This window comes from Modicisalibacter coralii, from assembly GCF_004117855.1.
GTDB classification, from domain to species: Bacteria; Pseudomonadota; Gammaproteobacteria; order Pseudomonadales; family Halomonadaceae; genus Modicisalibacter; species Modicisalibacter coralii.
The window spans coordinates 1-54,209 of sequence record NZ_QWBW01000031.1 but is presented as its reverse complement, the minus strand read 5'-3'; the positions used below and the strand labels follow the sequence as shown (position 1 = coordinate 54,209).

The window sequence follows — 54,209 nt, the reverse complement described above, 5'->3', positions numbered from 1 at the left end:
TCATACACTGAGAAAAAACGCATCCGCAAGGATTTCGGCAAACTGCCCCAAGTGATGGATGTGCCCTACCTGCTGGCCATCCAGCTTGATTCCTACTACGACTTCCTCCAGCAGGACCGGGCGCCCCAGGAGCGCCTCGAGGTCGGTCTCCACGCCGCCTTCAAGTCCGTGTTCCCGATCGAGAGCTTCTCCGGCAACGCCGCGCTCGAGTACGTCAGCTATCGTTTCGGCACCCCGGCGTTCGACGTCAAGGAGTGTCAGCTGCGCGGCGTCACCTACTCGGCACCGCTGCGGGTCAAGGTTCGCCTTATCATCTACGACAAGGACTCCTCGAACAAGGCGATCAAGGACATCAAGGAGCAGGAAGTCTACATGGGGGAAATCCCCCTGATGACCGAGAACGGCACCTTCGTGGTCAACGGCACCGAGCGGGTCATCGTTTCCCAGCTCCACCGCTCGCCGGGCGTGTTCTTCGACCACGACAAGGGCAAGAGCCACTCGTCCGGCAAGCTCCTGTACTCCGCGCGGGTGATTCCCTACCGCGGTTCCTGGCTGGATTTCGAGTTCGATCCCAAGGACAACGTCTTCGTGCGCATCGACCGTCGCCGCAAGCTGCCGGCGACCGTTCTGCTGCGCGCGCTGGGCATGAGCGCCGAGCAGATCCTCGATATCTTCTTCGACACCAGCACCTTCCACATCGAGAAGAACGGCTTCTCGGTGGATCTGGTGCCGTCGCGCCTGCGCGGCGAGACCGCGACCTTCGACATCAAGGATGCCGATGGCAGCGTGATCGTCGAGGAAGGCCGTCGCATCACCCAGAAACACATCCGGCAGATGGAAAAGTCGGGCCTCGAGCGTCTCGAGGTGCCGATGGAGTACCTGCTGGGCAAGACGCTGGCCAAGGATCAGGTCGATCCCAACACCGGCGAGTTGGTCTGCGAGTGCAATAGCGAGATCACCCCGGATCTGCTCGAGAAGCTGGGTCAGGCGGGGGTCACTACGCTCGAGACGCTCTACACCAACGACCTCGACTGCGGGCCGTTCATCTCCGACACCCTCAAGCTGGACACCACCCGTTCGGCGCTCGAGGCGCTGGTCGAGATCTACCGCATGATGCGTCCCGGCGAGCCGCCCACCAAGGAAGCGGCCGAGACGCTGTTCCACAACCTGTTCTTCACCGAGGACCGCTACGACCTGTCGGGCGTCGGCCGGATGAAGTTCAACCGCCGCCTGCGTCGCGAGTCCGACACCGGCCCCGGCGTGCTCGACAACGATGACATCGTTGCCGTGCTCAAGGAACTGATCGCCATTCGTAACGGTTTCGGCGACGTCGACGACATCGACCACCTGGGCAACCGCCGCATTCGCTGCGTCGGCGAGATGGCCGAGAACCAGTTCCGCGTGGGTCTGGTGCGTGTCGAGCGCGCGGTCAAGGAACGCCTCTCCATGGCCGAGAGCGAAGGCCTGATGCCGCAGGACCTGATCAACGCCAAGCCGGTGGCGGCGGCGGTCAAGGAGTTCTTCGGTTCCAGCCAGCTCTCGCAGTTCATGGACCAGAACAACCCGCTCTCCGAGGTCACCCACAAGCGTCGCGTCTCGGCGCTCGGCCCGGGCGGCCTGACCCGTGAGCGGGCCGGCTTCGAGGTGCGCGACGTTCACGCCACGCACTACGGCCGTCTGTGCCCGATCGAGACCCCGGAAGGTCCGAACATCGGCCTGATCAACTCGCTGGCCACCTACAGTCACGCCAACAGCTACGGCTTCCTCGAGACGCCGTACCGCAAGGTCGTCGACGGTCAGGTGACCGACGACGTGGTGCGGTTGTCGGCGATCGAGGAGGGCGACTTCGTCATCGCCCAGGCCTCGGCGACCGTCGACGAGGGCGGCAAGCTGGTCGACGACCTGGTGCAGGTCCGTCACCGCGGCGAGACCACCTTCATGGCGCCGGACAAGGTGACCCTGATGGACGTGTCGCCGCGCCAGGTGGTGTCCGTGGCCGCGGCACTGATCCCGTTCCTCGAGCACGACGATGCCAACCGCGCCCTGATGGGGGCGAACATGCAGCGCCAGGCGGTGCCGACCCTGCGCGCCGACAAGCCGCTGGTGGGCACCGGCATGGAGCGCTTCGTCGCCCGTGACTCCGGCGTCTGCGCCGTGGCGCGTCGCGGCGGGGTGATCGACTCGGTGGACGCCAAGCGCATCGTGGTGCGGATCAACGAGGACGAGATCATCGGCGGCGAGGCCGGCGTCGACATCTACAACCTCACCAAGTACGTGCGTTCCAACCAGAACACCTGCATGAACCAGCGGCCGATCGTGCGTCCGGGCGACGTCGTGGCACGCGGCGACATCCTCGCCGATGGCCCGTCCGTCGACATGGGCGACCTGGCGCTGGGCCAGAACATGCGCATCGCCTTCATGCCCTGGAACGGCTACAACTTCGAGGACTCGATCCTGGTCTCGGAGCGCGTGGTGCAGGAGGATCGCTTCACCACCATCCACATCCAGGAACTGACCTGCGTGTCCCGCGACACCAAGCTGGGTGCCGAGGAGATCTCCTCGGACATTCCCAACGTCGGTGAGTCGGCGCTGTCCAAGCTCGACGAGGCGGGCATCGTCTATATCGGCGCCGAGGTCGGTGCCGGCGACATCCTGGTCGGCAAGGTGACGCCCAAGGGCGAAACCCAGCTGACCCCGGAAGAGAAACTGCTGCGCGCGATCTTCGGCGAGAAGGCCAGTGACGTGAAGGACACCTCGCTGCGTGCGCCCACCGGCATGAAGGGCACGGTCATCGACGTCCAGGTGTTCACCCGCGACGGCGTCGAGAAGGACTCGCGTGCGCTGTCCATCGAGCAGATGCAGCTCGACGAGGTGCGCAAGGACCTGCAGGAGACCTACCGCATCGCCGAGGACGCCACCTTCGAGCGCCTCAAGCGTCAGCTGTCCGGCCAGCCTGTCAACGGCGGGCCCAAGCTCAAGAAGGACGACGTGCTCAGCGAGGAGTATCTCGAGGAACTGCCGCGTCAGCAGTGGTTCAAGCTGCGCCTGCAGGACGAGTCGCTCAACGAACTGCTCGCCCAGGCCGACGAGCAGCTCGAGAACCGTCGCAAGGAGATGGACGAGCGTTTCGAGGACAAGAAGCGCAAGCTCACCCAGGGCGACGACCTGGCACCGGGCGTGCTCAAGATCGTCAAGGTCTACCTGGCGGTGAAGCGCCGCATCCAGCCGGGCGACAAGATGGCCGGCCGTCACGGCAACAAGGGTGTCATCTCGGCGATCATGCCGATCGAGGACATGCCGTTCGACGATCAGGGCGAACCGGTCGACGTGGTCCTCAACCCGCTGGGCGTACCGTCGCGCATGAACGTGGGGCAGATTCTCGAGACTCACCTGGGGATGGCCGCCCGCGGACTGGGCGTCAAGATCGAAGCCATGCTGCGCGATGCCCGCGAGCAGCAGGTCGCCGAGATCCGCGAGTTCCTGGGCAAGGTCTACAACACCCTGGACACCCGTCAGGAAGACATCGACTCGCTGTCCGACGACGAGGTGATCGCGCTGGCCAAGAACCTGCGTGGCGGCGTGCCGATGTCGTCACCGGTGTTCGACGGTGCCCAGGAGCACGAGATCAAGGGCCTGCTGCGGCTGGCCGATCTGCCGGATTCCGGCCAGATGGACCTCTACGATGGCCGTACCGGCGAGCAGTTCGACCGTCCGGTGACGGTGGGCTACATGTACATGCTCAAGCTCAACCACCTGGTGGATGACAAGATGCATGCGCGCTCCACCGGCTCCTACTCCCTGGTCACCCAGCAGCCGCTGGGCGGCAAGGCGCAGTTCGGTGGTCAGCGCTTCGGCGAGATGGAGGTGTGGGCGCTCGAGGCCTACGGTGCCGCCTACACCCTCCAGGAGATGCTCACGGTCAAGTCCGACGACGTGGAAGGGCGTACCAAGATGTACAAGAACATCGTCGACGGCGATCACAGCATGCAGGCCGGCATGCCGGAATCCTTCAACGTGCTGGTGAAGGAGATCCGCTCGCTGGGCATCGATATCGAGCTGGAAGGCTGAAACGCCCGACGCTTGCCAATGACGGTCCGCGGGGCCCCCTAGATCCGGGCCCCGCTCATGACAACTCCGCAACGGAGCGACCCCATGAAAGATTTGGTGAAAGTCCTCAAATCGCAGTCACAGTCCGACGAGTTCGATGCGATCAAGATCTCGCTGGCCTCGCCGGACATGATTCGCTCCTGGTCTTACGGCGAAGTCAAGAAGCCGGAGACCATCAACTACCGGACGTTCAAGCCCGAGCGTGACGGCCTGTTCTGCGCCAAGATCTTCGGTCCGGTGAAGGACTACGAGTGCCTGTGCGGCAAGTACAAGCGCATGAAGCATCGCGGCATCATCTGCGAGAAGTGCGGCGTCGAGGTGACCAAGGCGGTGGTGCGCCGCGAGCGCATGGGCCACATCGAGCTGGCCTCGCCGGTCGCGCACATCTGGTTCCTCAAGTCGCTGCCGTCGCGCATCGGCATGTTCCTGGACATGACCCTGCGCGACATCGAGCGCGTGCTCTACTTCGAGAGCTTCGTGGTCATCGATCCGGGCATGACCACCCTCGAGCGTGGCCAGCTGCTCAACGACGAGCAGTACTTCGAGGCGCTGGAAGAGTTCGGCGACGACTTCGACGCGCGCATGGGCGCCGAGGCGGTCCAGGCGCTGCTCAAGGACATCGATCTCGAGGAGGAGGTCGAGCGTCTGCGCGAGGAGATCCCGCAGACCAACTCCGAGACCAAGATCAAGAAGCTTTCCAAGCGCCTCAAGCTGCTCGAGGCCTTCCACAAGTCCGGCAACGCCCCGGCGTGGATGGTCATGGAAGTGCTGCCGGTGCTGCCGCCGGACCTGCGTCCGCTGGTGCCGCTGGACGGCGGCCGCTTCGCGACCTCGGATCTCAACGACCTCTATCGTCGCGTGATCAACCGCAACAACCGCCTCAAGCGGCTGCTCGACCTCAACGCGCCCGACATCATCGTGCGCAACGAGAAGCGCATGCTGCAGGAGTCGGTCGATGCGCTGCTCGACAACGGTCGCCGCGGCCGAGCCATCACCGGTTCCAACAAGCGCCCGCTGAAATCCCTGGCCGACATGATCAAGGGCAAGCAGGGGCGTTTCCGTCAGAACCTGCTGGGCAAGCGTGTCGACTACTCCGGCCGTTCGGTGATCACCGTGGGCCCGACCCTGCGCCTGCACCAGTGCGGTCTGCCCAAGAAGATGGCGCTGGAGCTGTTCAAGCCGTTCATCTACTCCAAGCTGCAGTCCAGCGGCCAGGCGTCCACGATCAAGGCCGCCAAGAAGATGGTCGAGCGCGAGCTGCCGGAAGTGTGGGACATCCTCGCCGACGTCATCCGCGAGCACCCGGTACTGCTCAACCGCGCGCCGACCCTGCACCGTCTGGGCATCCAGGCCTTCGAGCCGCTGCTGATCGAGGGCAAGGCGATCCAGCTGCACCCGCTGGTGTGCGCCGCCTACAACGCCGACTTCGACGGTGACCAGATGGCGGTCCACGTGCCGCTGACGCTGGAAGCCCAGCTCGAGGCGCGGGCGCTGATGATGGCCACCAACAACGTGCTGTCGCCGGCCAACGGCGAGCCGATCATCGTGCCGTCCCAGGACGTGGTGCTGGGTCTCTACTACATGACCCGTGAACGTATCGGCGCCAAGGGCGAGGGCATGGTGTTCGCCAACCTCAACGAGGTCGACCGTGCCTTCGGCACCCAGAGCGTGTCGCTGCATGCCCGCGTCAAGGTGCGCATGACCGAGTACCAGCGCGACGAGGAAAGCGGCGAGCTGACCCCGAAGACCGCGCTGTACGACACCACCGTGGGCCGGGCGATGCTGTTCCGCATCCTGCCGAAGGGGGCGCCGTTCGAGCTGGTCGACCAGCCGATGAAGAAGAAGGCGATTTCCCGGCTGATCAACGAGGTCTATCGCAGCGCGGGCCTCAAGGAAGCGGTGATCTTCGCCGACCAGCTGATGTACACCGGCTTCCGTCTGGCGACCTGGTCCGGCGCCTCGATCGGCGTCAACGACTTCGTCATCCCCGACGAGAAGAAGGAAATCGTCGACGGTGCCGAGGACGAGGTGAAGGAGATCGAGGATCAGTTCTCCTCGGGTCTCGTCACCGCCGGCGAGAAGTACAACAAGGTCATCGACATCTGGTCCAAGGCCAACGACAAGGTGGCCAAGGCGATGATGGCGGGTATCTCGAAGGAGACCGTCACCGATCGCGACGGCAACCAGGTCGAGCAGGACTCGTTCAACAGCGTGTTCATCATGGCCGACTCGGGCGCCCGTGGTAGCGCCGCGCAGATCCGTCAGCTCGCCGGCATGCGCGGCCTGATGGCCAAGCCGGACGGCTCGATCATCGAGACCCCGATCGTCGCCAACTTCCGTGAAGGCCTGAACGTCCTCCAGTACTTCATCTCGACCCACGGCGCGCGCAAGGGTCTGGCGGATACGGCACTCAAGACCGCCAACTCCGGTTACCTGACCCGTCGCCTGGTCGACGTGGCCCAGGACCTGGTGGTCACCGAGACCGATTGCGGCACCGAGGAAGGCCTGACGCTGCATCCGGTGATCGAGGGTGGCGACATCATCGTCTCGCTGGCCCAGCGCGTGCTCGGCCGCGTGGTCGCCCAGGACGTCATCGATCCGTCCACCGAGGAGGTGCTGATTCCGCGCGGCACGCTGCTCGACGAAGCCTGGTGCGAGGATCTCGACACCATGGGCGTCGACGAGATCGTGGTGCGCTCGACCATCTCCTGCGAGACCCCGCACGGTGTGTGCTCGGCCTGTTACGGCCGCGACCTGGCCCGCGGGCATCAGGTCAACATCGGCGAAGCGGTGGGCGTCATCGCCGCCCAGTCGATCGGCGAGCCGGGTACCCAGCTGACCATGCGCACCTTCCACATCGGCGGTGCCGCCTCGCGGGCCTCGGCGGTGGACAGCGTGCAGGTCAAGCACGGCGGCAAGGTGCGCCTGCACAACATCAAGCACGTCGAGCGTGCCGACGGCAAGCTGGTGGTGGTCTCCCGCTCCAGTGCCCTGGCGGTGGCCGACGAGCACGGCCGCGAGCGTGAGTACTACAAGCTGCCCTACGGCGCCGAGCTGTCGGTCAAGGACGGCGACGCGGTCGAAGGCGGTCAGGTGGTCGCCAAGTGGGACCCGCACACCCACCCGGTCGTCGCCGAGGTGCAGGGCAAGGCCCAGTACATCGACATGGACGAGGGCATCACCATCCACCGCAGCGTGGACGAGATGACCGGTCTGTCGTCGATCGAGGTGATCGAGTCGGCCTCGCGCCCGGCGGCGGGTCGCGACAAGCGCCCGATGATCATGCTCACCGACGAGGCGGGCGAGTACGTCACCCTGCCGGGCTCCAACACGCCCGTGCAGTACCTGCTGCCCGGCAAGGCGGTGGTCTCCGCCGAGAACGGCGCGCAGATCGGGGTGGGTGAAGTGATCGCGCGTATCCCGGTGGAAGCGTCCGGCAACAAGGACATCACCGGGGGTCTGCCGCGCGTCGCCGACCTGTTCGAGGCCCGCAAGCCCAAGGAACCGTCGATCCTCGCCGAGATCAGCGGCGTGGTCAGCTTCGGCAAGGAGACCAAGGGCAAGCGTCGCCTGACGATCACCCCGGAATCCGGCGATCCGTTCGAGATGCTGATCCCGAAGTGGCGTCAGATCAGCGTCTTCGAGGGCGAGACCGTCGAGAAGGGCGAAGTGATCTCCGACGGCCCGAGCAACCCGCACGACATCCTGCGGCTGCTCGGCGTGGCGGAGCTGGCCAAGTACATCACCGCCGAGATCCAGGAGGTCTATCGCCTCCAGGGCGTGGGCATCAACGACAAGCACATCGAGGTGATCGTGCGTCAGATGCTGCGCAAGGTGGAGATCACCGACGCCGGCGATGCCGACTTCATCCCCGGCGATCAGGTCGAGCTGGTGCGGGTGCTGGAGGAGAACGCGCGGTTGGCCGGCGAGGACAAGTTCCCCGCCAAGTTCGGCCGCGTGCTGCTGGGTATCACCAAGGCCTCGCTGGCCACCGAATCGTTCATCTCCGCGGCCTCCTTCCAGGAGACCACCCGCGTGCTGACCGAAGCGGCGGTGACCGGCAAGCGCGACTACCTGCGCGGCCTGAAGGAGAACGTCGTGGTGGGTCGTCTGATCCCGGCCGGTACCGGCCTGACGCATCACGCCGAGCGTCGCCGCAAGCGCGAGGAAGCCGAGCGTACCCTGCACCCGTCGGCCTTCGAGGTCGAGCAGGAACTGGGCGCCCAGCTCACCGCGCTGGATGCCGATGACGACGACCTGTAAGCATGGCCGGCGCCCCGCGGGGCGCCGGTCTTGACGTCACTCGGTATGAGACTTTAGAATGCCCAGCCTTTAACAGTGGGGTGGGTGCGCCCGTGCCCGCTGTTGAGACGAGGCAATCACTGGAGACAGCTACAGACTATGGCAACGATCAACCAGCTCGTGCGCAAGCCGCGCAAGCGCCCGGTCGCCAAGAGCGACGTGCCGGCGCTGCAGGCCTGCCCGCAGCGCCGCGGGGTCTGCACCCGCGTCTACACCACCACCCCGAAGAAGCCGAACTCGGCCCTGCGTAAGGTCTGCCGCGTGCGCCTGACCAACGGCTACGAGGTCACTTCCTATATCGGCGGTGAAGGCCACAACCTTCAGGAACACTCCGTGGTCCTGATTCGCGGCGGCCGTGTCAAGGACTTGCCGGGTGTGCGTTATCACACCGTGCGCGGGGCCCTGGACACTTCCGGCGTGCAGAACCGCAAGCAGGGCCGTTCCAAGTACGGCACCAAGCGTCCCAAGGCCTGAGGCCACGGGGCGCGCGAGACACTCGCATAACCTTTATCGATACGTAACAACGGTCAGATAAGAGTAAGGTCGAGCGCCGCGTGCGGACTTTCGTGCCGTGCCGGGAGTCTCGGGTTTACCTGAAGGACCCTTCAATTGAGGGCTTATCATGCCTAGAAGAAGAGTTGCGGCCAAGCGCGAGATCCTGCCGGATCCGAAGTTCGGAAGTGAACGCCTGGCCAAGTTCATGAACCATCTGATGATCAGCGGCAAGAAGTCCGTAGCTGAGCGCATCGTCTACGGTGCGCTGGACAGGGTTGCCGAGCGTGCCCAGGAAGCACCGCTGGAAGTCTTCGACAAGGCGCTGGAAGCGATCCAGCCGATGGTCGAGGTCAAGTCCCGCCGTGTCGGCGGCGCGACCTATCAGGTGCCCGTCGAGGTTCGCCCCTCGCGTCGTCAGGCGCTGGCCATGCGCTGGCTGGTCGATGCTGCCCGTAACCGTGGCGAAAAGACCATGGTGCAGCGTCTTGCCGGCGAAATGCTGGACGCCGCCGAAGGCAAGGGCGCTGCCGTGAAGAAGCGTGAAGACGTGCATCGCATGGCAGAAGCCAACAAGGCCTTCTCTCATTACCGCTTCTAATTAACGGGGGTTTCCACCGTGGCACGCAAGACTCCGCTCAAGCGTTACCGCAATATCGGTATCGTGGCCCACGTCGACGCCGGGAAGACCACCACCACCGAGCGTGTCCTGTTCTACACCGGCCTTTCGCACAAGGTCGGCGAGGTCCATGAGGGCGCTGCCACCATGGACTGGATGGAGCAGGAGCAGGAGCGTGGTATCACCATCACCTCCGCCGCGACCACCTGCTTCTGGCAGGGCATGAACAAGCAGTTCGACGAGCACCGTATCAACATCATCGATACCCCGGGGCACGTCGACTTCACCATCGAGGTCGAGCGTTCGCTGCGCGTCCTCGACGGCGCCGTGGTCGTGCTGTGCGGTAGCTCCGGTGTGCAGCCGCAGACCGAGACCGTCTGGCGTCAGGCCAACAAGTACGAAGTGCCGCGCATGGTGTTCGTCAACAAGATGGACCGCGCCGGCGCCGACTTCTTCATGGTCGTCGATCAGCTCAAGAGCCGGCTGGGCGCCAACACCGTGCCGATCCAGATCAACTGGGGCGCGGAAGACGGCTTCAAGGGCGTCGTCGACCTGATCCAGATGAAGGCCATCCTCTGGGACGAGGACAACTTCGGCATGAACTACGAGCTCGTCGATATTCCGGCCGAGCTCCAGGAAACCGCCGAGAAGTACCGCGAGGAGATGGTCGAGGCGGCCGCCGAGGCTTCCGAAGAGCTGATGGACAAGTACCTCGAGGAGGGCGAGCTGTCCGAGGCCGACATCAAGGCCGGCCTGCGTCGTCGTACCCTCGACAACGAGATCGTCCTGGTAACCTGCGGCTCCGCGTTCAAGAACAAGGGCGTGCAGGCGGTGCTCGACGGCGTCATCGAGTACATGCCGTCACCCACCGAGGTCAAGGCCATCGAGGGTGAGCTGGACGACAAGGACGGCACCATCGCCACGCGCGAGGCGGACGACAATGCGCCGTTCGCGGCGCTGGCGTTCAAGATCGCCACCGACCCGTTCGTCGGCACCCTGACCTTCATCCGCGTCTATTCCGGCGTGCTGAAGTCAGGCGACAGCGTCTTCAACTCCGTCAAGCAGAAGAAGGAGCGCGTCGGTCGTATCGTCCAGATGCACTCCAACTCCCGCGAGGAGATCAAGGAAGTCTATGCCGGCGACATCGCCGCGTGCATCGGTCTCAAGGATGTCACCACCGGTGATACCCTGTGTGACTTGAACGACAAGATCGTCCTCGAGCGCATGGAGTTCCCGGATCCGGTGATCTCGGTGGCCGTCGAGCCGAAGTCCAAGGCCGACCAGGAGAAGATGGGCGTCGCCCTGGGCAAGCTGGCCCAGGAAGACCCGTCGTTCCGCGTCAAGACCGACGAGGAAACCGGGCAGACGATCATCTCCGGCATGGGCGAGCTGCACCTCGACATCATCGTCGACCGCATGCGTCGCGAGTTCAAGGTCGAGGCCAACATCGGCAAGCCGCAGGTTGCCTATCGCGAGACCATTCGCAGTTCGGTCGAGCAGGAAGGCAAGTTCGTTCGTCAGTCGGGCGGTCGCGGTCAGTACGGTCACGTACACCTGCGCATCGAGCCGCTGACGGCCGAAGACAAGGGCGAGGACGAAGACCTGCACTTCAAGTTCGCGTCCGAGATCGTTGGCGGTGTCGTACCCAAGGAGTACGTGCCGGCCGTCGAGAAAGGGGCCTACGAGCAGCTCCAGAACGGCGTCATCGCGGGCTATCCGATGATTGACGTCAAGGTCACGCTGTTCGACGGTTCCTACCACGACGTGGACTCTAACGAGACCGCGTTCAAGATCGCCTCCTCGATGGCGATCAAGGAAGGTGCTCGCAAGGCTAAGGCCGTGCTGCTCGAGCCGGTGATGAAGGTCGAGGTCGTGACCCCCGAGGAGTTCATGGGTGATGTCATGGGTGACCTTAACCGCCGCCGTGGCCTTGTACAGGGCATGGATGACTCTTCTTCCGGTAAGATCATTCGCGCCACGGTTCCGTTGGCTGAGATGTTCGGTTACGCGACCGATCTGCGTTCTCAGACCCAGGGCCGCGCAAGCTACACCATGGAGTTTGCGGATTACGAAGAGGCGCCCTCCAGCGTCGTTGAAGCCGTCATCAACCAGAACGGTTAACCGTTAGCTAACGTAAAGAGGTTATAGCAGTGGCTAAGGAAAAATTTGAACGCTCCAAACCGCACATCAACGTCGGCACCATCGGTCACGTCGACCACGGCAAGACCACGCTGACGGCGGCTCTGACACGTGTTTCCGCCGAGGTCTTCGGTGGTGACTGGCGTGCCTTCGATACCATCGACAACGCTCCGGAAGAGCGTGAGCGCGGTATCACCATCGCCACCGCTCACGTCGAGTACCAGTCCGAAACGCGCCACTACGCGCACGTCGACTGCCCGGGGCACGCCGACTACGTCAAGAACATGATCACCGGTGCTGCCCAGATGGACGGCGCCATCCTGGTCTGCAGCGCGGCCGACGGCCCCATGCCGCAGACTCGCGAGCACATCCTGCTGTCGCGTCAGGTCGGCGTGCCGTACATCGTCGTGTTCCTGAACAAGGCCGACATGGTCGACGACGAAGAGCTGCTCGAGCTGGTCGAAATGGAAGTTCGCGAACTCCTCAACGAGTACGACTTCCCGGGTGACGACACCCCGATCATCATCGGCTCTGCGCTGATGGCGCTGGAAGGCAAGGATGACAACGGCATGGGTACCACCGCCGTTGCCAACCTGATCAAGGCCCTGGACGAGTACATCCCGGAGCCGGAGCGCGCCATCGACCAGCCGTTCCTGATGCCGATCGAGGACGTGTTCTCGATCTCCGGTCGCGGCACCGTGGTTACCGGTCGCGTCGAGCGCGGCATCGTCAAGACCGGCGACGAAGTCGAGATCGTCGGTCTCAAGGACACCACCAAGACCACCGTTACCGGTGTCGAGATGTTCCGCAAGCTGCTCGACGAAGGTCGTGCCGGCGAGAACATCGGTGCCCTGCTGCGCGGTACCAAGCGTGACGACGTCGAGCGTGGCCAGGTCCTGGCCAAGCCGGGCACCATCACGCCGCACACCGTGTTCGAAGCGGAAGTCTACGTGCTGTCCAAGGAAGAAGGCGGTCGTCACACCCCGTTCTTCAAGGGCTATCGTCCGCAGTTCTACTTCCGTACCACCGACGTGACCGGCACCTGTGAGCTGCCGGAAGGCGTCGAGATGGTCATGCCGGGCGACAACGTCCAGATGACCGTCACCCTGATCGCGCCGATCGCCATGGAAGACGGCCTGCGCTTCGCGGTTCGCGAAGGCGGTCGTACCGTCGGCGCCGGCGTCGTCGCCAAGATCATCCAGTAAGCGCGACTTTCTGATGATCGAAGGGGGCCCTGCAAGGGGCCCCCTTTCTGCGCATGTCGGCGCCCGTTTGACTCTGGGCGTCTGCATGCCTATAATGCGCATCCTTTAAATGCGTGGGTAGGCGGCGAGCGCCGTCGACATCCATTGGAGTTTAGGGCTAATGCAGAACCAGAAGATTCGCATTCGGCTGAAGGCGTTCGATCACCGCCTGATCGACCAGTCCGCTCAGGAAATCGTGGACACCGCGAAGCGGACCGGTGCACAGGTGCGTGGGCCGATCCCTCTGCCGACCAATCGTGAGCGCTATACAGTGCTGATCTCGCCGCACGTCAACAAGGACGCGCGCGACCAGTACGAGATTCGCACTCACAAGCGCGTGCTCGACATCGTCGAGCCGACGGAAAAGACCGTCGATGCGCTGATGAAGCTCGACCTCGCCGCCGGCGTGGACGTTCAGATCAAGCTCGACTGATACCACACTAGACACTCGCGGCACCGCGCTGGCCGACGCCAGCAGCAGCCGCCACGCCGGGATGGCGTCATACAACGTGCTAGTGGAATGCTCTGGAAAGGGCAGCCATAGCGGGTGATAGCCCCGTACACTAAAGGAGACTAAGCATGACTATCGGTTTGGTCGGCAAGAAAAGCGGCATGACCCGCATCTTTGTCGAAGACGGCACTTCCGTGCCCGTAACCGTGATCGAGGTTGAGCCCAACCGCGTGACTCGCGTCAAGAGCGTCGAAAGCGACGGCTACAGCGCGGTTCAGGTGACAACCGGCTCCCGCAAGGCCAAGCATCTCACCAAGGCGACTGCCGGTCAGTACGCCAAGGCGGGGATCGAGGCCGGTCGCAAACTGATGGAGTTCCGCCTCAACGAAGGCGACGAGGCTCCGGAAGTGGGCGGCGAACTTTCCGTATCCCTCTTCGAAGCTGGTCAGAAGGTCGACGTGACCGGCACCTCCAAGGGTAAGGGTTACCAGGGCGCCGTTAAGCGCTGGAACTTCCGCACCCAGGACAACAGCCACGGCAACTCCCTGTCCCACCGGGCACCCGGCTCCATCGGTCAGTGTCAGACCCCGGGGCGTGTCTTCAAGGGCAAGAAAATGGCCGGTCAGCTGGGCAACGAGCGCGTCACCGTGCAGAGCCTGGAAATCGTCCGCGTCGATGCCGAACGCAATCTGCTGCTGATCAAGGGTGCCGTTCCCGGCGCGCCGGGCAGCGATGTGATCGTTCGCCGTGCCGTGAAAGCTCGCTGAGGGGTAAAGACCGATGAATCTGAATCTTGCAGGTGCTGGCGGCACCGTCGAAGTCGCCGACGCTACCTTTGGCAAAGAGTTCAACGAAGCGCTGGTCCACCAGGTCGTCACCGCCTATCTCGCGGCCGGTCGCCAGGGTACCCGCGCCCAGAAGAACCGTTCCGACGTGCGTGGCGGCGGCAAGAAGCCGTGGCGCCAGAAGGGCACCGGTCGCGCCCGCGCCGGCACCATCCGTTCGCCGCTGTGGCGTAGCGGTGGCGTGACCTTCGCCGCGCGTCCCCAGGACTACACGCAGAAAGTCAACCGCAAGATGTACCGTGCGGCGATGCGTTCGATCCTCTCCGAGCTGATCCGCCAGGAGCGTCTGGTGGTGGTCGAGGAGTTCGCCGTCGAGACGCCCAAGACCAAGCAGCTGGTCGCCAAGCTCGGTGAGCTGGGCCTCGAGAAGGCGCTGATCGTCACCGACGAGGTCGACGAGAAGCTCTACCTGGCCGCGCGCAACATCCCCAACGTGGATGTCGTCGACGTCCCCGCTGCCGATCCGGTGAGCCTGGTTGCCTTCGACAAGGTGCTGGTCACCGTCTCCGCTCTGCGCAAATTCGAGGAGAAGCTGGCATGAACCAGGAACGCCTATTCAAGGTTCTGCTCGGACCGCACGTGACCGAGAAGGCCGCTTTCGCCGCCGAGAACAACCAGTACGTGTTCAAGGTGGCCAGTGACGCGACCAAGCCGGAGATCAAGGCGGCCGTGCAGACGCTGTTCGGCAAGAAGGTCGATAGCGTCCAGGTCCTCAACGTGAAGGGCAAGACCAAGCGCACCCTGCATGGCACGGGCCTGCGCAAGGGCTACCGCAAGGCCTACGTCACGCTGGCCGCGGGCGAGACCCTCGAAGACTTCTCTGGCGCCGAGTAAGGCAGGAGTACGGATCATGGCAGTAGTCAAGACGAAACCCACATCCGCCGGTCGTCGCCACGTCGTCAAGATCGTCGGCGAAGCGCTCTACAAGGGCCGGCCCTACGCGCCGCTGCTCGAGAAGAACTCGAAGTCCGGCGGGCGTAACAATCATGGCCGCATCACCACGCGTCACGTGGGCGGCGGCCATCGGCATCACTATCGCCTGATCGACTTCAAGCGCACCAAGGATGGCGTTCCCGCCACCGTCGAGCGCCTGGAGTACGATCCCAATCGCAGCGCCCACATCGCGCTGCTGAAGTACCTGGACGGCGAGCGTCGCTACATCATCGCGCCCAAGGGCGTGAGTGCCGGCGACCAGCTGGAATCCGGCGTCAACGCACCGATCAAGCGCGGCAACGCGCTGCCGCTGCGCAACATTCCGCTGGGTTCCACCGTCCATTGCATCGAGCTCAAGCCCGGCAAGGGCGCCCAGATCGCGCGTAGCGCCGGTGCCAGCGCTCAGCTGGTGGCCCGCGAAGGCAACTACGCCACCCTGCGTCTGCGCTCCGGCGAGATGCGCAAGGTGCTGGCGGAATGCCGCGCGACCCTGGGCGAGGTGAGCAACTCCGAGCACAGCCTGCGTCAACTCGGCAAGGCCGGTGCCAAACGCTGGCGCGGTGTGCGTCCGACCGTTCGCGGCGTGGCCATGAACCCGGTGGATCACCCTCACGGCGGCGGTGAAGGCCGCACCAGTGGCGGTCGTCATCCGGTGTCTCCGTGGGGTATCCCCACCAAGGGCCACAAGACCCGCAAGAACAAGCGCACCGACAAGCTGATCGTTCGTCGCCGCAAGGCCAAGTAACAGACATTAAGAGGTAACGGCTGTGCCACGTTCACTGAAGAAAGGTCCCTTTATCGACCTTCATCTGTTGAAGAAGGTCGAAGTCGCCGCGGAAAAGAACGACCGCAAACCGATCAAGACCTGGTCGCGTCGTTCGATGATCCTGCCCAACATGGTCGGGCTCACCATCGCGGTCCACAACGGTCGCCAGCATGTCCCGGTGCACGTCTCCGAGGAAATGGTCGGCCACAAGCTGGGCGAGTTCGCTGCTACCCGCACCTATCGCGGCCACGCGGCGGACAAGAAAGCCAAACGGTAAGCCGAGAGAGGATTAGAGATGGAAGTCACAGCAAAGCTGCGTGGCGCTAGCTTATCCGCCCAGAAGGCCCGTTTGGTGGCTGACCAGGTGCGCGGTAAGCCGGTCGCCGAAGCACTCGACCTGCTGGCCTTCTCGCCGAAGAAGGCCGCCAAGCTGGTCAAGAAGGTGCTGCAGTCCGCCATCGCGAACGCGGAAGAAAACAACGGCATGGACATCGACGAGCTGCGTGTCTCGACCATCTGTGTCGATGAGGGCATGACGCTCAAGCGCATCCAGCCGCGCGCCAAGGGCCGTGCGGATCGTATCTTGAAGCGCACCTGCCACATCACCGTCAAGGTAGCCGAGAAGTAGGAGTCGACCAGATGGGTCAGAAAGTAAATCCGACAGGCATTCGGCTGGGTATCGTCAAGGATCACACCTCTGTCTGGTACGCCGAGCGCGGTGCCTATGCCGACAAGCTGAACAACGACCTCGCCGTTCGCAGCTTCCTGGAGCAGCGTCTCAAGAACGCCTCCGTGAGCCGCATCACCATCGAGCGTCCGGCGAACAACGCCCGTATCACTATTCACACCGCCCGTCCGGGCATCGTGATCGGCAAGAAGGGCGAGGACGTCGATCGTCTGCGTCGCGAGGTCTCCGAGATGATGGGCGTGCCGGTGCACGTCAACATCGAAGAAGTCCGCAAGCCGGAACTCGATGCCCAGCTCGTCGCGCAGAACGTCTGCGGCCAGCTCGAGCGTCGCGTGATGTTCCGTCGCGCCATGAAGCGTGCCGTGCAGAACGCCATGCGCCTGGGCGCCGGCGGCATCAAGATCCAGTTGTCCGGTCGCCTCGGCGGTGCCGAGATCGCCCGTACCGAATGGTATCGCGAAGGCCGTGTGCCGCTGCACACCCTGCGTGCGGACATCGATTACGCCACCTACGAAGCGCACACCACCTATGGCGTCATCGGCGTCAAGGTGTGGATCTTCAAGGGTGAAATCCTCGGGGGCATCGAAGAGGTGCGCGCCAAGCAGAAGCAGCAGGCGCAGGCCGCACCCAAGAAGAAAGGTTCCAAGTAAGGGGAGATGTAATCGATGTTACAACCCAAGCGTACGAAGTTCCGCAAGCAGCAGAAGGGCCGCAACCGTGGCCTGGCGCATCGCGGCAGCAAGGTGAGCTTCGGCGAGTATGGCCTCAAGGCCACCGGCCGGGGTCGCGTCACCGCTCGTCAGATCGAGGCCGGTCGTCGTGCCATCACTCGTCACGTCAAGCGTGGCGGCAAGATCTGGATCCGTGTCTTCCCGGACAAGCCGGTGACCAACAAGCCGCTGGAAGTCCGTATGGGTAAGGGCAAGGGCTCCGTCGAGTACTGGGTCGCGCAGATCCAGCCCGGCAAGGTGCTCTATGAGATCGAAGGGGTTCCGGAAGAGCTGGCGCGTGAAGCCTTTGCGCTGGCCGCCCAGAAATTCCCGGTCTCGACCACCTTTGTGAAACGGACGGTGATGTGATGAAAGCCCAGGAAATTCGTGAGAAATCGGTCGAAGCGCTGCAGGAGCAGCTTTTCGAACTCCTCCGTGAGCAGTTCAACCTGCGCATGCAGAAGGCCACCGGCCAGTTGAGCCAGACCCATCTGCTCAAGCAGGTACGTCGGGATATCGCCCGCGTGAAGACGGTGCTCAACGAGAAGGCAGGTGACTGAGATGGCCGAAGAGAAGAAAGCCCGTACGCTCACCGGCAAGGTGGTGAGCGACAAGATGGACAAGTCGATTGTCGTGGTGATCGAGCGCCGTGTGCGCCATCCGATCTACGGCAAGTACATGAAGCGCTCCACCAAGCTGCACGCCCATGACGAGGCGAACCAGGCGAAGCTGGGCGATACGGTCTCCATCGAGGAGTGCCGTCCGCTGTCGAAGCGCAAGTCCTGGACCCTGGTCGAGGTCGTCGAGCAGGCCAAGGGCTGAACGGCTCGCGCCTGAAACCAGTGCAGTCAGATTAGGTTTGGAGAAAACCGATGATTCAGACTCAGACAATGCTGGATGTCGCCGACAACAGCGGGGCGCGCCGGGTGCAGTGCATCAAGGTGTTGGGCGGTTCTCACCGTCGCTACGCCCGCGTTGGTGACATCATCAAGGTAACGGTGAAGGAAGCGATTCCGCGTGGCAAGGTCAAGAAAGGCCAGGTCATGAAGGCGGTCGTGGTCCGCACCCGTAGTGGCGTCCGTCGTTCCGACGGTTCGCTGATCCGCTTCGATGGAAATGCGGCGGTTCTGTTGAACAACACCAACGAACAGCCGGTCGGCACCCGTATTTTCGGGCCGGTCACTCGTGAACTCCGTACCGAGAAGTTCATGAAGATCATTTCCTTGGCGCCTGAAGTGCTGTAAGGAGCGAGGCGGATATGCAAAAGATCAAACGTGACGATGAAGTGATCGTCATCGCCGGCAAGGACAAGGGCAAGCGGGGCACGATCAAGCGCGTCCTCAAGGACGGCCGCTACGTGGTCTCGGGTGTGAACATGATCAAGCGTCACACCAAGCCCAACCCCATGCTGGGCAACCAGGGGGGTATCGTCGAGCGCGAGGCTCCGATTCACGCGTCCAACGTGGCCATCTTCAATTCGGAGACCGGCAAAGCGGATCGCGTCGGCTTCCAGATCCAGGAAGACGGTACCAAGGTACGTATCTACAAGTCGACGCAGAAGCAGATCGACGCCTAACGCGAGTCGGATAGCAAAATGGCGAACTTGAAAGAACGTTATCAGAACGAGGTGGTGGCTCAACTCCGAGAGCAGTTCAGCTACGCCAACGTGATGCAGGTGCCGCGGATCACCAAGGTTACCCTGAACATGGGTATCGGCGACGCGACCAGCGACAAGAAGCTGATCGACAACGCCGTCGGCGACCTGGAGAAGCTCTCCGGTCAGAAGCCGGTGATCACCAAGGCACGCAAGTCCATCGCGGGCTTCAAGGTCCGTGAAGGCTGGCCGATCGGGATCAAGGTCACCCTGCGCCGCGAGCGCATGTGGGACTTCCTGGATCGCCTGGTTAACATCGCGATTCCCCGTGTTCGCGACTTCCGGGGCCTGAACCCCAAGTCGTTCGACGGGCGTGGCAACTACTCGATGGGTGTGCGTGAGCAGATCATCTTCCCGGAGATCGAATATGATAAGATCGACCGGATCCGTGGTCTCGATGTCACCATCACCACCACTGCCAACAGCGATGAAGAAGGCCGTGCGCTGCTGAGCGCGCTGAACTTCCCGTTCAAGAAATAAGGGTGGGATCATGGCAAAGAAAAGCATGATTGAGCGTGAGCAGAAGCGCGCGAAGCTGGTCGACAAATACGCCGCCAAGCGTGCCGAGCTCAAGGCTGTCATCTACGACGTCAACGCTTCTGACGAAGAGCGCTTCGACGCCCAGCTCAAGCTGCAGTCGTTGCCGCGCGACTCCAGTCCGGTCCGTCAGCGTAACCGCTGCCGCGTGACCGGTCGTCCGCACGGCTTCTACAACAAGTTCGGCTTGGGTCGCAACAAGCTGCGTGAAGCCGCCATGCGTGGCGATGTGCCCGGACTCAAGAAGTCCAGCTGGTAACGTCACGTCGAGAATCAGGAGCGCAACGTAATGAGCATGCAAGATACGCTGGCGGATATGTTCACCCGTATCCGCAATGCGCAGATGGCCACCAAGGAAGCGGTCTCCATGCCGTCTTCCAAGCTCAAGGTCGAGGTGGCCCGCGTATTGAAGGAAGAGGGTTACATCAACGACTTCGCCGTGGCCGAAGGCGCCAAGCCGGAGCTGGCGGTGACCCTCAAGTACTTCGAGGGCAAGCCGGTCATCGAGCACATCCAGCGCGTTTCCAAGCCGTCCCTGCGGATCTACAAGGGCAAGGACGAGCTGCCGAAAGTCGCGGATGGCCTGGGGGTCGCTATCGTCTCCACCTCCCGGGGCGTGATGACCGACCGTGCCGCGCGTCAAGCCGGCATCGGCGGTGAAGTCATCTGCACCGTATTCTAGGAGTGACGAATGTCCCGCATAGCCAAATATCCGGTTAAACTGCCGAGCGGCGTCGAGGTCAAGTTCGACGGCGACCAGCTGTCCGTCAAGGGCAGCCAGGGCGCGCTGAGCACGACCGTTCACCCTGACGTGGTGATCGGCCAGGAAGAGGGTCAGCTGACCTTCGCGCCGAGCGAGTCCGCCAAGAGCTGGGCGATGGCCGGTACCACTCGTGCACTGGTCCAGAACATGGTCACCGGTGTTACCGAGGGCTTCACCAAGTCCCTCGAGATCAATGGCGTCGGCTACCGTGCCCAGGCAAGTGGCAAGACGCTGAACCTGACACTCGGCTTCTCCCACCCGGTCGAATACACGCTGCCCGAGGGTGTCACGGCGGAAACGCCCAAGAACACCACCATCGTGCTGAAGAGCGCGAGCAAGCAGCAGCTCGGCCAGGTTGCCGCGGAAATTCGCGCCTTCCGTCCGCCCGAGCCCTACAAGGGCAAGGGTATCCGGTACGGCGACGAACAAGTCCGCCGCAAAGAAGCCAAGAAGAAGTAAGGCAGGGTTATGAACGCGAAGAAAGAATCTCGTCTCCGTCGTGCCCGCCGCGCTCGCGCCAAGATCCGCGAGCTGGGCGTGTATCGCCTGTGCGTCAACCGTACTCCGCGCCACATCTACGCGCAGATCATCTCGCCGGACGGCGGCCAGGTCCTGGCCAGCGCGTCCACGCTCGACAAGAGCCTGCGCGAGGAGAGCACCGGCAACGCCGCCGCCGCCGCCAAGGTGGGCGAGCTGATTGCCGCGCGCGCCAAGGAAGCGGGTATCACCCAGGTTGCCTTCGACCGTGCCGGGTTCAAGTACCACGGCCGCGTCAAGGCCCTGGCCGATGCCGCACGTGAAGGCGGTCTGGAATTCTAAAGGGTTTTACGATGGCGAATATCGAACAGAAAGGCGGCGACCTGCAGGAAAAGCTGGTGCAGGTCAATCGTGTCGCCAAGGTGGTCAAGGGCGGCCGCATCTTCGGTTTCACCGCGCTGACCGTCGTCGGTGACGGCAACGGCCGTGTCGGCTTCGGCCGCGGCAAGGCCCGCGAGGTGCCGGTCGCGATCCAGAAGGCGATGGACCAGGCTCGTCGCAACATGGTCAAGGTCAGCCTGCGTGGCAGCACGCTGCAGTACCCGGTGAAGGCCCGTCATGGCGCCTCCAAGGTGTTCATGCAGCCGGCCTCCGAAGGTACCGGCATCATCGCCGGCGGTGCCATGCGTTCCGTGCTCGAGCTGGCCGGCGTCCACGACGTCCTGGCCAAGTGCTACGGTTCCACCAACCCGGTCAACGTGGTGCGCGCGACCATCAACGGTCTGTCCTCCATGCAATCACCGGACGACATCGCCGCCAAGCGCGGCCTGTCCGTCGAAGAGATCGCGGGGTAAGGCACCATGGCAGCGAAGATCAAGGTTACACAGGTCCGCAGCACCATCGGCGTCCTGGAAAAGCACAAGGCCACCATGCGCGGTCTTGGCCTGCGCCGGATCGGACACACCGTCGAGTTGGAAGACACCCCTGCCGTACGCGGTATGGTCAACAAGGTTAACTACCTTGTGCGTGTTGAGGGAGAGTAATCCATGAAACTCAATAGCCTGAGCCCGGCTCCGGGTTCCAAGCACGCCGAGAAGCGTGTCGGCCGCGGCATCGGCTCCGGTCTGGGCAAGACCGGCGGCCGCGGCCACAAGGGCCAGAAGTCTCGTAACGGCGGCGGCGTCAAGCCCGGTTTCGAGGGTGGTCAGATGCCGTTGCAGCGTCGTCTGCCCAAGTTCGGCTTCACGTCCGCCAAGTCGCTTCAGTCCGAGGAAGTTCGCCTCGCCGAACTGGCCAAGGTCGAGGGTGACGTCGCCGATCTGGACACGCTGAAGAAGGCCAACGTGCTCAAGGATGCCACGCGTTACGCGAAGGTGATCCTCTCCGGCGAACTGAACAAGGCGGTCACCGTCCGCGGTCTCAAGGTCACCCAGGGTGCCCGGGCCGCGATCGAAGCCGCCGGCGGCAAGGTCGAGGACTAAATGGCTAAGTCAGGAAACATGCCGGCGATGGGTGGTAGCGGCTTGAGTGAACTCTGGGCGCGGTTGCGCTTCGTGTTCATCGCCATCGTGGTGTACCGCATCGGTGCCCACATCCCCGTTCCCGGTATCGATCCTGACCAGCTCGCTGCCTTGTTCAGGGAAAACCAGGGCACCATCCTGGGCATGTTCAACATGTTCTCGGGCGGTGCGCTGCAGCGCATGAGCATCTTCGCGCTGGGCATCATGCCCTACATCTCCGCGTCGATCATCATGCAGCTTCTGACGGCGGTCTCGCCCCAGCTGGAGCAGCTGAAGAAGGAAGGTGAGGCCGGCCGGCGCAAGATCAGCCAGTACACCCGCTACGGCACGGTGTTGCTGGCCTTGATCCAGGCGACCGGCATGGCAGTCGGTCTGGTCGGGCAGGGCGTGACGTATACCGGCGACCTCAGCTTTTACTTCACGGCGATCGTCTCGTTCGTCGCCGGTGCGGTGTTCCTGATGTGGCTGGGCGAGCAGATCACCGAAAAGGGGATCGGCAACGGCATCTCGCTGATCATCTTCGCCGGCATCGTCGCCGGGCTGCCGAGCGCGATCGGCCAGTCCTTCGAGCTGGCGCGCAACGATGGCGCGTGGAACGTGCTGCCGCTGCTGGCCCTGTCGCTGCTGGCGATCGCCACCGTGGCCTTCGTGGTGTTCATCGAACGCGGCCAGCGCCGCATCACGGTGAACTATCCGCGCCGCCAGGTGGGCAACAAGATGTATGCGGGGCAGAGCAGCTATCTGCCGCTCAAGGTCAACATGGCCGGGGTCATTCCGGCGATCTTCGCCTCGAGCATCCTGCTGTTTCCGGCCTCGATCGGCCAGTGGCTGGGTTCCGCCGACGGCTTCGAGTGGCTGCAGGTGATCTCGCAGTCGCTGGGCCCGGGGCAGCCGCTGTACATCTTGCTTTTCGCCGCTGCAGTGGTATTCTTCTGCTTCTTTTACACGGCGCTGGTCTTCAATCCCAAGGACGTGGCCGACAACCTCAAGAAGTCAGGTGCGTTCCTGCCGGGTATCCGCCCCGGCGAGCAGACCGCTCGCTACGTCGACAAGGTGATGACACGCCTGACGTTGTTCGGCGCCCTCTACATCACCGCCGTCTCCCTGATGCCGCAGTTCCTGATCATCGCCTGGAACGTTCCGTTCTTCTTCGGCGGTACCTCGCTGCTGATCGTGGTGGTGGTGATCATGGACTTCATGGCCCAGGTCCAGTCGCACCTGATGTCGCATCAGTACGAGTCGGTGATGAAGAAGTCCAACCTGAAAGGCTACGGAAGTGGCGGCCTGATGCGCTGAGGCGCGAGTCCGCTGCGTAATGGAGAGAACGATGAAAGTTCGAGCTTCCGTCAAGAAAATGTGCCGCAACTGCAAGATCATTCGGCGCAATGGCGCGGTCCGCGTCATCTGCACCGAGCCGCGGCACAAGCAGCGCCAGGGCTGAGCCCTGCGCTGATCGAAAGCGGGCGCCGGCTTACACCCTTGTCCCGAGAGGGACAAAGGTGTAAGCTGTTGCGCCCTTTGTAGATACCAATCGAGCAAGCCGCTCAAATTTCGGAGTAAGCTGATGGCCCGTATTGCAGGCGTCAATATCCCGGACAACAAGCATGCGGCGATCTCGCTGACCTATATCTTCGGGATTGGCCGCACTCGCGCACAGGACATCTGTGTCGCGGTCGGCATCGAGCCGACGACCAAGGTGCAGGAGCTGTCCGCCGAACAGGTGGATGCCCTGCGCACAGAAGTCGGCAAGTATACCGTTGAAGGCGACCTTCGCCGTGATACGACGCTGAACATCAAGCGTCTCATGGACCTGGGTTGCTATCGTGGTCTGCGCCATCGTCGTGGTCTTCCGCTGCGCGGCCAGCGCACCAAGACCAATGCGCGTACCCGCAAGGGCCCGCGCAAGCCGATCCGCAAATAACACGTTCTGGCGTTTAGACAGGAATAGACATCAACATGGCTAACCCGCGTAGTAACCGTAAAAAGGTGAAAAAGCAGGTAGTGGATGCGGTTGCCCACATCCATGCCTCTTTTAACAACACGATCGTGACGATCACAGACCGCCAGGGCAACGCTCTTTCCTGGGCGACTGCCGGTGGTTCGGGTTTTCGTGGTTCTCGCAAGAGCACCCCGTTCGCAGCTCAAGTGGCGAGTGAACGTGCAGCGACTGCTGCAGCCGAGTATGGTGTGAAAAACGTCGACGTGCTGGTCAAAGGCCCCGGTCCGGGCCGTGAGTCCGCCGTGCGTGCACTGAATGCCGCCGGTTTCCGCGTGCAGAGCATCACCGACGCGACGCCCGTTCCCCACAACGGCTGCCGTCCGCCGAAGAAACGCCGCGTTTAAGGAGACAGACTCATGGCTCGTTATATTGGACCGAAGTGCAAACTGTCTCGTCGTGAAGGTACCGACCTCTTCCTCAAGAGCGGTGTCACTCCCTTCGAGAAGAAGTGCAAATCCGAGCAGATCCCGGGTGTGCACGGCCAGCGCCGTCAGCGTCTTTCCGACTACGGCTTGCAGCTTCGCGAGAAGCAGAAAGTACGTCGTATCTACGGCGTGCTCGAGAACCAGTTCCGCAACTACTACAAGGAAGCGGCCCGCCTGAAGGGCGCGACCGGTGAGTTGCTACTGCAGTTGCTCGAATCCCGACTGGACAACGTCGTCTACCGCATGGGCTTCGGCTCGACGCGTGCCGAAGCGCGTCAGCTGGTGAGTCACAAGGCGATCGCCGTCAACGGCAAGACCGTCAACGTGGCGTCCTATCAGGTCCGTCCCGGTGACGTCGTCTCCGTCCGCGAGAAGGCCAAGAACCAGGTGCGCATCCAGAGCGCCCTGCAACTGGCCGGCCAGCGTGGCGACGTCGCCTGGGTCGATGTCGACTCGAAGAAGATGGAAGGCACTTTCAAGGCTGTCCCGGAACGCGGCGACCTGTCTGCCGACATCAACGAAAACCTGATCGTCGAGCTGTACTCGAAGTAAACGTCGCCCCGCGTGATGTCAGGCCTGCGCCGCAGGCCTGGTGTCGAGTACCGAGTATCCGTTTGGCAGCCTGAAAGGTGTTCATATGCAGCGTTCAGTGACAGAGTTTCTCCGTCCTCGCGATATCAAGGTCGAAGAGATCAACGCGCACCACGCGAAGATCGTGCTCGAGCCGTTCGAGCGCGGCTTCGGTCACACCCTGGGGAATGCTCTGCGTCGCATCCTGCTGTCTTCCATGCCCGGTTGCGCCGTGGTAGAGGCGGAAATCGCCGGTGTTGACCACGAATACAGCGCGATCGAAGGGGTTCAGGAGGATGTCATCGAGATCCTTCTCAACCTCAAGGACGTGGCCATCAAGATGCACAGTCGCGACGAGGCCGTGCTCTCGCTGAACAAGCAGGGCCCGTGCATCGTGACTGCCGGTGACATCGCCGCCGACCACGACGTCGAGATCGTCAATCCCGAGCACGTGATTGCCCACGTCAACGAGGGCGCCGAGCTCCAGATGCAGCTCAAGGTCGCTCGCGGTCGTGGCTATGAGCCCGCGGATACCCGTGTCAGTGCGGATGACGAAACCCGGGCCATCGGTCGCCTGCAGCTGGATGCGACCTTCAGCCCCGTGCGTCGCGTTTCCTACGCCGTCGAAGCGGCGCGTGTCGAACAGCGGACCGACCTGGACAAGCTGGTCATCGACCTGGAAACCGACGGCACCCTGGATCCGGAAGAGGCGATCCGTCGCAGCGCGACCATCCTGCAGGAGCAGCTGGGCGCGTTCGTCGACCTGGAAGCCGACAAGGAACAGGAAGTCGAGGAGGAAGAGGATCACATCGATCCCATCCTGCTGCGCCCCGTAGACGATCTCGAGTTGACCGTCCGCAGCGCCAACTGCCTCAAGGCCGAGAACATCTACTACATCGGTGACCTGATTCAGCGCACCGAGGTGGAGCTGTTGAAGACCCCGAACCTCGGCAAGAAGTCCTTGAACGAGATCAAGGACGTCCTGGCAGCGCGCGGCCTGTCCCTGGGCATGCGGCTGGAGAACTGGCCGCCGGCTAGCCTGAAGGACGACAAGGCCTCCGCGTGAGCGTCGACTCGAGTCCCAGTTAAGGAACATAACCATGCGTCATCGTAAGAGTGGTCGTCACCTCAATCGTACGAGCTCGCACCGCCAGGCCATGTTCAAGAACATGTGCGTCTCGCTGGTCGAGCACGAAGTCATCAAGACAACCCTGCCCAAGGCCAAGGAGCTGCGTCGTCACATCGAGCCGCTGATCACCCTGGCCAAGCAGGACAGCGTCGCCAACCGTCGTCTGGCCTTCAGCCGGACCCGCTCCAAGGAAGCGGTCGGCAAGCTCTTCAACGAGCTCGGCCCGCGTTTCGCCAACCGCCCCGGCGGTTACGTGCGCGTCCTGAAGTGCGGTTACCGCGCCGGCGACAACGCGCCGATGGCCTACGTCGAGCTGATCGACCGTCCGGCCGTCGAGGAAGCTGCCGGCGAGGAGTAAACCCCTCCCGCGCATCTGTCCTGGCTACGCACAACCGGCTTCTCCCCTGGAGGAGCCGGTTTTTTCATGCACGGTCGTTGGCGGGGTCGGCCAGGAAGCGTCGCGCGCGAGCATCGGTGGCGTAGGCGACGTTGATGCGTAGCCAGGGTGTGTCCCGTGCCTCGGGCAAGAAGACCCGTCCTGGTGACAAGGCGATGCCGCGTGTGGCGGCATGGGCGACCAGACGCTGAGAGGATTCGATGTCGGGGTGGCGCGTCCAGACGAACAGGCCGCCGGCGGGAGCATCGAAGATCTGCCACCCGGCCTTGCGTAGCAGCGCCAGTGTGGCTGACATCTGCCTGGCCAGACGAACCCTGAGTCGTTCCATCATGCGTCGATAGCTGCCGTTCTGAAGCATGGTGGCCAGGACCTGCTCGGCAAAGTGAGGCGCGGAGATGCTGGTCAGCATTTTCACGTCGACGAGGCGGCGGATCAGTTCCGGCTGGCCCGAGATGAACCCCACCCGCAACGAGCAGGACAGACTCTTGGAAAAGCTGCCGACATAGATCACCCGGTCGAGGCCGTCCAGCTCGGACAAGCGCACCGACGGCGTGTTTTGAAAGTCGGCATAGATGTCATCCTCGATGATCCGGACGTCGTGTCGTTCGGCGAGCCGCAGAAGGCGATGAGCGATCGGCGCCGAGAGGCTGGTGCCGGTCGGGTTCTGGAAGACGCTATTGATGAACATCAGGCTCGGACGGTGCTCGAGCAGCAAGGCCTCGAGGCGTTCGATATCGGGACCGTCGGCGCGGCGGGGGACGGCGATGATGTTGGCGCGCTGCAGGCGCAATAGGCCGAGCAAGTTGTAGTAGCCCGGGGATTCGACCAGGACGGTGTCCCCGGGGCGGATCAACAGCCTCACCAGCAGGTCGAGTGCGTGGCTGCCGCCGCCGGTCAGCAGGATCTGGTTGGCGTGCGTCTCGATACCGAGCCGACGAAGGCGTTGCTGGATCAAGGTCCGCAGTGCCGGCGTGCCCAGCGGCGGGCTATAGTCGAAAACGCCGGCCCTGCTTTGTCGTGTCACCGAACGAATGGCATGGGCGAGGTCGTCGATTTCCCGCCAGTCATCCGGCAACCAGCCGCAGCCCAGCTTGAGGCGCGTATCGTCCTGTTCGAAGAGGCGCCAGTTTTCGCTGGTGACGTCGGCCAAGGACACGGGGATGGTATCTTCCTGCCCGGATCGAGCCCGCTCCGCCACGAAAAAACCGGCGCCCGGTCTGGAATGAACCAGGCCTTCCGCGACGAGGTGTTCATAGGCTTCGATGACCGTATTGCGGCCGACAGCGAGTTCGCGGGTTAGCCGGCGAATGGACGGCAGTCGGCTCCCCGCGCCTGCGCCGTTCTCTATGAATCCCGTGCGCAGGTGCTCGACGACGTAGGTCGTCTGGGGACGGGAAACAGGGAGGTCGGCGTCATGGGGCATGAGGGCTCCAGCAAGGGACGAGGGCTGTGGCGATTATTGTGCGACTCGCCATCATGGCGGGCAAATCATGGCTGTCGGGCCGTGAGCCAGAATACGGTGCTGCGGGGCCTTGATGGTGTCCGGCGTCCCGATCGTTCTTGAAAACGCCTGTACAGTTCAAGCGAACGACTCGCCGCCGTGCCTTCTCCACGGGGGCATGGGCGCCTCATGCTGACGGCTCCGTCAGTCTGTATGTACAGGAATGCACCATGCCCCGCCTCGATGCCACCCGGCTTGCCGTAGCCCTATGCCTGATTACCACCGCCGTCAATCTACAGGCCCCGCTCTACGCGCTGCTGGCGGACAAGGACGGCGTCGGGACAGGCGCGAGCAGCGTCGCCTTTGCCTGTTACGTGTTGGGGGTCTTTCCGGTACTGCTGATGCTGAACGGCCTGGTGGATCGGATCGGCAGAAAGGGCATGATCGTGGGGGCACTTTGTCTGACGCTGGCAGCGACGGCCCTGACGATCGTGGCCCCCGGGCTGGTGAGTCTCGGTATCGCCCGCCTGATGATGGGTCTGGGGACGGCGATGATGGCGTCGGTCGCACCGGGATGGATGGTGGACCTGCTCCAGAGGGGGGATCGCCGCCAGGCAGCCAACTGGGTCGCCGCCAGTACCTCCCTGGGCTTCGGGCTCGGCGCAGCGATCACCAGCCTTTTTCTACTGCACCGAGTCGAACTGGTGCCGCCGAGTCTGTGGTTATATCTGCCAGCGGCCAGCCTGGCGTTGCTGCTGGTATCGGGACTCGAGGATCGTCATGCGCGCCGTCGGGGCGGTGGTGGGATGCTGAAACTGCCGAGCTGGCCGTCGGGCAGCTTGCCGTTCGCCCTGGCCATCCTGCTGGCCTGGGCGACCGTGGGCCTGGTCATTGCCTTGCTGCCCTCTGCGCTCGAAAAGCATGGGCTGGCGGAGTGGTCGGGTTTTGCCACCTTCGGTATCTGCAGTTGCGGGGTGCTGTTCCAGCCCTGGGCACGCCGACTGTCTCCCCGGGGCGCGACGCGGCTTGGCTTGGCGATACTGCCACTGGCGTTCGGATCCATTGCCTGGGGCGCGACCGAGGGCGTGATGAGTGCGATCTTGATCGGTACCCTGGCCGCCAGCAGTGCCTGTTACGGGTTCATCTACCTGGGTGGCATGAGTGGCGTGCTGGAGCTGGCGGGCGAGCAGACCGAGCGTGCCAGTGCCGGGTTTTTCCTGATGGCGTATACCGGCTTCAGCCTGCCAGTGGTGCTCATCGGTATGGTCGCGGATCTCTGGGGACACACGCTGGCGCTGGGACTCTTTGGTCTGGCCTTGTTTGCCGGTGCTCTCCTGGTCGGCAGACGGTTATCCGGCGAGCGCGTGAAGACGCTCTCACCGAACTCGTAGCGGCACCACCTTCAAGGGGCTCGCGCGTCATGAAGGCGGTGCGCACGGGTGAGTGTCGGCCGTCAGGATTCCACCTTTTCGCCGGTTGCCTTCGCGCTGCGCGACTTGCCGGTGGCGAGCAGCGGTTCGAGAAAGCGCCCGGTGTGCGAGTGTTCGAGGGTCGCCACGTGTTCCGGCGTGCCCTCGGCGATGATCCGTCCGCCGCCCGAGCCGCCCTCGGGGCCCAGGTCGATCAGCCAGTCGGCGGTCTTGATCACGTCCAGGTTGTGCTCGATCACCACCACGGTATTGCCGTGGTCGCGCAGCCGGTGGAGCACCATCAGCAGCTGGCGGATATCCTCGAAGTGCAGCCCGGTGGTGGGCTCGTCGAGGATATAGAGCGTCTGGCCGGTGTCGCGCTTGGCCAGCTCGCGGGCCAGCTTGACGCGCTGCGCCTCGCCGCCGGAGAGCGTGGTCGCACTCTGCCCCAGGCGCACGTAGGACAGCCCCACGTCCATCAGCGTCTGCAGGCGTCGGGCGATCGCCGGCACCGGCGAGAAGAACTCCAGCGCCTCCTCGACGGTCATCTCGAGGACTTCGTGGATGTTCTTGCCCTTGTAGGTGATCTCCAGGGTCTCGCGGTTGTAGCGCTTGCCCTTGCAGACGTCGCAGGGCACGTAGATGTCGGGCAGGAAATGCATCTCGACCTTGATCATGCCCTCGCCCTGGCACGCCTCGCAGCGCCCGCCCTTGACGTTGAAGGAGAAGCGGCCGGGCTTGTAGCCGCGGGCGCGGGCCTCCTGGGTGCCGGCGAACAGCTCGCGGATCGGCGTGAAGATGCCGGTGTAGGTCGCCGGGTTGGAGCGCGGCGTGCGGCCGATCGGGCTCTGGTCGATGTCGATGATCTTGTCGAGTTGATCGAGCCCCTCGATGGCGGTGTAGGTTTGCGGTGTCAGGGTGGAGGCCCGGTTGAGCTCGCGCGCGGCGATCGGCATCAGCGTCGAGTTGATCAGCGTCGACTTGCCCGATCCGGAGACCCCGGTGACGCAGACGAACAGCCCCAGCGGCAGCTCGAGGGTGACGTCCTGGAGGTTGTTGCCGCGCGCGCCGACCAGCCGCACGACCTTCTCGGGGTTGCCCGGGATGCGATACGGCGGCACCTCGATGCGCCGGGTGCCGGCCAGATACTGCCCGGTCAGCGAGTCGCGGCTGGCCTCGACCTCGGCCGGCGTGCCCTGGGCGACGATGCGCCCGCCGTGGACGCCGGCACCGGGGCCGATGTCGAGCACGTGATCGGCGGCGCGGATGGCATCCTCGTCGTGCTCGACGACGATCACCGTATTGCCCAGATCACGCAGGTGGACCAGCGTACGCAGCAGGCGGTCGTTGTCGCGCTGGTGCAGCCCGATCGAGGGCTCGTCGAGGATGTACATCACCCCCACCAGGCCGGCGCCGATCTGGCTGGCCAGGCGGATGCGCTGGGCCTCGCCGCCGGAGAGGGTATCGGCGCTGCGCTCGAGGTTGAGATAGTCGAGGCCGACATTGACCAGGAACTCCAGCCGGGCATGGATCTCGCGAACGATCTTGGCGGCGATCTCGCCCTTGCGGCCGGGCAGTTCCAGGGCCTTGAAGTAGTCCCAGGCGTCGCCGATCGGCAGGCGCACGATCTCCGGCAGGGTGTGGTCGTCGACGTAGACGTGGCGCGATTCGCGCCGCAGCCGCGAGCCGTGGCAGGTCGGGCAGGGCTGCACCGCCAGGTACTTGGCGAGATCCTCGCGGACCATGCTCGAATCGGTCTCGCGATAGCGACGCTGCATGTTGGGCAGCACGCCCTCGAAGGCATGTTCGCGGGTCACCTTGCGGCCGCGGTCGTTGACGTAGCTGAAGGCGATGGCGTCGTGCCCGCTGCCGTGGAGGACGATCTCGCGCTCGTGGCGGGCCAGTTCGTTCCAGGGCGTCTCGAGCTTGAAGCGATAGTGCTCGGCGACCGCCTGCAACTGGTTGAAGTAGTAGACGCTGCGCCGGTCCCAGCCCTTGATCACGCCTTCGGCGAGTGACAGTTCCGGGTGGCTGATCAGCTTGTCGGGGTCGAAGTACTGCTGGCTGCCCAGGCCGTCGCAGGTCGGGCAGGCGCCGGCGGGATTGTTGAACGAGAACATCCGCGGCTCGAGCTCGGCGATCGAGTAGCCGCATACCGGGCAGGCGAAACGTGCCGAGAAGGTCAGGTCGTCGCGCTCGCCGTCCATGAAATGCACGACGGCGATCCCGTCGGACAGGTTCAGCGCGGTCTCGAAGGATTCGGCGAGACGCTGCTGGAGGTCGTCGCGTACCTTGATGCGGTCGACCACCACGCTGATGTCGTGCTTCTTGTTCTTGTCGAGCGGCGGAATCTCGTCGAATTCCAGCACCTGGCCGTCGACCTGGACGCGCACGAAACCCTGGGCACGCAGTTCGCTGATCAACTGCTGGTGCTCCCCCTTGCGGCCCTTGATCACCGGCGCCAGCAGCATCAGCCGGCTGCCTTCGGGCAGGGCCAGCACCTGATCGACCATCTGCGAGACGGTCTGTGCCTCGAGATCGATGTCGTGATCCGGGCAGCGCGGCGTGCCGGCCCGCGCGAACAGCAGGCGCAGGTAGTCGTAGATCTCGGTGATGGTGCCGACCGTCGAGCGCGGGTTGTGGGAGGTGGACTTCTGCTCGATGGAGATCGCCGGCGACAGCCCCTCGATGTGGTCGACGTCGGGCTTTTCCATCATCGACAGGAACTGCCGCGCGTAGGTGGACAGCGACTCGACGTAGCGTCGCTGGCCTTCGGCATACAGCGTGTCGAAGGCCAGCGAGGACTTGCCGGAACCGGACAGCCCGGTGACCACGATCAGCTTGTCGCGCGGCAGTTCGACGTCGATGTTCTGGAGGTTGTGGGTGCGAGCCCCCCTGACCTGGATCCTGTCCATTGCCACCTCATTGCAGCGCAAAATTTCCATTATACGCCCTGGCCGGTTGCGACCATAGCAACCCGGGTTAAGCGGCCGGGTCGGCCCGGTCGTGCGCGGCTTTCCCCCGATGGGCGCGAACCGGTAGAATAGTCGCGCTCGGTGCCGCATGCCGGCGCGTCGTCGCGAATGACGAGCGAGCCCGATCAGGCAGACACGGCACGAGGCGTCGGTGTACGCCGCTGCCGGCGCTCATGCACGCAAGGCATGGGCCGATGGGTACCGTCTGGCCGAGCCCGCGCCGTCTTCCGGCCGTCGCCCGGTGGCGCTTTGCGACTCGCAAGCTGTTTCCCCTTCCCGTTCACCCAGACTGCGAACCTGCCCATGACTGCTCGACTACTGACCTCCGAGCGGCGTGCCATCACCGGCCTCGCCGGCCTGTACGCCACCCGCATGCTCGGCCTCTTCATGGTACTCCCGGTCCTGGCGCTCTATGCCAGGGACCTCGCCGGCGCCACACCGCTGCTCGTCGGCCTGGCGCTGGGCGCCTACGGCCTGACCCAGGCGGTCTTCCAGATCCCCTTCGGCCTGCTCTCGGATCGCGTGGGACGCAAGGCGGTGATCGCCGGCGGCCTGATGCTGTTCATGCTCGGCAGCGTGATCGCCGCCGAGGCCGATACCATCTTCGAGATCATCGCCGGGCGCTGCCTGCAGGGCAGCGGCGCGGTGGCCGGCGCGATCATGGCGCTGCTCGCCGACCAGACCCGCGAGCAGACCCGCACCGCGGCGATGGCCACCATCGGCTTGTCGATCGGCGTGGCCTTCGCCATCGCCATGGTCGTCGGCCCGCTGGTCGCCGCCCACTTCGGGCTGACCAGCGTGTTCTGGCTCACCGCGCTGCTCGCCCTGGCCAGCCTGCTGGTGTTGTGGAAGCTGGTGCCCGCCGCGCCGCGCCTGGTACGCCATCGCGATGTGGGCATGGATCGCAGTCAGCTGCGCAGCACGCTTGCGAGCCTCAACCTGCTGCGCCTGGATTTCTCGATCTTCGCCCTGCACCTGATCCTCACCGCCGCCTTCGTCGCGGTGCCGTTCCGGCTGGTCGACGTGGGCATCCAGGCTTCGCACCAGGGCTGGTTCTACCTGGCGGTGATGGGCCTGGCCTTCGTCTGCATGGTGCCGCTGGTGATCGTCGCCGAGAAACGCCGCCAGATGAAGGCGACCTTCCTCGGCTCGGTGGCCGGCATGACACTGATCCTGCTGGCGCTGGGCGAGATCGGCCATCAGCGCTGGGTGCTGCTGGGGCTGTTGTGGGCCTTCTTCGTGGTCTTCAACCTGCTCGAGGCCACCCTGCCGTCGATGATCAGCAAGCTGGCCCCGGCCGGCGCCAAGGGCACCGCCATGGGCGTGTATTCGACCAGCCAGTTCCTCGGCGCCTTCCTCGGCGGGGTGCTGGGCGGGGCGCTGTCCCAGCATTTCGGGTATGATGCGGTATTTCTCGGCGCCGCCCTGCTCGGCGCGGTCTGGCTGGCGGTGATCTGGAAGATGCCCGCGCCGCGGCACCTGTCCAGCGAGATCGTCGCGCTCGAGGAGGGCCACGACGCGTTCGACACGCTGATGTCCCGCTTCGCCGCAGTGGCCGGGGTCGAGGACGTGATGGTGGTGCCCGAGGAGGGCGTGGCCTATCTCAAGGTCGACCGGCAGCGCCTGGACACCGATGCCCTGGCCCGCGTGGCCGGTACCCGACACGACACATCGGGCGCCTGAACGCCCGTCCAACAGCAAGGAGTCAAACATGGCCCGTGGTGTGAACAAGGTCATCCTGATCGGCAATCTGGGTCAGGACCCTGAAGTGCGCTTTACGCCGTCGGGAACGGCGGTGGCCAACCTCAACGTGGCGACGACCGATACCTGGATGGATCGGCAGAGCGGTCAGCGCCAGGAGCGGACCGAGTGGCACCGGGTGGTGCTGTTCAACAAGCTCGCCGAAATCGCCCAGCAGTACCTCAAGAAGGGCGGCAAGGTGTACATCGAAGGCCGGCTGCAGACCCGCAAGTGGCAGGACCAGAACGGCCAGGATCGCTATTCGACGGAGATCGTCTGCAACGACATGCAGATGCTCGATTCGCGCGGCGGCGGCGACTTCGCCCCGCAGCAGCAGCCGGGCAACGCCGGCGGACAGCAGGGCGGTTACGGCCAGCAGGGCGGCAATTACGGCCAGCAGGGCGGCTATGGCAACAACGCGCCCCAGCAGCGTCCTCCGCAGCAGCCGCCGGCCCAGGGTGGTCAGCAAGGCGGCCAGCAGGGCGGCAACTATGGCGCCCCGCAGCCCGGCAGCTTTGATGACTTTGACGATGAGATCCCGTTCTAGGTACTGCCTGAAAATTACTGCGCTCGACAATACGGCGTTAAAAACCGGCTCAAAATGCTCATTTACACCCCCGTAAATTCCGCTTTTTCGCCGGTTTTTGCCTTGTCTTGTCTTCGCTCGTCGACTTTTCAGACTGTACCTGGCGCACGGTCGTCCTAACGCGCTCCCGCCCCGTCGGCATTACCGGCGGGTTTTTTGTGGGTACGCGTCGGCTACTTGAGCCCCAGCCGGCGTGCCAGGCGGTGCAGGTTGCCGCTGTCCAGCCCCAGGGTGCGAGCGGTGGCCGCCCAGTTGCCGTCGTGGGCATCCAGTGCCTCGTCGATATAGCGGCGCTGAAAGTCCTCGGTGGCCTGGCGCAGCACCGGCCAGTCGCCCCGGGTCGCGGGGCCATCGGACCCGGTCGCGGCAGAGCGCTCGGGCGGCGTCGTCGTCGCAGCCGGCTCGTCGGTGGGCAGATCGAGATGGTGGCGCTCGATGCGGATCACGGCCTGACGGCGGCTGTCGGCGCCGTGGTCGCGGACCCGTTCACCGAGCCGTTCGCCGAGGGCGCGCAGGGCCGCCCGGCCCAGGGTGTGCTCCAGCTCGCGCACGTTGCCGGGCCAGTGCCAGGCGAGCAACGCGGCCTCGGCCTCGGCGGCCAGGCGCAGGTTGCTCACGCCCAGGCGGACCCGGTTGTCGGCGAGGAAGCTGCCGACCAGCAGCGGCATATCTTCGCGGCGCTCGCGCAGCGGCGGCACCTGCAACGGGAAGGCGCCAAGGCGGTGGTAGAGATCCTCGCGGAAGCGTCCGGCGGCGGCCTCGGCGGCCAGGTCGCGGTTGGTCACGGCGATCACCCGAACGTCGACACGCTGGACGCGCTCGCTGCCCAGCGGCTGGATCTCGCCTTCCTGCAGGGCGCGCAGCAGCTTGGGCTGCAGGGCCAGCGGCAACTCGCCGATCTCGTCGAGCATCAGGGTGCCGCCGTCGGCCATGGCGAAGTGGCCGCGGTGGTCCTGGATCGCGCCGGAGAAGGCCCCGCGGCGGTGGCCGAACAGCTCGCTCTCGATCAGCGACTCGGGCAGGCTGGCGCAGTTGACCTGGACCAGCGGGCCGCGATGGCGCGTCGAGCGGGCGTGCAGGGCGCGCACCACCCGCTCCTTGCCGACCCCGGTCTCGCCCTGCAGCAGCACGCACATGTCGGTGGGCGCGACCAAGCGAATGGTCTCGTCGAGCCGCCGCATCGCCGGGCTGTTCCAGTGCATCGTCACCGGCGGCTGGCGCTCCTGGTCGAGCGCCTCGCTGAGTCGCGAGCGGGTCTGGCTGAGCTGGCTGGCCAGGCGCAGGCAGGTGCCCAGCAGGCGGGCCTTGGCCAGCAGCTCCTCGTCGTCCAGCGTGGCGAGCCGACCGGCCTCGAGGGCGTCCAGGGTCAGCACGCCGATCAACCGTTCGCCGTCGCGCAGTGCCACGCCCAGGCAGTCGTGGACCGCGCTCAGGTCCTCGTCGATCAGGCCGTCGAAGGGATCGGGCAGCGGGCTGTCGGGCGGGAAGCGGCAGACCGCGGCGTGGCTGGCGATGGCCGCCAGGCGCGGATGAGCATCGAGCGAGAAATGGCGACCGCGCACGTCGGCCGGCAGGCCGAGCACGGCGACCGGCTGCAACCCGGCGTCGGTCGTCACCATCAGTGTGCTGGCATCGGCCGGTGAATCGCCCACCAGGGTGGCGAGCAGGGTCGACCACCAGGGATGCAGGGTCTCGATCGGTTCGCCGTCGGCGAGCCGGGTGAGCAGCTCGCGCAGGGCGCGGTAGAACGGTGTCATTAAGACGCTCTTCAGCGGAATTTGTCGAAATGACAGCAAAATGGCTGTCGTTTGTACAGTCTCCGTGGCCGGCAGTGGCCAACGGCCCGCGCCGGTGGTTGGAGCCGGCGGGCTCGAAGCCGCCGGTGGCGGGGGCTGGCGACACGGGGTGTGGCAGGGTGTCGCGGGCGATCAAGGCGCTGGCACGCTGGCACGGCGGTTGCTCTATCAGGGTGTCACGCCATCTTTCAGGAGAATCATCCATGCTGACCCCGCAACAGGAACAGCTGGTCGCCGCCACCGCCCCCGTCGTCGCCGAGCATCTCGAGGCGATCACCGCGCGTTTCTATCCGCTGATGTTCGCGCGTTACCCCGAGGTCAAGGCCCTGTTCAACGCCGCCCACCAGGCCACCGGCAGCCAGCCGCGGGCCCTGGCCGGCTCGGTGCTGCGCTACGTGCAACTGCGCGGCGACCGTGAACAGGCCAAGGCGGCGCTGGCCCTGGTGGTCGGCAAGCACGTCTCGCTGGGTATCCGTCCCGATCAGTATCCGATCGTCGGCGAGTGCCTCATGGCAGCGATCGGCGAGGTGCTGGGCGATGCCGTCACCCCCGAGATCGCCGATGCCTGGCAGGCCGTCTACGAGGAGCTGGCCGGCCTGTTGATCGAGCTCGAGGCCGAGGCCTATGCCGAGTTCGCCGGTCGGCCGGGCGGCTGGAGCGGGACCCGGGTCTTCCGCGTCGCCGAGACCCGCGACGAGAGCGCCGAGATCCGTTCCTTCGTGCTCGCGCCCGAGGACGGTGGCCCCGTTGCCGACTTCCGCGGCGGCCAGTTCATCGGCGTGCGCCTGGTACTCGACGGCGAACCGGTCTATCGTCACTACAGCCTGTCGGCGGCCCCCAACGGCCGGACCTATCGGCTGTCGATCAAGCGCGAGCCCGGCGGGCGGGTCAGCGAGTACTTCCACGCCCACATGGGCGTCGGCGCCACGCTGGAACTGCTGCCGCCGGCCGGTGATCTGACCCTCGACGAAGGCCGTGAGCCGGTGATGCTGCTCAGCGGCGGGGTGGGCCAGACGCCGATGCTGTCGCTCGCCAACGAGGCGCTGGCCCAGGGCCGTGAGGTGACCTATGTGCACGCCGCCCGCGACGGCAGCGTACATGCCTTCGCCGACGAACTGGCCGCGCTCCGGGCCCGCTACCCGCAACAGCTCAGAACCGTGACGCTCTACGAGTCGCCGCGGGATGATGACGCGCCGGATCATGTCGGCCGCCTCGATCGCGAGCTGCTGGCGCGCCACCTGCCGAGCCCCGAGGCCCGCTGCTACATGGTCGGCCCCTACGGCTTCATGCGCAGCGTCGACGAGCAGCTGGCCGAGTTGGGCGTGCCCGGGGCACAGCGTCGTTTCGAGACCTTCGGCCCCACCCGTCAGCTCTCGGCCTGACATGCCTCGGCGGTGATGGTGGTTGCCTATGCCCCTGATCGGTAAAAACCATCGTCGCCGCCATTGATTAGCGCTCTAATGGCTACCATATACTCTCTCGAGCCGACGATTTCACTGGCCAAGGAGAGACCATGGCATACCAGAGATTGCTGTCCCCGCTGCAGGTCGGGCGTCTGAGCCTGCCCAACCGGGTGATCATGGCGCCGCTGACCCGCGCCCGTACGCCGGACATGGTGCCGGGCGAGTTGCAGGCGACCTACTATGCCCAGCGTGCCGGGGCCGGGCTGATCATCAGCGAGGCCACCAACATCTCGCCCACCGCGCGCGGTTACGTCTATACCCCGGGCATCTATACCGATGCCCAGGAAGCGGGCTGGCGCAAGGTGGTCAAGGCGGTTCACGACGCCGGCGGGCGCATGGCGCTGCAGCTGTGGCACGTCGGCCGGGTATCGCACGACTCGGTACAGCCGGGCGGCCAGCCGCCGGTGGCGCCGAGCGCGCTACGCGGTGAGGGCGCCCAGGCCTTCATCGAGTTCGCGGACGGTTCGGCCGGCCGCGCGCCGGCCAGCACACCGCGTGCCCTCGCGCTCGACGAGATCCCGGCGCTGATCGACGACTATCGCCAGGCGGCGCGGCGCGCCAAGCGGGCCGGCTTCGACATGGTCGAGGTCCACGCCGCCAACGCCTACCTGTTGCAGCAGTTTCTCGCCACCGGGTCCAACCGGCGCACCGATCGCTATGGCGGCAGCGTGGTCAACCGGGCGCGGTTGCTGCTCGAGGTGGTCGATGCGGTGAGCCAGGTGATGGGCGCCGACCGGGTGGGCGTGCGCCTGTCGCCGTTCATCGAGATATTCGGCCTCTCCGACGACGAGCCGGAGGCGATGATGCATTATCTGGCCGAGCAGCTGTCGCTGCGCAAGATCGGCTACCTGCACATCAACGAACCGGACTGGACCGGCGAAGGCCCGCAACTCAGCGACGCTTTCCGTCGCGACCTGCGCGAGCGTTTCCGCGGGGTGCTGCTGTATTGCGGCCATTACACCGCCGAGCGTGGCGAGGCGCTGATCGACAATGGCCTGGGCGATGCCGTGGTGTTCGGCCGGCCCTACATCGCCAATCCCGATCTGGTCGAGCGCTTCCGTCGCGACGCGCCGCTCAACACGCCCGATCCGGATACCTTCTACGGTGGCGGTGCCGAGGGTTACACGGATTACCCGAACCTGGACTGATGCTCGCCATGCCCGCGGCAGGCCATGGGCTGTCCAGCGGCCTGGCTTGCCGCTATCCTGTGAGGCAGGACGCCGTATCGGGCGGTCCAAGCCCATTGGTTAGGAGGACTCACATGCAGATCAGGACGTTGCTGGCCGGTTCCGCGATGCTTGCCGTGCTGGCGGGTTGTGCCACCGGCACCCAGCAGGCCGCGTCGCCCCAGACGCCGGCGACCGCCGAACAGGCGGCCGTCTACGAAGGGACGCTACCGTGTCGCAACTGCGCAGGGATCGACATCACCGTGGCCCTGCGTGGTGACGAGCAGGCCAGCGATGCCGAGCGCACCTTCAAACTGGACGCCGCCTACCGCGAACACCCGCAGAACCCGCCGGACGAGCACTACGAGGGGCAGTGGGACGTGCTCAGCGGCACGGCCACCGATCCCGACGCCACCGTCTATGAATTGACCCCGGATGGCGAAGGGCAGGTCTACTACTTCCTCAAGCTCGACCCCGATACCCTGGAGCTGGTCGATCCGCAGAAGCGGCGCTTCCAGAACGGCGAGGCCCTGCGGCTGACGCGCGAGCAGGGCCAGGCCGCCCAGTAAGTCCGGTCGGCCATCACACGACGGGGCGGCCTGCGGGCCGCCCTTGTCGTTGACGGGGTCGTCATCGTCGTCACAGCGTGGGAAGCGTGTCATGGCCAAGGCGAAGAGTGCCTTCGTATGCACCGAGTGCGGTGCCGAATACACCAAATGGCAGGGCCAGTGCTCGAGCTGCCGCGAGTGGAATACCCTGAGCGAGGTGCGCCTGGCCGCCCCCCGCCCGGGCAGCGGTGGCGCCGCGCCTGCGGCACGCGCGGGGTATGCCGGCGCGCTGTCGCGCGAGGTGGTCGATCTGGGCAGCGTCGATCTCACCGAGGTGCCGCGCTTCTCGTCGACCTTCGGCGAGTTCGACCGGGTGCTGGGCGGCGGCCTGGTACCCGGGTCGGCGGTGCTGCTGGGCGGCCACCCCGGCGCCGGCAAGTCGACCCTGCTGTTGCAGACGGCCTGCAAGCTCGCCCAGCAGCGCAGCGTGCTCTATGTCACCGGCGAGGAGTCGCTGTCGCAGGTGGCGATGCGCGCCCATCGCCTGCAACTGCCCACCCAGGGGCTGAAGATGCTCGCCGAGACCAGCATCGAGACGATCCTCGGCGTCGCCGAGCGCGAGCGTCCCGCGGTGCTGATCATCGACTCGATCCAGACCATGCATCTCGAGGATATCGGTTCGGCGCCGGGCGGCGTGGCCCAGGTGCGCGAGTCGGCGGCGGCGCTGACGCGCTTCGCCAAGGGCTCCAATACCGTGCTGATGCTGGTCGGTCACGTCACCAAGGACGGTACCCTGGCGGGCCCCAAGGTGCTCGAGCACATGATCGATGCCTCGCTGCTGCTCGAGGGCGGCAGCGACTCGCGCTTCCGCACCCTGCGCGGCCAGAAGAACCGCTTCGGGGCGGTCAACGAGCTGGGCGTGTTCGCGATGCTCGAGCAGGGCCTCAAGGAGGTCAAGAACCCCAGCGCGATCTTTCTCTCGCGCGGCGAGGAGCAGGCGCCGGGCAGCCTGGTGATGGTGGTCTGGGAAGGCACCCGACCGATCCTCGTCGAGGTCCAGGCGCTGCTCGACGACTCGGCGCTGGGCAACCCGCGCCGGGTGGCGGTGGGGCTCGACCCCAACCGGCTGGCGATGTTGCTGGCGGTGCTGCACAAGCACGGCGGGCTGTTCACCGGCGACCAGGATGTCTTCCTCAACGTGGTGGGCGGGGTCAAGGTGCTGGAGACCAGCGCCGACCTGGCGGTGCTGCTGGCGGTGGTGTCGAGCCTGCAGAACCGCAGCCTGCCGCGCGAGCTGGTGGTGTTCGGCGAGGTGGGCCTGTCCGGCGAGATCCGTCCGGTGCCCAGTGGCCAGGAGCGCATCGTCGAGGCCGCCAAGCACGGCTTCACCCGGGCCATCGTGCCACGCGGCAACGCCCCCAAGCGTGCCCCGGAGGGGATGACGGTGGTCGCCGTGGACAAGCTCGCCGAGGCGCTGGAGGCCCTGTAGGCCCGGCCGTTGCCCCGCCTGTCTACGCTTGACGTAGAATCGTCGCAAACCGAACCAAGGAGAGGACCATGAGCGCCATTCGCCTGACCCAGTACAGCCACGGTGCCGGCTGTGGCTGCAAGATCGCCCCCGACGTGCTCGACGGGATCCTCGCCAAGGCCGGCCCCGGGGCCAGCAACAGCCGGCTGATCGTCGGCAACCAGGGGCGCGAGGATGCCGCCGTCTATGACCTCGGTGACGGCCGCGGGCTGATCGCCACCACCGATTTCTTCATGCCGATCGTCGACGATCCGTTCGACTTCGGCCGTATCGCCGCCACCAACGCCATCAGCGACGTCTATGCCATGGGCGGTTCGCCGGTGATGGCGCTGGGCATCCTCGGCTGGCCGCTGGACACCCTGGGCGCCGACATCGCCGGCGACGTGGTGGCCGGGGCCCAGGCGGTGTGTCGCGAGCTGGGGCTGGCGCTGGCCGGTGGCCACTCGATCGATGCCCCCGAGCCGATCTTCGGACTGGCGGTCAACGGCCTGGTGGATCTCGAGCATCTCAAGCTCAACAAGGGCGCCGAGCCGGGCGATCTGCTGTATCTCACCAAGCCCCTGGGCGTGGGCCTTCTGACCACCGCCGAGAAGCGCGGCCTGCTCGAGCCGGGGCACCAGGGACTGGCCCGCGAGACCATGCTCGCCGCCAACGACATGGGCGTCGAGCTGGCCAAGATCTCGGGCGTGCATGCCATGACCGACGTCACCGGCTTCGGCCTCGCCGGGCATCTGAGCGAGGTCTGCGAGGCCAGCGGGGTCAAGGCGCGCATCGACTTCCGTCGCCTGCCGCGGCTGGCCGACGCCGAGGCCTATCGTCGCCAGGGCGCGGTACCCGGCGGCAGCGAACGCAACCGCCAGGCGCTGGGCGGACGGCTGCCGACGATGGACGAGGCGCACTGGCAGTGGCTCTGCGATCCGCAGACCTCCGGGGGCCTGCTGCTCGCGGTGCATCCCTCCTACGCCGATGACGTCGAGCGTGTCGGCCGGGCCCACGGCGTGAACCTGGAGCCCTTCGGTGAGTGCGTGAAGGCCGAGGGCGAGGCGCTGATCGAGGTCCGGCGGTGACCCTGCCCAGCGTCGCGCCCGATCTGGCCTGGCTCGCCGAGGGGCGCACCCTGATCGACGTGCGTGCCCCCGTGGAGTTCGCCCAGGGGGCGCTGCCGGGCGCCGTCAACCTGCCGCTGATGGACGACGAGGAGCGCCACCGGGTGGGTATCGCCTACAAGCATCACGGTCAGGCGGCGGCGATCGAACTCGGTCAGCGGCTGGTCGGTGGCGGCATCAAGCGCGCCCGGGTGGACGCCTGGCGGCGGGTGCTCGACGCGCATCCCGATGCCCTGATCTACTGCTTCCGCGGCGGCTTGCGTTCGCAGATCGCCCAGCAGTGGCTGGCCGAGGCGGGGCTCGAGCGCCCGCGCATCCAGGGCGGCTGGAAGGCCATGCGTCAGGCGTTGTGCCGACGCATCGACGCCGCCGCCGAGCGGCCGATGCTGGTGGTCGGCGGGCTAACCGGCTGCGCCAAGACCGAGCTGGTGCAGCGCGCCGGCAATGGTCTGGATCTGGAGGCCTGTGCCCGTCACAAGGGCTCGGCATTCGGTCGCCATCCGCTGCCGGCGCCGTCGCAGATCGATTTCGAGCACGCCATGGGTCGCGATCTGCTGGCCATCGAGGGCTCCTGCGTGGTCGAGGACGAGTCGCGCCACATCGGCAACGTCAACATTCCGCTGGCGTTCTGGCGGAGTATGGAACAGGCGCCGCGCGTGCGCGTGGAGATGCCGCTGGACTGGCGCCTGGCGCGCATCCACAAGGACTACATCGAGGACCTGTGGGCGATCTACGCCGGCCAGTACGGCGAATGGCTGGGCTGGGCGCTGATGCGCAAGCAGCTCGCCGGCGCCCTGCGGCGCCTGAAAAAGCGCCTGGGCGGGCCGCGTCTGGAACGCCTGATCCGCCTGCAGGAGCTGGCCTTCCGCGAGCACCAGCGCGGCAATTCCCAGGCCCACGAGGCCTGGCTGGCGCCGCTGCTCACCGAATACTACGATCCGCTCTACCGGCATCAGCTCGACAAGCACGACCAGACCTTCCTGCATGTCGGTGACTGGGAGAGCTGTCTGGCATTTGCCCGCGACTGGCTGGCGCGACAGACAGCCTAGTCGCGCGCTCTCGGAGGGGGCTTACAAAGTCTGCGAGCGCAGGTATTGTGCAACCCCCCCCCCTCTCTCAGGCGGTGCTGGCGAGCCAGCGCACCAGCACCCGATCCAGCAGGGCGGCGAGGCGGTCGAAGCGTCGGGGATCGGCGAGGATGCTCTCGCGACTCTGGACGTAGGGGCTGTCGGCGGCGTCACCGTCGGACTGCCCGCTGTCGCCAGCGGGACGCTCGGTGTCGCCCGGAAGCGGGTGGTCGAGCAGCTGCGCCGCGCTGGACGCGGTGACTTCCAGACGGCACTGCAGGCCGACGACCCGGCCGGCGTCCCAGGCGAAGCCCTGCACCGGGCTGGCCGAGCTGGCGCCCAGCGGCAGGGCGTCCTCGGGCAGGCCGAAGATGTCGCGGTGCCAGTGGAAGGCCTCGAACTGCTCGGGCAGGTCGAAGGGGCTCTCCGGCGCCAGGGTGATGGTATGCCAGCCGGCCTCGGTGTAGATCCCCGGCGAGACGATGGCGCCGAGCGCCTCGGCGATCAACTGGGCACCCAGGCCGATGCCCAAGAGCGGCTTGCCGCTCTTGAGCGCGCGCATGATCAGCTTCTTCTCGCGCTTGAGCCAGGGGTGGGCCTCGAGCGCATCGTGACGCTGGGGGCCGTCGAGCAGGATCAGGGCGTCGCAGTCCTCCAGGCGCGGCGGGACCTCGTCGGCGTACAGGTGACAGGTGTTGTGGCTGTGCCCCATGCCCGCCAGCCAGTCGGCGAGTCGGGCGGGGCCCTCATGGGCGGCGTGCTGGAGAAAGTAGATATGCATGATGGCATCATGATGGCGGAAGCGGCGTGATAGCGTCCAGTGGCGTTTTTTCTTTCGCTCAGGGAGTCCGGCGATGGCCTCGCGTGAACGGCTCGAACAGATCTACACCATCGTCGCCCAGATCCCCGTGGGGCGGGTGACCACCTACGGTCGGGTGGCGACGATGACCGACGGCGCGACCGCCCGCATGGTGGGCAGTGCCATGCGCCATCTGCCCGCGGGCAACCAGCTGCCCTGGCATCGCGTGATCAATGCCTCGCGACGTGTCGCCGACCATGGCGGCGCGGCCCGCCAGCGCGACAAGCTGCGCGCCGAGGGGGTGGTCTTCGACGAGCGCGGGCGGGTCGATGCTGCCCTGCTCTGGCCCTGAGGGCCGGAAGCGCGTGACATTCAAGGAGATGGCATGAGCAAACCCGCGGGCGGCTTCAAGGCACGCCTCAAGCAACTCGATCGGCGTCAGCAGGCGGCCTTCATGGCCGCGCTGTGCGAACGCCTGCTGCCCAACTATGGTCTTTATGCACAGATGAGCGGTGTCGGCGATCCCCGGGCCCTGCGGGTGATCCTCGACCTGGCCTGGGAGGCGCTGCTGGTGCGCGAGGCGAAGATCGATTTCGCCCGCCAGGCCGAGAAACTCGTCGAGCTCGAGCCGCCCGGCGACGACGACAGCTTCGGCGCGCGCCGGGCGGTGGAAGCGGTGATGGCACTGGCCACGTTGCTCGATACCCTGCAGAGCGAGACGCCCGACGCGCCCCAGGCGGTCAGTGGCCTGTCGATGAGCGGCGTGCAGGCCTACATCGAAATGACCGAAGGCAGCGAAGCCGACGATGCCGAGCAGGCCGCCGCGCGCCTGCGCGAGCATCCGCTGATGGACGACGAGCGCGGCTTCCAGGCGGCGGTGCTGGAAGCCGCCGAACAGCGACTCGATCGCGAGGCGCTCAAGGCGCTGCGCCGTCTGGGGCGTAACGACGGCGTCAGCAACCTCGGGCTGAGTCTGGACTGATCGGCGCCCGCCAGGGGCGCCGGGGAGGCGAGCGTGAAGTACCGTCAATGGCCCCAGGCGCGTATCGACGAGGCCCGTGCCCGGCTGGCCTCGCCGCTCGACGATGACGACGTGCACGAGCTGCGTCTGACCTGCAAGCGGCTGCGAGCCGCCCGCCAGCTGCAGCGCGTCGAGCGCCCCAAGGCGGCGATCAAGGCCCGCGAGGCCACGCCGCGGGCGATCGCCAAGACCCTGGAGGGCCCGCGCGAGGCCCGGGTACGCCATGCCATGCTGGGTTGGGCGCTGCCGCGCCTGAGCCCCGAGCTGCGTCCCGTGGTGGCCCGGCTGCGCGCCACCCTGGTCGCGTCGCTCGACGCGACCGCCGGTGCGGATCGGGGGGTGCTCGACGCCGAATTCGCCCGCGAGGCCGACAACTGGCGGGCCGAGCCGCTGAGAGGCCGTCAGGTCAAGGCCGGCTATCGGCGCAGCCGGCGCAAGGCCCGGCGGCTGGCCGCGACCTGTGCCGAGTCCCGGGATCCCGCGCTTTGCCACCGCTGGCGCAAGTGGGTGAAGTATCTGACCTATCAGCAGGCACTGCGTGAAGGGGTCAAGGGCAAGTCGCCCAAGCTCGATCCGCGCCGCCTCAAGCGCCTGGCCAAGCGGCTCGGCCGTCAGCACGACCTGGTCAATCTGGCGGCATGGCTGCAGGCGGAGGCGACACTGGACGCATCACGCCGCGACCCGCTGATGGGTGAGTTGCATGCCCTCGCCGAGCAACAGCTCGACGAGGGCCTCGAGCAGGCCGAGAAGCTCGGCTGGCTGTGACTACAGCCGCATCTCGATGCCGTGCTCGCTCATGTAGCGCTTGGCGTCGGGGATGGTGTATTCGCCGAAGTGGAAGATGCTCGCGGCGAGCACCGCGTCGGCGGCGCCCCGGGTCACGCCTTCCACCAGGTGATCGAGGTTGCCGACCCCGCCGGAGGCGATCACCGGCACCGCCACGGCATCGGAGATCGCCCGGGTCAGTTCCAGATCGAAGCCCGACTTGGTGCCATCGCGATCCATGCTGGTGAGCAGCAGTTCGCCGGCACCGTAGTTGACCATCTTGCGCGCCCAGTCGATGGCATCGAGGCCGGTGGGCTTGCGTCCGCCATGGGTGAAGATCTCCCAGCGCAGCGGTTCGCCGTCGGCGCTGACCCGCTTGGCGTCGATCGCCACCACGATGCACTGGCTGCCGAAGCGTTCGGCGGCCTCGTGCACGAACTCGGGGTTGTTCACCGCGGCGGTGTTGATCGAGACCTTGTCCGCGCCGGCGTTGAGCATGGTGCGGATATCCTCGCAGGTGCGGATGCCGCCCCCCACGGTCAGCGGGATGAACACCTCGCCGGCGATGCGCTCGACCATCTCGACGGTGGTTTCGCGGTCCTCGTGGCTGGCGGTGATGTCGAGGAAGGTGATCTCGTCGGCGCCCTGCTGGTTGTAGCGTTTGGCGATCTCCACCGGGTCGCCGGCGTCGCGGATGCCGACGAAATTGACGCCCTTGACCACCCGGCCGGCGTCGACGTCGAGACAGGGGATGATGCGTTTGGCCAGGCCCATGGTCGTCACTCCTTGCGGGTTGCGGGGGTATCGCGTTCGGCGTCCATCGCGTCGCACAGTCGCTGCGCTTCGGCGACGTCGAGGCTGCCCTCGTAGATGGCGCGACCGGTGATGGCACCGAGAATGCCCTGATCGGCGACCTCGGCCAGACCGCGGATGTCGTCGAGATTGGTGACGCCGCCGGACGCGATCACCGGCAGGCCGCCCTCGCGGGCCAGCTCGACGGTGGCGTCGAGGTTGACGCCCTGCATCATGCCGTCGCGAGCGATGTCGGTATAGACGATCGACGACACGCCGTCGTCGGCGAAGCGCTTGGCCAGTTCGGTGGCCTTGATCGTCGAGACCTCGGCCCAGCCGTCGGTGGCGACGAAGCCGTCGCGGGCGTCGAGGCCGACGATCACGTGGCCCTCGAACAGCCGGCACATCTCGCTGACGAAGGCCGGCTGCTTGACCGCCTGGGTGCCGATGATCACGTAGGAGACGCCGGCGTTCAGGTAGTGCTCGATGGTCGCCGCCGAGCGGATCCCGCCGCCGATCTGGATCGGCAGTTGCGGATAGGCGCGGGCGATGGCGGTCACCGCCCCGCCATTGACCGGCTTGCCCTCGAAGGCGCCGTTGAGATCGACCAGATGCAGGCGCCGCGCGCCGGCCTCGACCCAGCGCTCGGCCATGGCGACCGGATCGTCGCCATAGGTGGTGGCGTCGTCCATGCGCCCCTGCTTGAGGCGGACGCATTGGCCGTCCTTGAGATCGATGGCGGGAATAACCAGCATGTCGTGTCCTCGTTCACGCCCCGGGCGCGATTGGTCCAGCTTGATGATGAGAGATGAAGGCCCGTGTCACGAGACCCAGCGGGTGATTGACCGGCTAGGGCGCCCAGTTGACGAAGTTTTCCAGCAGCCGCAGGCCGGCACTGGCACTCTTCTCGGGGTGGAACTGCACCGCGAAGACGGTGTCGCGGCCGGTGGCCACGTGCGCGGTGACGTCGCCGTAGCGAGTGGTGCCGAAGACGTCCGCATCGCGCTCGGCCTCGACATAGTAGCCGTGCACGAAGTAGAAGCGGGTCTCGTCGGCGATGCCGTCCCACAGCGGATGCGCGTGACGCTGGACGACCTGGTTCCAGCCCATGTGGGGCACCTTGAGCCGGCGGCCCTCGGCATCGTGCATCGCCTGGCTGAAGTGGCGCACCCTGCCGGGCAGAAAGCGCAGGCACTCGATGCCACCGTTTTCCTCGCTGGCGTCCATGAGCATCTGCTGGCCGACACAGATGCCCAGCAGCGGCTTGGCCTGGTCGGCGAGCATCTCCTGAACCAGCCCCTGCAGTTCCGTGCGCTGCAGTTCGCCCATGCAGTCGCGCATGGCACCCTGGCCGGGCAGCACGATGCGCGTGGCACCGCGAATGGAGCGTGCGTCGCGGGTGATCACCACGTGTTCGTGGGTGACGTGCTCCAGGGCCTTGGCCACGGAGTGCAGGTTGCCCATGCCATAGTCGATGACGGCGATCGTCATGCTCGCTCCTCGCGGTTGGTGATCAAAGGCTGCCCTTGGTGGACGGCATCTGGCCGGCCATGCGCGGGTCGGCTTCCACCGCCATGCGCAGCGCCCGGCCGAAGGCCTTGAAGATCGTCTCGGCCTGATGGTGGGCGTTGCTGCCCTTGAGGTTGTCGATGTGCAGGGTCACCCGGGCGTGGTTGACGAAGCCCTGGAAGAATTCCTGGAACAGTTGGGTGTCCAGGCGGCCGATGCTGGCGCGGGTGAAGTCGACGTCCATGGCCAGGCCGGGGCGGCCGGAGAAGTCGATCACCACCCGCGACAGGGCCTCGTCGAGCGGCACGTAGGCATGGCCGTAGCGGCGGATGCCGCGCTTGTCGCCGATCGCCCGATCGAAGGCCTGGCCCAGGGTGATGCCGATGTCCTCGACGGTATGATGATCGTCGATGTGCAGGTCGCCCTTGGCCTCGATGTCCAGGTCGATCAGGCCGTGGCGCGCGATCTGGTCGAGCATGTGATCGAGGAACGGCACGCCGGTCTCGGCGTTGAAGCGCCCCTGGCCGTCCAGGTTGATGGTGACCGTGATCTGGGTTTCCGAGGTGTCTCGCGACACCGTGGCGATGCGCTCGGGCATGGACCGCTCTCCCTCCGGGCGCTCGCGCGCCGGGCACTGATGATCAGGGGCACTGCCGATGACGCGTGCCGCCATCCGGCCCGGTGCCCCTGCCGAGCCTGCCATTATAGAGAATCGCACTGGCCATCCGCTACAATGCGGGGGCTCAAGACGGGAGCGACATCCCGCCCACGGGAGAATAGGCATGCCGGTCACATTGGAGGAAGTCGATCACGCGCGCTGGGAAGCCGAGCCCCGGGTCGCGCTGGACCTGTCGCGGATCTATCACGACGCTGCCCCCGACTGGCTGCCGGCGCCCGCCGACGACTTCATTCGCCAGCACCTCGAGGAGGGCGGCGTCTTTCACGGCGCGCTGTTCAACGACCGTCTGCTCGGCGCGGTGAGCGTGCGCAAGACACCCGAGGCCTGGTGGATGTCGCATTTCTGCGTGCGCAAGACCACGCGCCGCCGCGGCGTCGGCTCGCGGCTGATGGCGCTGGTGGCCGCCGCTGCCGGCGACACCGACACCCCGCTGCGCATCGAGATCGTCCATCTGCCGTTGGAAAGCCAGCTGTTGCTGGTGCGGATGGGGTACCGGCTCGAGGAGAGCGGCAGCTTTTTCGAACTCAAGACATCCGCTCCAGGAGGAAGCCAATGAAGAGGCTGGTACGGATACTGCTCGCGGCAGTTGGCGTACTGGGATTGGTGGTCGTGGCGGCGGTGGTGTATGTCACCACCTTCTTCGACCCCAACGATCTCAAGCCGCGTCTGGTCGAGGCGGTACACGAGCAGACCGGGCTGACCCTGTCGCTGGACGGCCCTCTCAACTGGTCCTTCTATCCGCGTATCGGTGTCAGCGTCGAGGATGCGCGTGCCTGGCTGCCCGAACAGACTCGCGAGAACGAGGCGTTCGCCGCCATCGACCGCGGCGAGGTCAGCCTGGCCTTCGCGCCGCTGCTGTCCGGCGAGATCGCCATCGACGGGGTGACGCTCGACGGCATGCGTCTCGACCTGGTGCGTGACGAGCAGGGCCATGGCAACTGGGAGCAGTTGCTCGACCGGCTCGGCGGCTCCGGCGACAAGGCCGAGAGTGCGCTGGCGCCGGCCTCGGCCGGCCCCGCGATGCAGGCGTCCAGCGATCCCGCGGTGGCCCTCGACATCGCCAGCATCGAGGTGCGCAACAGTCGGGTGCATTATGTCGACCGGTCCAGCGACCTGGATCTGACCGTGCGCGATCTCTCGTTGACCGGCCGCGACGTCAATCCGGTCAACGCCTTCCCGCTGCAGACGCATTTCGTCGTCGACAGCACCGCGCCCGAGCTGAGCAGTCAGGTGGACTTCAAGAGCAAGGTACGGCTGGGCCTCAACGACGGCCGCTACGTGCTGGAAGGGCCGTCGCTGGAGACTCGCACCAGCCTGGCCGCCTCCAAGGATCGCGAACAGACGCTCGATGTCGAGGCCGGCAAGCTCACCGCCGACACCCGGGGCGGGCATTACCGGCTCGACGCTGCCCAGGTCGATGCCGAACTGGCGCACCCCGCGCTCGGCGACAAGCCGCTCTCGCTGGCGTCGTCGTTCGTCGCCGAGGCCAATACCCAGGAACAGACCGCGCGGCTCAGTGACCTGTCGCTGACCGGTGACGATGGGCTCAAGCTGACCGGCGTCCTGACGGTTAGCCAGTTGAGCGACGCACTGCACTATTCCGGGCAGGTCAAGCTGGCGCCGCTGTCGCTGCGCCCCTGGCTGACGCGCTTCGGCGTGGCCCTCGACACCGCCGACGAGGACGCGCTCTCCGAGGTCGCACTGACCAGCCCGGTGACGGGCGACCTGTCCAGAGCGACGCTCTCCAATCTGACCCTGGTCGTGGACGACACCACGCTGACCGGCTCGCTGGGGGCCGGCCTCGACGGTCGCTCGCTGAGTTTCGATCTGCAGGGCGACAAGCTCGACCTGGACGCCTACCTGCCGTCGCGCACTCAGGCTGCGCCTCAGGATGACACCGCCGCGCTGCTGCGTACGCTGGGGGTGGCGCCGGCCTATGCGGCGACCGAGGCGGCGCAAGCGGCCGATCTGGTGCCGACGGCGGCGCTGCGCGATCTTTCCCTCGATGGTCAGCTCGCCCTGGACAGCCTCACGGTCAAGGGCCTGACTCTCGACAAGCCGTCGCTGGCGCTCGCCGGCAGCGGCGGTCGGCTTTCGCTCGAGCGGCTCGACAGCCGGCTCTACGACGGCACGCTGCATGCCGAGGCCGGTCTCGACGTGCGTCAGTCGCCGATCCGCTGGTCGTTCAGCGAGAAACTCGACGGCGTGCAGCTCGTGCCGCTGGTCGAGGACTACAGCGGCAAGCCTTCGCCGTTGCGTGGCCGGCTCAACGTCAACGGCGACTTCACCTCGCAGACCAACCATGCCGACACCCTGCTGCGCAATCTCGACGGCAAGGTCGACTTCCGCGTCAGTGACGGTGCGGTGTTCAAGGTCAACGTCTCGCGGGAGCTGTGCACCGCGGTGGCCATGCTGGAGGGCGAGACCACCAGCCGCGACTGGAGTCCGGATACCCGCTTCGACCAGATCAAGGGCAGTGCCAAGGTGGTCGACGGCGTCATCCACAACGACGACCTGCTGATCAGCATCCCCGGCATCGAACTGACCGGCAAGGGCCAGGTCAACCTGCCCACCCAGCGCTTCGACTACGACGCCCGGGCTCGTTTCGTGGATACCGCCGATGCCGCCTGCAAGGTCAATCCGCGGCTCGAGAAGGTGCCGCTGCCCGTGCACTGCGAGGGTGAGCTGTCCGGCGAGCCGGGGCAGTGGTGCGCCTTCGATCGCCAGGCCTTCCAGCAGACGCTGACCAACCTCGCCAAGGACGAGGCCCAGAAGAAGGCCGTCGACAAGCTCGGCGAGAAACTCAATGAAAAACTCGGTGACAAATCTTCCGAGGAACTTCGCAACGCCATCCGTGGTCTATTGAAGTGACTATCATGCAAGCCAGTCCTGCGCCGACCTTCGCGTCGGCGCTTTTTTATGGGACGCTGCGCCCATGACGCCATCCCAGCCCATCGACCTGACCCCGCAGGCCTTCCAGTCGCGCCTGCTCGACTGGTTCGATCGCCACGGTCGCAAGAGCCTGCCCTGGCAGCAGGACAAGACCCCTTATCGAGTCTGGGTCTCGGAGATCATGCTCCAGCAGACTCAGGTCGCCACGGTGATCCCCTACTACGAACGCTTCATGGCGCGCTTTCCGGACGTCGAGGCGCTGGCCCGCGCCGAGGTCGACGAGGTGCTTCACCTGTGGACCGGGCTGGGCTACTACGCACGGGCGCGCAACCTGCACCGGGCGGCGCAGTGCGTGGTCGACGAGCACGACGGTGAATTTCCCGTGCACAGCCTCGAGGCCATGGCCGCGCTGCCGGGGATCGGTCTGTCGACCGCCGGGGCGATCATCGGCATCAGCACCGGTCGGCGCGCGGTGATTCTCGACGGCAACGTCAAGCGCGTGCTGGCGCGGCTGCACGCGGTCCAGGGCTGGCCCGGCAAGACCGCGGTGAGCCGCGAGCTGTGGCGGCTGGCCGAGCATTACACGCCCGACTCGCGGGTGGCCGACTACGCGCAGGCGATGATGGACCTGGGGGCGACGCTGTGTACCCGGGGCAAGCCCAGTTGCCTGCTGTGTCCCTTCGAGGACGTCTGCGTGGCTCACGCCCGCGGCGAGGAGCGGCGCTTTCCCGAGTCCAAGCCGCGCAAGGCGCTGCCCGAGCGGCGTACGCTGATGCTGCTGCTGTGCGACCCCGCGGGTCGCGTGCTGCTCGAGCGCCGGCCGCCCAGCGGCTTGTGGGGGGGATTGTGGTGCTTTCCTCAGTTCGAGGATGACGCCGCGCTGGATGACTGGTTAGCCTGTCATGTGGCACATGCTCGGCGCGGCAAGGCCTGGGCGCCGTTCACGCATACCTTCAGCCATTTCCGGCTGCAGATCGTGCCGCAACCGGTCTGGCTGACGCGCGAGCCAGGGATTGTCGCGGAAAGCGGTCGGCTGTGGTACGACCTGGCACAACCCGCCAACGTCGGGCTGGCGGCTCCGGTCAAGACGCTGCTGGAGACGTTGGCCGGCAACCTGACACAAGCCGAGGAGACAACGCCATGACCCAGACCGTGTTCTGCCGCAAGTACCAGCAGGAGCTCGAAGCCCTGCCGTTCCCGCCACTGCCCGGCGAGAAGGGACTGGAGATCCAGCGAACCGTTTCCAAGCAGGCCTGGGACGAGTGGCAGGCGCAGCAGACGCGACTGATCAACGAGAAGCACCTCAATCTGCTCGAGCCCGAGTCGCGCGAGTACCTCATGGAGCAGATGGAGCGTTTCCTCGACAACCGCGAGACCGACCAGGCCGAAGGCTATGTACCGCCGTCGCAGTGATGTCTGGCGGTGTCGTGGAGGGAAAGCATCTTTTTGAATTGAAAAGGGTTGACCGGCACGGGGCTTTACGGTTTAATACGTCCCCGTTGGCAGCGGCCAGATAGCTCAGTCGGTAGAGCAGTGGATTGAAAATCCTCGTGTCGGCGGTTCGATTCCGTCTCTGGCCACCACACTGCTGGGGTATAGCCAAGTGGTAAGGCACCGGTTTTTGGTATCGGCATTCGCAGGTTCGAGTCCTGCTACCCCAGCCACGCCGACGCATTTGGCGCTGGCATAGCTCAGTTGGTAGAGCAACTGACTTGTAATCAGTAGGTCCCGGGTTCGACTCCTGGTGCCAGCACCAACTAAGCGCCGCCAAATCAAGCGCTTACAGATTTTAAAAGCCGCCTTTTAGGGCGGCTTTTTTGTTGTGCGTAGATTCGGTATCGCTCCCATGCTTGTCGGGAGTTGGTAAGCGCTCCATAAACCCCATCTTCCGGGCACGATTCATCAACGACAGACTGGTGCCTCCCATCATGAAGGAGGGCACCATGAACGAGCTGACCTCGACACAGGCCTACTGGCTGGGCCATCTATTTCATGCCTCATCCCGGCAACTGTCGCTGAGCGAGTATGCCGAGGAGCAGGAACTGGCGTTGGCGGCGTTGCTGGCCTGGGAGCAACGTCTGGTGGTGCAGGGTGTGCCGGTGCCGCCGCGTCATCGCCCGAAGCGCTTCGTCGCCGTGGAGGTGGCCCGATGATCCGGCC

59 protein-coding genes and 3 tRNA genes (1 of these 62 running past the window's edge) are annotated in these 54,209 nt (G+C 65.5%); 54 read left to right on the top strand and 8 right to left on the bottom strand.

Annotation, left to right across the window (positions count from 1 at the left end):
- The 34 genes from rpoB to rplQ form a co-directional block, all read left to right on the top strand.
- A protein-coding gene (rpoB, locus tag D0901_RS16325) for a DNA-directed RNA polymerase subunit beta (protein WP_129141367.1) crosses the window boundary here: on the top strand, positions 1 to 4,068 show its 3' portion. Its footprint begins 9 nt before the window's first position; 4,068 of the gene's 4,077 nt are visible here — the last part of the coding sequence; the start codon falls outside the window, past its left edge; its stop codon occupies positions 4,066 to 4,068.
- Positions 4,069 to 4,152: 84 nt separating this feature from the next.
- Positions 4,153 to 8,370: a DNA-directed RNA polymerase subunit beta' gene (gene rpoC / locus D0901_RS16320; protein WP_129141366.1), complete on the top strand. Its 4,218-nt coding sequence runs from the start codon at positions 4,153 to 4,155 to the stop codon at positions 8,368 to 8,370.
- A gap of 138 nt (positions 8,371 to 8,508) precedes the next feature.
- Complete coding sequence (gene rpsL / locus D0901_RS16315; RefSeq protein ID WP_026300677.1) at positions 8,509 to 8,883, top strand: 30S ribosomal protein S12; 375 nt, start codon at positions 8,509 to 8,511, stop codon at positions 8,881 to 8,883.
- A 148-nt stretch (positions 8,884 to 9,031) separates the two neighbouring features.
- Complete coding sequence (gene rpsG / locus D0901_RS16310; RefSeq protein ID WP_129141365.1) at positions 9,032 to 9,502, top strand: 30S ribosomal protein S7; 471 nt, start codon at positions 9,032 to 9,034, stop codon at positions 9,500 to 9,502.
- Positions 9,503 to 9,520: 18 nt separating this feature from the next.
- Positions 9,521 to 11,641, top strand: a complete 2,121-nt coding sequence (fusA, locus tag D0901_RS16305) for an elongation factor G (RefSeq protein ID WP_129141364.1) — start codon at positions 9,521 to 9,523, stop codon at positions 11,639 to 11,641.
- Between the two features lie 29 nt (positions 11,642 to 11,670).
- Positions 11,671 to 12,864, top strand: a complete 1,194-nt coding sequence (gene tuf / locus D0901_RS16300; RefSeq protein WP_129141363.1) for an elongation factor Tu — start codon at positions 11,671 to 11,673, stop codon at positions 12,862 to 12,864.
- A gap of 160 nt (positions 12,865 to 13,024) precedes the next feature.
- Positions 13,025 to 13,336, top strand: coding sequence for a 30S ribosomal protein S10 (rpsJ, locus tag D0901_RS16295; protein WP_011505728.1), 312 nt, complete (start codon positions 13,025 to 13,027; stop codon positions 13,334 to 13,336).
- Between the two features lie 146 nt (positions 13,337 to 13,482).
- The gene (gene rplC / locus D0901_RS16290; RefSeq protein WP_129141362.1) at positions 13,483 to 14,121 is read left to right on the top strand and encodes a 50S ribosomal protein L3; all 639 of its coding nucleotides are present in this window, start codon (positions 13,483 to 13,485) and stop codon (positions 14,119 to 14,121) included.
- 13 nt (positions 14,122 to 14,134) lie between these two features.
- Positions 14,135 to 14,740, top strand: coding sequence for a 50S ribosomal protein L4 (gene rplD / locus D0901_RS16285; protein ID WP_129141361.1), 606 nt, complete (start codon positions 14,135 to 14,137; stop codon positions 14,738 to 14,740).
- Positions 14,737 to 15,033: a 50S ribosomal protein L23 gene (gene rplW / locus D0901_RS16280; RefSeq protein ID WP_129141360.1), complete on the top strand. Its 297-nt coding sequence runs from the start codon at positions 14,737 to 14,739 to the stop codon at positions 15,031 to 15,033. The genes rplD and rplW overlap by 4 nt, the downstream gene beginning before the upstream one ends.
- Positions 15,034 to 15,049: 16 nt before the next feature.
- Complete coding sequence (gene rplB, locus D0901_RS16275) at positions 15,050 to 15,877, top strand: 50S ribosomal protein L2 (RefSeq protein ID WP_129141359.1); 828 nt, start codon at positions 15,050 to 15,052, stop codon at positions 15,875 to 15,877.
- A 22-nt stretch (positions 15,878 to 15,899) separates the two neighbouring features.
- Positions 15,900 to 16,175, top strand: a complete 276-nt coding sequence (gene rpsS / locus D0901_RS16270) for a 30S ribosomal protein S19 (RefSeq protein WP_035470375.1) — start codon at positions 15,900 to 15,902, stop codon at positions 16,173 to 16,175.
- A gap of 18 nt (positions 16,176 to 16,193) precedes the next feature.
- Entirely contained in the window at positions 16,194 to 16,526 is a 333-nt protein-coding gene (rplV, locus tag D0901_RS16265) for a 50S ribosomal protein L22 (RefSeq protein WP_129141358.1), read from the top strand.
- A gap of 11 nt (positions 16,527 to 16,537) precedes the next feature.
- Complete coding sequence (rpsC, locus tag D0901_RS16260) at positions 16,538 to 17,236, top strand: 30S ribosomal protein S3 (protein ID WP_129141357.1); 699 nt, start codon at positions 16,538 to 16,540, stop codon at positions 17,234 to 17,236.
- A 15-nt stretch (positions 17,237 to 17,251) separates the two neighbouring features.
- Positions 17,252 to 17,665 (top strand): 50S ribosomal protein L16, encoded by a 414-nt coding sequence (rplP, locus tag D0901_RS16255; RefSeq protein ID WP_129141356.1) that lies wholly within the window; start codon positions 17,252 to 17,254, stop codon positions 17,663 to 17,665.
- Positions 17,665 to 17,856, top strand: coding sequence for a 50S ribosomal protein L29 (gene rpmC / locus D0901_RS16250; RefSeq protein ID WP_019020535.1), 192 nt, complete (start codon positions 17,665 to 17,667; stop codon positions 17,854 to 17,856). The genes rplP and rpmC overlap by 1 nt, the downstream gene beginning before the upstream one ends.
- Position 17,857: 1 nt before the next feature.
- Entirely contained in the window at positions 17,858 to 18,118 is a 261-nt protein-coding gene (rpsQ, locus tag D0901_RS16245) for a 30S ribosomal protein S17 (RefSeq protein WP_129141375.1), read from the top strand.
- A gap of 50 nt (positions 18,119 to 18,168) precedes the next feature.
- Complete coding sequence (gene rplN, locus D0901_RS16240; RefSeq protein WP_129141355.1) at positions 18,169 to 18,540, top strand: 50S ribosomal protein L14; 372 nt, start codon at positions 18,169 to 18,171, stop codon at positions 18,538 to 18,540.
- 14 nt (positions 18,541 to 18,554) lie between these two features.
- Positions 18,555 to 18,872: a 50S ribosomal protein L24 gene (gene rplX, locus D0901_RS16235; RefSeq protein WP_129141354.1), complete on the top strand. Its 318-nt coding sequence runs from the start codon at positions 18,555 to 18,557 to the stop codon at positions 18,870 to 18,872.
- Positions 18,873 to 18,890: 18 nt separating this feature from the next.
- Positions 18,891 to 19,430 (top strand): 50S ribosomal protein L5, encoded by a 540-nt coding sequence (gene rplE, locus D0901_RS16230; RefSeq protein ID WP_129141353.1) that lies wholly within the window; start codon positions 18,891 to 18,893, stop codon positions 19,428 to 19,430.
- A gap of 10 nt (positions 19,431 to 19,440) precedes the next feature.
- The gene (gene rpsN, locus D0901_RS16225) at positions 19,441 to 19,746 is read left to right on the top strand and encodes a 30S ribosomal protein S14 (RefSeq protein ID WP_129141352.1); all 306 of its coding nucleotides are present in this window, start codon (positions 19,441 to 19,443) and stop codon (positions 19,744 to 19,746) included.
- A gap of 30 nt (positions 19,747 to 19,776) precedes the next feature.
- A complete protein-coding gene (gene rpsH, locus D0901_RS16220) occupies positions 19,777 to 20,169 on the top strand; it encodes a 30S ribosomal protein S8 (protein WP_129141351.1) in 393 nt (130 codons plus the stop codon).
- Between the two features lie 9 nt (positions 20,170 to 20,178).
- Complete coding sequence (gene rplF / locus D0901_RS16215; protein ID WP_129141350.1) at positions 20,179 to 20,709, top strand: 50S ribosomal protein L6; 531 nt, start codon at positions 20,179 to 20,181, stop codon at positions 20,707 to 20,709.
- 9 nt (positions 20,710 to 20,718) lie between these two features.
- Positions 20,719 to 21,069, top strand: coding sequence for a 50S ribosomal protein L18 (gene rplR / locus D0901_RS16210; protein WP_129141349.1), 351 nt, complete (start codon positions 20,719 to 20,721; stop codon positions 21,067 to 21,069).
- Positions 21,070 to 21,080: 11 nt separating this feature from the next.
- The gene (gene rpsE, locus D0901_RS16205) at positions 21,081 to 21,581 is read left to right on the top strand and encodes a 30S ribosomal protein S5 (protein WP_129141348.1); all 501 of its coding nucleotides are present in this window, start codon (positions 21,081 to 21,083) and stop codon (positions 21,579 to 21,581) included.
- 6 nt (positions 21,582 to 21,587) lie between these two features.
- Positions 21,588 to 21,770 (top strand): 50S ribosomal protein L30, encoded by a 183-nt coding sequence (gene rpmD, locus D0901_RS16200; RefSeq protein ID WP_129141347.1) that lies wholly within the window; start codon positions 21,588 to 21,590, stop codon positions 21,768 to 21,770.
- 3 nt (positions 21,771 to 21,773) lie between these two features.
- Positions 21,774 to 22,208, top strand: coding sequence for a 50S ribosomal protein L15 (gene rplO, locus D0901_RS16195; RefSeq protein WP_129141346.1), 435 nt, complete (start codon positions 21,774 to 21,776; stop codon positions 22,206 to 22,208).
- On the top strand, positions 22,209 to 23,543 hold the full coding sequence (gene secY / locus D0901_RS16190; protein WP_129141345.1) for a preprotein translocase subunit SecY: 1,335 nt from the start codon (positions 22,209 to 22,211) through the stop codon (positions 23,541 to 23,543). It begins immediately after the preceding gene.
- Positions 23,544 to 23,574: 31 nt separating this feature from the next.
- The gene (rpmJ, locus tag D0901_RS16185) at positions 23,575 to 23,688 is read left to right on the top strand and encodes a 50S ribosomal protein L36 (protein ID WP_031384759.1); all 114 of its coding nucleotides are present in this window, start codon (positions 23,575 to 23,577) and stop codon (positions 23,686 to 23,688) included.
- 123 nt (positions 23,689 to 23,811) lie between these two features.
- A complete protein-coding gene (rpsM, locus tag D0901_RS16180; protein WP_129141344.1) occupies positions 23,812 to 24,168 on the top strand; it encodes a 30S ribosomal protein S13 in 357 nt (118 codons plus the stop codon).
- 35 nt (positions 24,169 to 24,203) lie between these two features.
- Positions 24,204 to 24,590 carry a 30S ribosomal protein S11 gene (gene rpsK, locus D0901_RS16175; RefSeq protein ID WP_011505752.1) on the top strand — a complete coding sequence of 129 codons (387 nt, stop codon included), beginning with the start codon at positions 24,204 to 24,206 and terminating at the stop codon, positions 24,588 to 24,590.
- 12 nt (positions 24,591 to 24,602) lie between these two features.
- Complete coding sequence (rpsD, locus tag D0901_RS16170) at positions 24,603 to 25,223, top strand: 30S ribosomal protein S4 (protein ID WP_129141343.1); 621 nt, start codon at positions 24,603 to 24,605, stop codon at positions 25,221 to 25,223.
- A gap of 85 nt (positions 25,224 to 25,308) precedes the next feature.
- Positions 25,309 to 26,307, top strand: a complete 999-nt coding sequence (locus D0901_RS16165; RefSeq protein WP_129141342.1) for a DNA-directed RNA polymerase subunit alpha — start codon at positions 25,309 to 25,311, stop codon at positions 26,305 to 26,307.
- Between the two features lie 34 nt (positions 26,308 to 26,341).
- On the top strand, positions 26,342 to 26,728 hold the full coding sequence (rplQ, locus tag D0901_RS16160) for a 50S ribosomal protein L17 (RefSeq protein ID WP_129141341.1): 387 nt from the start codon (positions 26,342 to 26,344) through the stop codon (positions 26,726 to 26,728).
- 64 nt (positions 26,729 to 26,792) lie between these two features.
- On the opposite strand, the gene D0901_RS16155 is transcribed toward rplQ, so the two are convergent.
- Positions 26,793 to 28,190 (bottom strand): aminotransferase-like domain-containing protein, encoded by a 1,398-nt coding sequence (locus D0901_RS16155; RefSeq protein ID WP_129141340.1) that lies wholly within the window; start codon positions 28,188 to 28,190, stop codon positions 26,793 to 26,795.
- 248 nt (positions 28,191 to 28,438) lie between these two features.
- Between D0901_RS16155 and D0901_RS16150 the strand changes: the two genes are divergently transcribed.
- On the top strand, positions 28,439 to 29,599 hold the full coding sequence (locus D0901_RS16150; protein WP_129141339.1) for an MFS transporter: 1,161 nt from the start codon (positions 28,439 to 28,441) through the stop codon (positions 29,597 to 29,599).
- Positions 29,600 to 29,661: 62 nt separating this feature from the next.
- Here the strand turns inward: D0901_RS16150 and uvrA are convergent, their stop codons facing one another.
- Complete coding sequence (gene uvrA, locus D0901_RS16145; RefSeq protein WP_129141338.1) at positions 29,662 to 32,532, bottom strand: excinuclease ABC subunit UvrA; 2,871 nt, start codon at positions 32,530 to 32,532, stop codon at positions 29,662 to 29,664.
- A 363-nt stretch (positions 32,533 to 32,895) separates the two neighbouring features.
- On the opposite strand from uvrA, the gene D0901_RS16140 reads away from it, so the two are divergent.
- Positions 32,896 to 34,275 (top strand): MFS transporter, encoded by a 1,380-nt coding sequence (locus D0901_RS16140; RefSeq protein WP_129141337.1) that lies wholly within the window; start codon positions 32,896 to 32,898, stop codon positions 34,273 to 34,275.
- A 28-nt stretch (positions 34,276 to 34,303) separates the two neighbouring features.
- Positions 34,304 to 34,879 carry a single-stranded DNA-binding protein gene (ssb, locus tag D0901_RS16135; RefSeq protein ID WP_129141336.1) on the top strand — a complete coding sequence of 192 codons (576 nt, stop codon included), beginning with the start codon at positions 34,304 to 34,306 and terminating at the stop codon, positions 34,877 to 34,879.
- 212 nt (positions 34,880 to 35,091) lie between these two features.
- Here ssb and norR read toward each other — a convergent pair whose 3' ends face one another.
- A complete protein-coding gene (norR, locus tag D0901_RS16130) occupies positions 35,092 to 36,675 on the bottom strand; it encodes a nitric oxide reductase transcriptional regulator NorR (RefSeq protein WP_129141335.1) in 1,584 nt (527 codons plus the stop codon).
- 242 nt (positions 36,676 to 36,917) lie between these two features.
- On the opposite strand from norR, the gene hmpA reads away from it, so the two are divergent.
- From hmpA to mnmH, 6 genes are all read left to right on the top strand, one after another.
- A complete protein-coding gene (gene hmpA / locus D0901_RS16125) occupies positions 36,918 to 38,096 on the top strand; it encodes an NO-inducible flavohemoprotein (protein WP_129141334.1) in 1,179 nt (392 codons plus the stop codon).
- Between the two features lie 131 nt (positions 38,097 to 38,227).
- Positions 38,228 to 39,325 (top strand): alkene reductase, encoded by a 1,098-nt coding sequence (locus D0901_RS16120; RefSeq protein ID WP_129141333.1) that lies wholly within the window; start codon positions 38,228 to 38,230, stop codon positions 39,323 to 39,325.
- Between the two features lie 113 nt (positions 39,326 to 39,438).
- Entirely contained in the window at positions 39,439 to 39,912 is a 474-nt protein-coding gene (locus D0901_RS16115) for a copper resistance protein NlpE N-terminal domain-containing protein (protein ID WP_129141332.1), read from the top strand.
- Between the two features lie 91 nt (positions 39,913 to 40,003).
- Positions 40,004 to 41,380: a DNA repair protein RadA gene (radA, locus tag D0901_RS16110; protein ID WP_129141331.1), complete on the top strand. Its 1,377-nt coding sequence runs from the start codon at positions 40,004 to 40,006 to the stop codon at positions 41,378 to 41,380.
- Between the two features lie 68 nt (positions 41,381 to 41,448).
- Positions 41,449 to 42,486, top strand: coding sequence for a selenide, water dikinase SelD (gene selD / locus D0901_RS16105; RefSeq protein ID WP_129141330.1), 1,038 nt, complete (start codon positions 41,449 to 41,451; stop codon positions 42,484 to 42,486).
- Positions 42,483 to 43,574, top strand: coding sequence for a tRNA 2-selenouridine(34) synthase MnmH (mnmH, locus tag D0901_RS16100; RefSeq protein WP_129141329.1), 1,092 nt, complete (start codon positions 42,483 to 42,485; stop codon positions 43,572 to 43,574). Before selD ends, mnmH begins: the two co-directional genes overlap by 4 nt.
- A 67-nt stretch (positions 43,575 to 43,641) precedes the next feature.
- Here the strand turns inward: mnmH and D0901_RS16095 are convergent, their stop codons facing one another.
- On the bottom strand, positions 43,642 to 44,373 hold the full coding sequence (locus tag D0901_RS16095; RefSeq protein WP_129141328.1) for a type 1 glutamine amidotransferase: 732 nt from the start codon (positions 44,371 to 44,373) through the stop codon (positions 43,642 to 43,644).
- A gap of 73 nt (positions 44,374 to 44,446) precedes the next feature.
- On the opposite strand from D0901_RS16095, the gene D0901_RS16090 reads away from it, so the two are divergent.
- From D0901_RS16090 to D0901_RS16080, 3 genes are read left to right on the top strand one after another with little or no spacing between them, the layout of a single operon-like run.
- Positions 44,447 to 44,743, top strand: a complete 297-nt coding sequence (locus D0901_RS16090) for an MGMT family protein (RefSeq protein ID WP_129141327.1) — start codon at positions 44,447 to 44,449, stop codon at positions 44,741 to 44,743.
- A gap of 33 nt (positions 44,744 to 44,776) precedes the next feature.
- Positions 44,777 to 45,373: a YjaG family protein gene (locus tag D0901_RS16085; protein ID WP_129141326.1), complete on the top strand. Its 597-nt coding sequence runs from the start codon at positions 44,777 to 44,779 to the stop codon at positions 45,371 to 45,373.
- Between the two features lie 33 nt (positions 45,374 to 45,406).
- Positions 45,407 to 46,177: a CHAD domain-containing protein gene (locus D0901_RS16080; protein ID WP_129141325.1), complete on the top strand. Its 771-nt coding sequence runs from the start codon at positions 45,407 to 45,409 to the stop codon at positions 46,175 to 46,177.
- On the opposite strand, the gene hisF is transcribed toward D0901_RS16080, so the two are convergent.
- The 4 genes from hisF to hisB all read right to left on the bottom strand — a co-directional run bounded on the left by hisF (position 46,178) and on the right by hisB (position 49,076).
- Complete coding sequence (hisF, locus tag D0901_RS16075; RefSeq protein ID WP_129141324.1) at positions 46,178 to 46,951, bottom strand: imidazole glycerol phosphate synthase subunit HisF; 774 nt, start codon at positions 46,949 to 46,951, stop codon at positions 46,178 to 46,180.
- A gap of 5 nt (positions 46,952 to 46,956) precedes the next feature.
- Positions 46,957 to 47,724 (bottom strand): 1-(5-phosphoribosyl)-5-[(5-phosphoribosylamino)methylideneamino]imidazole-4-carboxamide isomerase, encoded by a 768-nt coding sequence (gene hisA, locus D0901_RS16070; protein ID WP_129141323.1) that lies wholly within the window; start codon positions 47,722 to 47,724, stop codon positions 46,957 to 46,959.
- Between the two features lie 94 nt (positions 47,725 to 47,818).
- Positions 47,819 to 48,460 carry an imidazole glycerol phosphate synthase subunit HisH gene (gene hisH, locus D0901_RS16065; protein WP_129141322.1) on the bottom strand — a complete coding sequence of 214 codons (642 nt, stop codon included), beginning with the start codon at positions 48,458 to 48,460 and terminating at the stop codon, positions 47,819 to 47,821.
- 22 nt (positions 48,461 to 48,482) lie between these two features.
- A complete protein-coding gene (gene hisB, locus D0901_RS16060; RefSeq protein ID WP_129141321.1) occupies positions 48,483 to 49,076 on the bottom strand; it encodes an imidazoleglycerol-phosphate dehydratase HisB in 594 nt (197 codons plus the stop codon).
- Between the two features lie 184 nt (positions 49,077 to 49,260).
- Between hisB and D0901_RS16055 the strand changes: the two genes are divergently transcribed.
- The 8 genes from D0901_RS16055 (at position 49,261) to D0901_RS16020 (ending at position 54,202) form a co-directional block, all read left to right on the top strand.
- On the top strand, positions 49,261 to 49,713 hold the full coding sequence (locus D0901_RS16055) for an acetyl-CoA sensor PanZ family protein (protein ID WP_129141320.1): 453 nt from the start codon (positions 49,261 to 49,263) through the stop codon (positions 49,711 to 49,713).
- On the top strand, positions 49,710 to 52,028 hold the full coding sequence (locus D0901_RS16050; protein WP_129141319.1) for an AsmA family protein: 2,319 nt from the start codon (positions 49,710 to 49,712) through the stop codon (positions 52,026 to 52,028). Before D0901_RS16055 ends, D0901_RS16050 begins: the two co-directional genes overlap by 4 nt.
- Positions 52,029 to 52,092: 64 nt before the next feature.
- Positions 52,093 to 53,193, top strand: a complete 1,101-nt coding sequence (gene mutY, locus D0901_RS16045; RefSeq protein ID WP_129141318.1) for an A/G-specific adenine glycosylase — start codon at positions 52,093 to 52,095, stop codon at positions 53,191 to 53,193.
- Positions 53,190 to 53,462 carry an oxidative damage protection protein gene (locus D0901_RS16040; protein WP_129141317.1) on the top strand — a complete coding sequence of 91 codons (273 nt, stop codon included), beginning with the start codon at positions 53,190 to 53,192 and terminating at the stop codon, positions 53,460 to 53,462. The genes mutY and D0901_RS16040 overlap by 4 nt, the downstream gene beginning before the upstream one ends.
- Before the next feature lie 94 nt (positions 53,463 to 53,556).
- Positions 53,557 to 53,632: transfer RNA gene (locus tag D0901_RS16035), tRNA-Phe, on the top strand.
- Positions 53,633 to 53,638: 6 nt separating this feature from the next.
- Positions 53,639 to 53,713 (top strand) — tRNA-Gln (locus D0901_RS16030).
- Between the two features lie 16 nt (positions 53,714 to 53,729).
- Positions 53,730 to 53,805: transfer RNA gene (locus D0901_RS16025), tRNA-Thr, on the top strand.
- Between the two features lie 187 nt (positions 53,806 to 53,992).
- Positions 53,993 to 54,202, top strand: a complete 210-nt coding sequence (locus D0901_RS16020) for a hypothetical protein (protein ID WP_129140392.1) — start codon at positions 53,993 to 53,995, stop codon at positions 54,200 to 54,202.
- Positions 54,203 to 54,209: the final 7 nt, after the last annotated feature.

Excerpts from the sequence above, each read along its gene's own strand:
- rpoC (WP_129141366.1), top strand. The coding sequence starts at position 4,153 with ATGAAAGATTTGGTGAAAGTCCTCAAATCGCAGTCACAGTCCGACGAG.
- rpsL (WP_026300677.1), top strand. The coding sequence starts at position 8,509 with ATGGCAACGATCAACCAGCTCGTGCGCAAGCCGCGCAAGCGCCCGGTC.
- rpsG (WP_129141365.1), top strand. The coding sequence starts at position 9,032 with ATGCCTAGAAGAAGAGTTGCGGCCAAGCGCGAGATCCTGCCGGATCCG.
- rpsJ (WP_011505728.1), top strand. The coding sequence starts at position 13,025 with ATGCAGAACCAGAAGATTCGCATTCGGCTGAAGGCGTTCGATCACCGC.
- rplC (WP_129141362.1), top strand. The coding sequence starts at position 13,483 with ATGACTATCGGTTTGGTCGGCAAGAAAAGCGGCATGACCCGCATCTTT.
- rplD (WP_129141361.1), top strand. The coding sequence starts at position 14,135 with ATGAATCTGAATCTTGCAGGTGCTGGCGGCACCGTCGAAGTCGCCGAC.
- rplW (WP_129141360.1), top strand. The coding sequence starts at position 14,737 with ATGAACCAGGAACGCCTATTCAAGGTTCTGCTCGGACCGCACGTGACC.
- rplB (WP_129141359.1), top strand. The coding sequence starts at position 15,050 with ATGGCAGTAGTCAAGACGAAACCCACATCCGCCGGTCGTCGCCACGTC.
- rplV (WP_129141358.1), top strand. The coding sequence starts at position 16,194 with ATGGAAGTCACAGCAAAGCTGCGTGGCGCTAGCTTATCCGCCCAGAAG.
- rpsC (WP_129141357.1), top strand. The coding sequence starts at position 16,538 with ATGGGTCAGAAAGTAAATCCGACAGGCATTCGGCTGGGTATCGTCAAG.
- rplP (WP_129141356.1), top strand. The coding sequence starts at position 17,252 with ATGTTACAACCCAAGCGTACGAAGTTCCGCAAGCAGCAGAAGGGCCGC.
- rpmC (WP_019020535.1), top strand. The coding sequence starts at position 17,665 with ATGAAAGCCCAGGAAATTCGTGAGAAATCGGTCGAAGCGCTGCAGGAG.
- rpsQ (WP_129141375.1), top strand. The coding sequence starts at position 17,858 with ATGGCCGAAGAGAAGAAAGCCCGTACGCTCACCGGCAAGGTGGTGAGC.
- rplN (WP_129141355.1), top strand. The coding sequence starts at position 18,169 with ATGATTCAGACTCAGACAATGCTGGATGTCGCCGACAACAGCGGGGCG.
- rplX (WP_129141354.1), top strand. The coding sequence starts at position 18,555 with ATGCAAAAGATCAAACGTGACGATGAAGTGATCGTCATCGCCGGCAAG.
- rplE (WP_129141353.1), top strand. The coding sequence starts at position 18,891 with ATGGCGAACTTGAAAGAACGTTATCAGAACGAGGTGGTGGCTCAACTC.
- rpsN (WP_129141352.1), top strand. The coding sequence starts at position 19,441 with ATGGCAAAGAAAAGCATGATTGAGCGTGAGCAGAAGCGCGCGAAGCTG.
- rpsH (WP_129141351.1), top strand. The coding sequence starts at position 19,777 with ATGAGCATGCAAGATACGCTGGCGGATATGTTCACCCGTATCCGCAAT.
- rplF (WP_129141350.1), top strand. The coding sequence starts at position 20,179 with ATGTCCCGCATAGCCAAATATCCGGTTAAACTGCCGAGCGGCGTCGAG.
- rplR (WP_129141349.1), top strand. The coding sequence starts at position 20,719 with ATGAACGCGAAGAAAGAATCTCGTCTCCGTCGTGCCCGCCGCGCTCGC.
- rpsE (WP_129141348.1), top strand. The coding sequence starts at position 21,081 with ATGGCGAATATCGAACAGAAAGGCGGCGACCTGCAGGAAAAGCTGGTG.
- rpmD (WP_129141347.1), top strand. The coding sequence starts at position 21,588 with ATGGCAGCGAAGATCAAGGTTACACAGGTCCGCAGCACCATCGGCGTC.
- rplO (WP_129141346.1), top strand. The coding sequence starts at position 21,774 with ATGAAACTCAATAGCCTGAGCCCGGCTCCGGGTTCCAAGCACGCCGAG.
- secY (WP_129141345.1), top strand. The coding sequence starts at position 22,209 with ATGGCTAAGTCAGGAAACATGCCGGCGATGGGTGGTAGCGGCTTGAGT.
- rpmJ (WP_031384759.1), top strand. The coding sequence starts at position 23,575 with ATGAAAGTTCGAGCTTCCGTCAAGAAAATGTGCCGCAACTGCAAGATC.
- rpsM (WP_129141344.1), top strand. The coding sequence starts at position 23,812 with ATGGCCCGTATTGCAGGCGTCAATATCCCGGACAACAAGCATGCGGCG.
- rpsK (WP_011505752.1), top strand. The coding sequence starts at position 24,204 with ATGGCTAACCCGCGTAGTAACCGTAAAAAGGTGAAAAAGCAGGTAGTG.
- rpsD (WP_129141343.1), top strand. The coding sequence starts at position 24,603 with ATGGCTCGTTATATTGGACCGAAGTGCAAACTGTCTCGTCGTGAAGGT.
- D0901_RS16165 (WP_129141342.1), top strand. The coding sequence starts at position 25,309 with ATGCAGCGTTCAGTGACAGAGTTTCTCCGTCCTCGCGATATCAAGGTC.
- rplQ (WP_129141341.1), top strand. The coding sequence starts at position 26,342 with ATGCGTCATCGTAAGAGTGGTCGTCACCTCAATCGTACGAGCTCGCAC.
- D0901_RS16155 (WP_129141340.1), bottom strand. The coding sequence starts at position 28,190 with ATGCCCCATGACGCCGACCTCCCTGTTTCCCGTCCCCAGACGACCTAC.
- D0901_RS16150 (WP_129141339.1), top strand. The coding sequence starts at position 28,439 with ATGCCCCGCCTCGATGCCACCCGGCTTGCCGTAGCCCTATGCCTGATT.
- uvrA (WP_129141338.1), bottom strand. The coding sequence starts at position 32,532 with ATGGACAGGATCCAGGTCAGGGGGGCTCGCACCCACAACCTCCAGAAC.
- D0901_RS16140 (WP_129141337.1), top strand. The coding sequence starts at position 32,896 with ATGACTGCTCGACTACTGACCTCCGAGCGGCGTGCCATCACCGGCCTC.
- ssb (WP_129141336.1), top strand. The coding sequence starts at position 34,304 with ATGGCCCGTGGTGTGAACAAGGTCATCCTGATCGGCAATCTGGGTCAG.
- norR (WP_129141335.1), bottom strand. The coding sequence starts at position 36,675 with ATGACACCGTTCTACCGCGCCCTGCGCGAGCTGCTCACCCGGCTCGCC.
- hmpA (WP_129141334.1), top strand. The coding sequence starts at position 36,918 with ATGCTGACCCCGCAACAGGAACAGCTGGTCGCCGCCACCGCCCCCGTC.
- D0901_RS16120 (WP_129141333.1), top strand. The coding sequence starts at position 38,228 with ATGGCATACCAGAGATTGCTGTCCCCGCTGCAGGTCGGGCGTCTGAGC.
- D0901_RS16115 (WP_129141332.1), top strand. The coding sequence starts at position 39,439 with ATGCAGATCAGGACGTTGCTGGCCGGTTCCGCGATGCTTGCCGTGCTG.
- radA (WP_129141331.1), top strand. The coding sequence starts at position 40,004 with ATGGCCAAGGCGAAGAGTGCCTTCGTATGCACCGAGTGCGGTGCCGAA.
- selD (WP_129141330.1), top strand. The coding sequence starts at position 41,449 with ATGAGCGCCATTCGCCTGACCCAGTACAGCCACGGTGCCGGCTGTGGC.
- D0901_RS16095 (WP_129141328.1), bottom strand. The coding sequence starts at position 44,373 with ATGCATATCTACTTTCTCCAGCACGCCGCCCATGAGGGCCCCGCCCGA.
- D0901_RS16090 (WP_129141327.1), top strand. The coding sequence starts at position 44,447 with ATGGCCTCGCGTGAACGGCTCGAACAGATCTACACCATCGTCGCCCAG.
- D0901_RS16085 (WP_129141326.1), top strand. The coding sequence starts at position 44,777 with ATGAGCAAACCCGCGGGCGGCTTCAAGGCACGCCTCAAGCAACTCGAT.
- hisF (WP_129141324.1), bottom strand. The coding sequence starts at position 46,951 with ATGGGCCTGGCCAAACGCATCATCCCCTGTCTCGACGTCGACGCCGGC.
- hisA (WP_129141323.1), bottom strand. The coding sequence starts at position 47,724 with ATGCTGGTTATTCCCGCCATCGATCTCAAGGACGGCCAATGCGTCCGC.
- hisH (WP_129141322.1), bottom strand. The coding sequence starts at position 48,460 with ATGACGATCGCCGTCATCGACTATGGCATGGGCAACCTGCACTCCGTG.
- hisB (WP_129141321.1), bottom strand. The coding sequence starts at position 49,076 with ATGCCCGAGCGCATCGCCACGGTGTCGCGAGACACCTCGGAAACCCAG.
- D0901_RS16055 (WP_129141320.1), top strand. The coding sequence starts at position 49,261 with ATGCCGGTCACATTGGAGGAAGTCGATCACGCGCGCTGGGAAGCCGAG.
- D0901_RS16050 (WP_129141319.1), top strand. The coding sequence starts at position 49,710 with ATGAAGAGGCTGGTACGGATACTGCTCGCGGCAGTTGGCGTACTGGGA.
- mutY (WP_129141318.1), top strand. The coding sequence starts at position 52,093 with ATGACGCCATCCCAGCCCATCGACCTGACCCCGCAGGCCTTCCAGTCG.
- D0901_RS16040 (WP_129141317.1), top strand. The coding sequence starts at position 53,190 with ATGACCCAGACCGTGTTCTGCCGCAAGTACCAGCAGGAGCTCGAAGCC.
- D0901_RS16020 (WP_129140392.1), top strand. The coding sequence starts at position 53,993 with ATGAACGAGCTGACCTCGACACAGGCCTACTGGCTGGGCCATCTATTT.